Origin of the sequence: Silvimonas soli (assembly GCF_030035605.1) — a bacterium.
Lineage (GTDB): Bacteria > Pseudomonadota > Gammaproteobacteria > Burkholderiales > Chitinibacteraceae > Silvimonas > Silvimonas soli.
In genome coordinates, this window is the sequence record NZ_CP106736.1 from 4,434,569 (window position 1) to 4,492,239 (window position 57,671).

At 56.0% G+C, this 57,671-nt stretch carries 52 protein-coding genes and 1 tRNA gene (2 of these 53 running past the window's edge); 25 read left to right on the forward strand and 28 right to left on the reverse strand.

All coding sequences use genetic code 11. The features are described from left to right. From cysS to N7220_RS20350, 3 genes are all read left to right on the forward strand, one after another. A protein-coding gene (gene cysS, locus N7220_RS20340; protein WP_283149362.1) for a cysteine--tRNA ligase crosses the window boundary here: on the forward strand, positions 1–1,146 show its 3' portion. It extends 225 nt beyond the left edge of the window; 1,146 of the gene's 1,371 nt are visible here — the last part of the coding sequence; its start codon lies off the left edge, out of view; its stop codon occupies positions 1,144–1,146. Positions 1,147–1,274: 128 nt separating this feature from the next. Beyond that, positions 1,275–2,021 carry an enoyl-CoA hydratase/isomerase family protein gene (locus tag N7220_RS20345; RefSeq protein WP_283149363.1) on the forward strand — a complete coding sequence of 249 codons (747 nt, stop codon included), beginning with the start codon at positions 1,275–1,277 and terminating at the stop codon, positions 2,019–2,021. A 130-nt stretch (positions 2,022–2,151) separates the two neighbouring features. Further along, a complete protein-coding gene (locus N7220_RS20350; protein ID WP_283149364.1) occupies positions 2,152–4,260 on the forward strand; it encodes an HDOD domain-containing protein in 2,109 nt (702 codons plus the stop codon). Between the two features lie 69 nt (positions 4,261–4,329). Here the strand turns inward: N7220_RS20350 and oppF are convergent, their stop codons facing one another. The 9 genes from oppF to N7220_RS20395 form a co-directional block, all read right to left on the reverse strand. Next, on the reverse strand, positions 4,330–5,319 hold the full coding sequence (gene oppF / locus N7220_RS20355) for a murein tripeptide/oligopeptide ABC transporter ATP binding protein OppF (RefSeq protein ID WP_283149365.1): 990 nt from the start codon (positions 5,317–5,319) through the stop codon (positions 4,330–4,332). Next, positions 5,312–6,316 (reverse strand): oligopeptide/dipeptide ABC transporter ATP-binding protein, encoded by a 1,005-nt coding sequence (locus tag N7220_RS20360; RefSeq protein WP_283149366.1) that lies wholly within the window; start codon positions 6,314–6,316, stop codon positions 5,312–5,314. Before N7220_RS20360 ends, oppF begins: the two co-directional genes overlap by 8 nt. 8 nt (positions 6,317–6,324) lie before the next feature. Continuing rightward, positions 6,325–7,239: an ABC transporter permease subunit gene (locus N7220_RS20365; protein ID WP_283149367.1), complete on the reverse strand. Its 915-nt coding sequence runs from the start codon at positions 7,237–7,239 to the stop codon at positions 6,325–6,327. A 7-nt stretch (positions 7,240–7,246) separates the two neighbouring features. Then, on the reverse strand, positions 7,247–8,182 hold the full coding sequence (gene oppB / locus N7220_RS20370; protein ID WP_283149368.1) for an oligopeptide ABC transporter permease OppB: 936 nt from the start codon (positions 8,180–8,182) through the stop codon (positions 7,247–7,249). Between the two features lie 147 nt (positions 8,183–8,329). Continuing rightward, complete coding sequence (locus tag N7220_RS20375; protein ID WP_283149369.1) at positions 8,330–9,946, reverse strand: peptide ABC transporter substrate-binding protein; 1,617 nt, start codon at positions 9,944–9,946, stop codon at positions 8,330–8,332. Positions 9,947–10,086: 140 nt separating this feature from the next. Next, complete coding sequence (locus N7220_RS20380; RefSeq protein ID WP_283149370.1) at positions 10,087–11,160, reverse strand: porin; 1,074 nt, start codon at positions 11,158–11,160, stop codon at positions 10,087–10,089. Between the two features lie 585 nt (positions 11,161–11,745). Further along, on the reverse strand, positions 11,746–13,155 hold the full coding sequence (gene gndA, locus N7220_RS20385; RefSeq protein ID WP_283149371.1) for an NADP-dependent phosphogluconate dehydrogenase: 1,410 nt from the start codon (positions 13,153–13,155) through the stop codon (positions 11,746–11,748). A 686-nt stretch (positions 13,156–13,841) separates the two neighbouring features. Then, the gene (locus N7220_RS20390; protein ID WP_283149372.1) at positions 13,842–14,135 is read right to left on the reverse strand and encodes a hypothetical protein; all 294 of its coding nucleotides are present in this window, start codon (positions 14,133–14,135) and stop codon (positions 13,842–13,844) included. 419 nt (positions 14,136–14,554) lie between these two features. After that, positions 14,555–14,628, reverse strand: a tRNA-Gly gene (locus N7220_RS20395). A gap of 287 nt (positions 14,629–14,915) precedes the next feature. Between N7220_RS20395 and N7220_RS20400 the strand changes: the two genes are divergently transcribed. Then, on the forward strand, positions 14,916–15,215 hold the full coding sequence (locus N7220_RS20400; protein WP_283149373.1) for a hypothetical protein: 300 nt from the start codon (positions 14,916–14,918) through the stop codon (positions 15,213–15,215). Positions 15,216–15,305: 90 nt separating this feature from the next. Here N7220_RS20400 and hutH read toward each other — a convergent pair whose 3' ends face one another. Continuing rightward, complete coding sequence (gene hutH, locus N7220_RS20405; protein WP_283149374.1) at positions 15,306–16,856, reverse strand: histidine ammonia-lyase; 1,551 nt, start codon at positions 16,854–16,856, stop codon at positions 15,306–15,308. A 490-nt stretch (positions 16,857–17,346) separates the two neighbouring features. On the opposite strand from hutH, the gene fusA reads away from it, so the two are divergent. The 5 genes from fusA to N7220_RS20430 all read left to right on the forward strand — a co-directional run bounded on the left by fusA (position 17,347) and on the right by N7220_RS20430 (position 22,042). Beyond that, positions 17,347–19,452, forward strand: coding sequence for an elongation factor G (fusA, locus tag N7220_RS20410; protein WP_283149375.1), 2,106 nt, complete (start codon positions 17,347–17,349; stop codon positions 19,450–19,452). A 166-nt stretch (positions 19,453–19,618) separates the two neighbouring features. Next, complete coding sequence (locus N7220_RS20415) at positions 19,619–20,461, forward strand: spermine/spermidine synthase domain-containing protein (protein WP_283149376.1); 843 nt, start codon at positions 19,619–19,621, stop codon at positions 20,459–20,461. Between the two features lie 21 nt (positions 20,462–20,482). After that, on the forward strand, positions 20,483–20,836 hold the full coding sequence (locus tag N7220_RS20420) for a YkgJ family cysteine cluster protein (protein ID WP_283149377.1): 354 nt from the start codon (positions 20,483–20,485) through the stop codon (positions 20,834–20,836). A gap of 240 nt (positions 20,837–21,076) precedes the next feature. Beyond that, complete coding sequence (locus N7220_RS20425) at positions 21,077–21,520, forward strand: hypothetical protein (RefSeq protein ID WP_283149378.1); 444 nt, start codon at positions 21,077–21,079, stop codon at positions 21,518–21,520. A 129-nt stretch (positions 21,521–21,649) separates the two neighbouring features. Further along, entirely contained in the window at positions 21,650–22,042 is a 393-nt protein-coding gene (locus N7220_RS20430; protein ID WP_283149379.1) for a DUF423 domain-containing protein, read from the forward strand. Positions 22,043–22,111: 69 nt separating this feature from the next. On the opposite strand, the gene folE is transcribed toward N7220_RS20430, so the two are convergent. From folE to N7220_RS20460, 6 genes are all read right to left on the reverse strand, one after another. After that, entirely contained in the window at positions 22,112–22,825 is a 714-nt protein-coding gene (folE, locus tag N7220_RS20435; protein ID WP_283149380.1) for a GTP cyclohydrolase I, read from the reverse strand. 399 nt (positions 22,826–23,224) lie between these two features. Continuing rightward, complete coding sequence (locus N7220_RS20440) at positions 23,225–24,208, reverse strand: LacI family DNA-binding transcriptional regulator (RefSeq protein WP_283149381.1); 984 nt, start codon at positions 24,206–24,208, stop codon at positions 23,225–23,227. Positions 24,209–24,313: 105 nt separating this feature from the next. Further along, entirely contained in the window at positions 24,314–25,678 is a 1,365-nt protein-coding gene (locus tag N7220_RS20445) for a glycoside hydrolase family 125 protein (RefSeq protein WP_283149382.1), read from the reverse strand. Beyond that, entirely contained in the window at positions 25,675–28,743 is a 3,069-nt protein-coding gene (locus tag N7220_RS20450; RefSeq protein ID WP_283149383.1) for a glycoside hydrolase 5 family protein, read from the reverse strand. The genes N7220_RS20445 and N7220_RS20450 overlap by 4 nt, the downstream gene beginning before the upstream one ends. A 135-nt stretch (positions 28,744–28,878) precedes the next feature. After that, on the reverse strand, positions 28,879–30,102 hold the full coding sequence (locus N7220_RS20455; RefSeq protein ID WP_283149384.1) for an ABC transporter substrate-binding protein: 1,224 nt from the start codon (positions 30,100–30,102) through the stop codon (positions 28,879–28,881). A 479-nt stretch (positions 30,103–30,581) separates the two neighbouring features. Beyond that, complete coding sequence (locus N7220_RS20460) at positions 30,582–31,685, reverse strand: calcium:cation antiporter (protein WP_283149385.1); 1,104 nt, start codon at positions 31,683–31,685, stop codon at positions 30,582–30,584. A gap of 683 nt (positions 31,686–32,368) precedes the next feature. On the opposite strand from N7220_RS20460, the gene N7220_RS20465 reads away from it, so the two are divergent. Together N7220_RS20465 and N7220_RS20470 are read left to right on the forward strand one after the other, a co-directional pair. Then, positions 32,369–35,011, forward strand: coding sequence for a sensor domain-containing protein (locus N7220_RS20465; RefSeq protein ID WP_283149386.1), 2,643 nt, complete (start codon positions 32,369–32,371; stop codon positions 35,009–35,011). A gap of 165 nt (positions 35,012–35,176) precedes the next feature. Next, positions 35,177–35,404 (forward strand): hypothetical protein, encoded by a 228-nt coding sequence (locus tag N7220_RS20470; RefSeq protein ID WP_283149387.1) that lies wholly within the window; start codon positions 35,177–35,179, stop codon positions 35,402–35,404. A 1-nt stretch (position 35,405) separates the two neighbouring features. Here N7220_RS20470 and N7220_RS20475 read toward each other — a convergent pair whose 3' ends face one another. Further along, positions 35,406–36,383, reverse strand: coding sequence for a LysR family transcriptional regulator (locus tag N7220_RS20475; RefSeq protein ID WP_283149388.1), 978 nt, complete (start codon positions 36,381–36,383; stop codon positions 35,406–35,408). Between the two features lie 306 nt (positions 36,384–36,689). On the opposite strand from N7220_RS20475, the gene N7220_RS20480 reads away from it, so the two are divergent. The 9 genes from N7220_RS20480 (at position 36,690) to N7220_RS20520 (ending at position 47,361) form a co-directional block, all read left to right on the forward strand. Continuing rightward, the gene (locus N7220_RS20480; protein WP_283149389.1) at positions 36,690–37,703 is read left to right on the forward strand and encodes a zinc-dependent alcohol dehydrogenase family protein; all 1,014 of its coding nucleotides are present in this window, start codon (positions 36,690–36,692) and stop codon (positions 37,701–37,703) included. Between the two features lie 252 nt (positions 37,704–37,955). Further along, positions 37,956–39,161, forward strand: coding sequence for an efflux RND transporter periplasmic adaptor subunit (locus N7220_RS20485; protein WP_283149390.1), 1,206 nt, complete (start codon positions 37,956–37,958; stop codon positions 39,159–39,161). Between the two features lie 121 nt (positions 39,162–39,282). After that, positions 39,283–42,477, forward strand: coding sequence for an efflux RND transporter permease subunit (locus tag N7220_RS20490; RefSeq protein WP_283149391.1), 3,195 nt, complete (start codon positions 39,283–39,285; stop codon positions 42,475–42,477). Position 42,478: 1 nt separating this feature from the next. After that, positions 42,479–43,909 (forward strand): efflux transporter outer membrane subunit, encoded by a 1,431-nt coding sequence (locus N7220_RS20495; protein WP_283149392.1) that lies wholly within the window; start codon positions 42,479–42,481, stop codon positions 43,907–43,909. Between the two features lie 183 nt (positions 43,910–44,092). Next, positions 44,093–44,524 carry an EamA family transporter gene (locus N7220_RS20500; protein WP_283149393.1) on the forward strand — a complete coding sequence of 144 codons (432 nt, stop codon included), beginning with the start codon at positions 44,093–44,095 and terminating at the stop codon, positions 44,522–44,524. Between the two features lie 525 nt (positions 44,525–45,049). Next, entirely contained in the window at positions 45,050–45,838 is a 789-nt protein-coding gene (locus tag N7220_RS20505) for a COG4705 family protein (RefSeq protein WP_283149394.1), read from the forward strand. 107 nt (positions 45,839–45,945) lie between these two features. Next, the gene (locus N7220_RS20510; protein WP_283149395.1) at positions 45,946–46,356 is read left to right on the forward strand and encodes a hypothetical protein; all 411 of its coding nucleotides are present in this window, start codon (positions 45,946–45,948) and stop codon (positions 46,354–46,356) included. A gap of 143 nt (positions 46,357–46,499) precedes the next feature. Next, on the forward strand, positions 46,500–47,000 hold the full coding sequence (locus tag N7220_RS20515) for a DUF2726 domain-containing protein (RefSeq protein WP_283149396.1): 501 nt from the start codon (positions 46,500–46,502) through the stop codon (positions 46,998–47,000). A gap of 127 nt (positions 47,001–47,127) precedes the next feature. After that, entirely contained in the window at positions 47,128–47,361 is a 234-nt protein-coding gene (locus tag N7220_RS20520) for a hypothetical protein (protein WP_283149397.1), read from the forward strand. A 123-nt stretch (positions 47,362–47,484) separates the two neighbouring features. Here the strand turns inward: N7220_RS20520 and N7220_RS20525 are convergent, their stop codons facing one another. Together N7220_RS20525 and N7220_RS20530 are read right to left on the reverse strand one after the other, a co-directional pair. Then, positions 47,485–47,670 (reverse strand): hypothetical protein, encoded by a 186-nt coding sequence (locus N7220_RS20525; protein ID WP_283149398.1) that lies wholly within the window; start codon positions 47,668–47,670, stop codon positions 47,485–47,487. A 432-nt stretch (positions 47,671–48,102) separates the two neighbouring features. Then, the gene (locus tag N7220_RS20530) at positions 48,103–48,498 is read right to left on the reverse strand and encodes a hypothetical protein (protein ID WP_283149399.1); all 396 of its coding nucleotides are present in this window, start codon (positions 48,496–48,498) and stop codon (positions 48,103–48,105) included. A gap of 380 nt (positions 48,499–48,878) precedes the next feature. On the opposite strand from N7220_RS20530, the gene N7220_RS20535 reads away from it, so the two are divergent. Then, positions 48,879–49,448 carry a P-loop NTPase family protein gene (locus N7220_RS20535; RefSeq protein ID WP_283149400.1) on the forward strand — a complete coding sequence of 190 codons (570 nt, stop codon included), beginning with the start codon at positions 48,879–48,881 and terminating at the stop codon, positions 49,446–49,448. Between the two features lie 102 nt (positions 49,449–49,550). Here N7220_RS20535 and N7220_RS20540 read toward each other — a convergent pair whose 3' ends face one another. Next, the gene (locus tag N7220_RS20540; RefSeq protein ID WP_283149401.1) at positions 49,551–50,186 is read right to left on the reverse strand and encodes a DUF6680 family protein; all 636 of its coding nucleotides are present in this window, start codon (positions 50,184–50,186) and stop codon (positions 49,551–49,553) included. Between the two features lie 338 nt (positions 50,187–50,524). Here N7220_RS20540 and N7220_RS20545 point away from each other — a divergent pair, with 338 nt between their 5' ends. Together N7220_RS20545 and N7220_RS20550 are read left to right on the forward strand one after the other, a co-directional pair. Beyond that, the gene (locus N7220_RS20545) at positions 50,525–51,058 is read left to right on the forward strand and encodes a major capsid protein P2 (RefSeq protein ID WP_283149402.1); all 534 of its coding nucleotides are present in this window, start codon (positions 50,525–50,527) and stop codon (positions 51,056–51,058) included. A gap of 399 nt (positions 51,059–51,457) precedes the next feature. Next, complete coding sequence (locus N7220_RS20550; RefSeq protein ID WP_283149403.1) at positions 51,458–51,736, forward strand: hypothetical protein; 279 nt, start codon at positions 51,458–51,460, stop codon at positions 51,734–51,736. On the opposite strand, the gene N7220_RS20555 is transcribed toward N7220_RS20550, so the two are convergent. The 8 genes from N7220_RS20555 to N7220_RS20590 form a co-directional block, all read right to left on the reverse strand. Next, positions 51,733–52,023, reverse strand: coding sequence for a hypothetical protein (locus N7220_RS20555; protein ID WP_283149404.1), 291 nt, complete (start codon positions 52,021–52,023; stop codon positions 51,733–51,735). The two genes, N7220_RS20550 and N7220_RS20555, sit on opposite strands and share 4 nt — an antisense overlap. 177 nt (positions 52,024–52,200) lie before the next feature. Further along, positions 52,201–53,040, reverse strand: coding sequence for a zonular occludens toxin domain-containing protein (locus N7220_RS20560; RefSeq protein ID WP_283149405.1), 840 nt, complete (start codon positions 53,038–53,040; stop codon positions 52,201–52,203). Further along, positions 53,037–53,363 (reverse strand): DUF5455 family protein, encoded by a 327-nt coding sequence (locus N7220_RS20565; protein ID WP_283149406.1) that lies wholly within the window; start codon positions 53,361–53,363, stop codon positions 53,037–53,039. The genes N7220_RS20560 and N7220_RS20565 overlap by 4 nt, the downstream gene beginning before the upstream one ends. A gap of 3 nt (positions 53,364–53,366) precedes the next feature. Further along, positions 53,367–54,719, reverse strand: coding sequence for a hypothetical protein (locus N7220_RS20570; RefSeq protein WP_283149407.1), 1,353 nt, complete (start codon positions 54,717–54,719; stop codon positions 53,367–53,369). Between the two features lie 208 nt (positions 54,720–54,927). Continuing rightward, entirely contained in the window at positions 54,928–55,173 is a 246-nt protein-coding gene (locus N7220_RS20575) for a hypothetical protein (protein WP_283149408.1), read from the reverse strand. A 251-nt stretch (positions 55,174–55,424) separates the two neighbouring features. Next, positions 55,425–55,616: a hypothetical protein gene (locus N7220_RS20580; protein ID WP_283149409.1), complete on the reverse strand. Its 192-nt coding sequence runs from the start codon at positions 55,614–55,616 to the stop codon at positions 55,425–55,427. Then, complete coding sequence (locus N7220_RS20585) at positions 55,613–56,656, reverse strand: phage/plasmid replication protein, II/X family (RefSeq protein WP_283149410.1); 1,044 nt, start codon at positions 56,654–56,656, stop codon at positions 55,613–55,615. Before N7220_RS20585 ends, N7220_RS20580 begins: the two co-directional genes overlap by 4 nt. Before the next feature lie 2 nt (positions 56,657–56,658). Continuing rightward, a complete protein-coding gene (locus N7220_RS20590; protein ID WP_283149411.1) occupies positions 56,659–57,012 on the reverse strand; it encodes a hypothetical protein in 354 nt (117 codons plus the stop codon). A gap of 113 nt (positions 57,013–57,125) precedes the next feature. On the opposite strand from N7220_RS20590, the gene N7220_RS20595 reads away from it, so the two are divergent. Both N7220_RS20595 and N7220_RS20600 read left to right on the forward strand, forming a co-directional pair. Continuing rightward, a complete protein-coding gene (locus tag N7220_RS20595; RefSeq protein ID WP_283149412.1) occupies positions 57,126–57,437 on the forward strand; it encodes a hypothetical protein in 312 nt (103 codons plus the stop codon). 22 nt (positions 57,438–57,459) lie between these two features. Further along, positions 57,460–57,671: the beginning of a hypothetical protein gene (locus tag N7220_RS20600; protein ID WP_283149413.1), read on the forward strand. 244 nt of this gene lie beyond the right edge of the window; 212 of the gene's 456 nt are visible here — the first part of the coding sequence; its start codon is at positions 57,460–57,462; the stop codon falls past the right edge of the window.

Consider the following 57,671-nt stretch of genomic DNA (forward strand, 5'->3'; position numbering starts at 1 on the left):
AAACGTGCCGCCGAAAACGGCGAAACAATTGGTGAACTGACCACGCGTTTTATCGACGCCATGAACGAAGACGCCGACGCCCTTGGCGTACAGCGGCCCAACCATGCGCCCAAGGCCACCGAGCATATCGATGGCATGCTGGCGTTGATCGGCCAGTTGGTCGCCAAGGGCTTGGCGTATCCCGCACCCAATGGCGACGTGTACTACGCCGTGGGCAAGTTTGAGGGTTACGGCAAGTTGTCCGGCAAGTCGCTGGACGACTTGCGCGCGGGCGAGCGGGTAGAAGTCGACCACAACAAACAGCATCCAATGGATTTCGTACTATGGAAAGCCGCCAAACCAGGCGAGCCAGCATGGGAATCGCCATGGGGTTCTGGTCGTCCTGGCTGGCATATTGAATGCTCGGCAATGAGTTGCTTCCATTTGGGTGAGCATTTCGATATTCACGGCGGTGGCGAGGATTTGCAGTTCCCGCACCACGAGAACGAGATTGCTCAATCTGAAGGCGCGCACGATCACAAGTACGTGAACTACTGGCTGCACAACGGGTTTATCCGGGTGGATGACGAGAAGATGTCCAAGTCTTTGGGCAACTTCTTCACCATCCGCGACATCCTCACCAAGTACGATGCCGAAGTGGTGCGCTTCTTTATTCTGCGCGCGCATTATCGTTCGCCGCTCAACTACAGCGACGCGCATCTGGATGATGCCAAGAACTCACTGACTCGTCTTTACACCGCGCTCAAGAACACGGCAGCGACCGACGTTGCCATCGACTGGACCACGCCTCACGCAGCGCGTTTCAAAGCGGCAATGGATGATGATTTCGGCACCACCGAAGCCGTCGCCGTGCTGTTTGAACTGGCGCATGAAGCCAACAAACAACAATCGGCTGCGCTTGCTGGCGAACTGAAAGTGCTGGCTGGTGTGCTGGGTCTATTGCAACGCGATCCGCAGCAATTTTTGCAAAGCGCCGCTGGTGAAGGTGAACTGAGCGCTGAAGCGATTGATGATCTGATCGCCCAGCGTAAAGCTGCCCGTGCTGCCAAAAACTTTGCCGAGTCCGACCGTATTCGCGATGCGCTGACGGCCGCAGGCGTTGTGCTGGAGGATGGCGCGCAAGGCACTACCTGGCGCCGCGCCTGACCGGCCACGTCTGGCCAGTTGTTGAGCGTTGTATTTGTGCGCATTAAACGCCGGTATCAGGGAAAGCCTGATGCCGGCGTTTTTCATGGGGCCGTGATAATGGCGCATCACGCAATCAAGAGGCTTTTATGTTGCAACTGATCGATCACCCCAACGGCATCCGTGAACTGAATCTGGCCCACGCGCCGGTGAACGCATTGGGGCCGGAGTTGCTGCGTGCATTGCGTGAGCAAATTGCCCTTGCCATCAGCGATGGCATCCAGGGATTGGTCTTGTCCGGCCGCCCCGGTTTGTTCACTGCCGGGCTGGATGTGCCCGCCTTGTTGCCACTACAGCGCCCGGCATTGCGCCAGGCTATGGATGACTTCTTTGGCATCTTTGCTGCGTTGGCGGTCAGTCCGATTCCCGTCGTGGCTGCAATTACCGGGCATAGTCCTGCCGGCGGTGCAGTGATTTCGATTTTCTGCGATTACCGCATCATGGCCACGGGTGATTACCGGATCGGCTTGAACGAGGTCCAAGTCGGGCTGGTTGCACCGGAATGCGTACAAAACGCTTTGCGACGGTTGGTGGGGCCTTACCGCGCCGAACGCTTGTTGGTCGCCGGTAGCATGATTACCGGCGCAGAAGCACATGCATGCGGCATGGTTGACGAACTGCGCCCGGTTGAAGGCGTGGTGCCAGCGGCAGTCGAGTGGCTGCAACAACTGGCTCGGCTGCCACGCCACGCCGTGCTCGCTACCCGTCGTATCGCACGTGCCGAACTGGTGGCTCCGTTTACCGCCGGATTTGATCTGGATGCGTTCCTGGACGAATGGTTTAACCCGGACACCCAAACGGCGCTGCATGCGCTGGTCGCCAGACTCAAAAAATAATCCGGCAGCGCGACAGCCATATGCTTTGGTGCGCCGTCCGTAAGCTTTTCACTTTCAAAGTGTTGTTTAGGTGATTCCACCACTGTCTGGCTTATGCTGACTCGCTATGATGATTGCATGGGGAGGGCGCATGCCAACATCGCTGCAAAACAGGTTTCAATTACTGCGGGAACTGGGGACGGGTTCTCAGGGCAAGGTATGGCTGGCCCACGACAGCAAGACTCAGCGTGAGGTGGTGCTGCGTGTCGGGGCGGTGGGTGATATCGCCGCAGTGGGCCTGAAGCATGCCGGTCTGGTGCCCTTGCTGGAGTGCACGCGCTTCGACGAACAGAGCGCGCTGGTTTACAAATACGAACAGGGTTCGCGTTTGAGCGAACAGCATTTCAGCATCGCACTGGCGGTGGATCTGGTTATTGATCTGCTGGATGCCCTGGCAGTCCTGCATGAGGCAGGGCTCACGCATGGTCACGTCACTGCACATAACATTCTGCTGGATACCCAACAAAAGCCGCGGCTGCTGGACATCGGGACAGGGCGAGGGCTCGCCGCAGATGACGTACATGCGGTAGGCGCTTTGTTTTACATGATTCTGACCGGGCAGACTGCTGCACCAGGCGCAAACCAGCCCAGACCGGAACTTGATGCGGCGCTTGATCAATTGTTGATGAGCGCCCTGCAACCCAGGCCGCCCGCCGCCGCTGCCCTGCGCGATGCCTTGCGCAACTGGCGTGGCGACTCAACGCCCATGGCCGAAGGCGCGCCCGGAACGCTGGAATTTCTGCTGCGCCGTATGCGCCATACCAGCGATTTCCCCGCGCTATCTCAAGCCATCGGCGCAATTAACAAAATTAACGAAGGCGATGCCGAGCGCTTGCAAGTGCTTTCTGGCGTTATCCTCAATGATTTTTCGCTGGTCAACAAATTGCTGCGGCTGGTTAACTCTGCCAGCTATGGCCAGTTTGGCGGCACTATCAGCACCATTTCACGCGCCATCGTCATTCTGGGTTTTGATGCGATCCGCAATCTGGCCATCACGCTCTTGCTGTTTGAGCACATGCATAACAAGGCGCATGCCGCCCAATTGCGTGACGCGGTGTTGCAGGCGTTTTTTGGTGGCTTGCTGGCACGGCAAATTGCGCTGGAATGCGGTGCGCGCGACGCTGAAGAATCACTGATTTGCGGCATGTTTCACCATCTCGGGCGCTTGCTGACGGTGTATTACTTTCCGGAAGAACAGCGCGAAATCACCCGACGCATACAGTCCGGCATGTCGGAGGAGTCTGCGGCCATCGCCGTGCTGGGGATGTCGTGGGATGAGCTGGGTATTGGTGTGGCGCGGCATTGGCTGTTCCCTGAACGCATCGTCAATGCCATGCGCCCACTGCCTGACGGCATGATGCGCGAACCGGCCAGCACGCTGGAACGTTTACGGGTTTACGCCAATCTCAGTGCCCGTCTGGTGCCGCTGGTGGGTGCTGCCCCGGTCAAGCTGAACGAGCCGGTGCGTTTGTTCGGCACCGCTACCGGGCTGGATTTTCGGGGCATGCAACAAGTCATGAAGGCAGCTGGCGCCGCGCTGATGGAGCAACTGGGTGCCATTGGGGTCGATGCGCATCACAGCGTGTTTTTGCAGACGCTGCTGCGTGGCGAGGGTGCCGAACAATCGGCCGATGTTATGGACGACCTTGTGCTGACTAGCGCCACCCAGACGGCGGGTGACGCGGCGGCGGTGCTGTCTGCGGGGGTTCAGGATATTACGCAGGCCTTGGTCAGTAATTTTGCGTTGAATGATGTGCTGCGCATGATTCTGGAAACCATGTATCGCGGAATAGGCTTCGAGCGGGTACTGCTGTGCACGCGCGACGCCAAAAAGCCAATGATTCTGGCGCGATTTGGTTTTGGCAACGATGTAAACAATGTGATTCCGCGGTTCCAGATGGATACCACGCAAAAAGGGGACGTGTTTCAGGTGACGCTTGAGCGTAATCTGGATGTCTTGATCGACGACATTGACGCGCCCAGTATCGCCGCGCGCGTACCTCAGTGGTATCGCCAGCAAGTGGCGGCGGCGACCTTTATGCTGTTTCCGATCAAGGTGGGTGATCGTGTACTGGGGTTTTTCTACGGTGATAAAACAGTGCCGGGCTCGATTACGGTGGGCAGCAACGAACTTAATTTGTTGAAGACCTTGCGCAATCAGGCGGTTTTGGCCATTCGCACCAAACAATCGGGCAGTTAGTCCGGCCTTGTGCGCAAATAAAAACGCCGTCAAAAGACGGCGTTTTTTTGATAGTACTGACAATCACACTCAAGCCAGCACGCAAGCAGCCTCGGTACCTTCACTCATTTGACGCAGCGGTGGCAGCGTCTCGGCGCAGATTGCTTGCGCCTTGGGGCAGCGCGTGCGGAACACGCAACCGGTCGGTGGGTTGATCGGCGAGGGCAGGTCACCATTCAAAATCTGGATTACCTTGGCTTGTTCCAGCTTGGGGTCCGGAATAGGAATGGCCGACAGCAACGCCTGCGTGTACGGATGAGTTGGTTGGGCGTACAGCGCTTGCTTGGTCGCCAACTCCATGACATGCCCGAGATACATCACCAGCACGCGATCACTGATGTGTTTCACCACGGCCAGATCATGCGCGATGAAAATTAGTGCCAGACCCATTTCCCGCTGCAACTCTTTGAGCAGGTTGATAATCTGCGCCTGAATCGAAACGTCTAGTGCCGAAACCGGTTCATCACAAATTACCAGCTTGGGCTCCAGAATCAGCGCGCGGGCAATGCCGATGCGCTGTGCCTGACCGCCCGAGAACTCATGCGGATAACGGTTGATCTGCTGCTCGCGCAAACCCACGCGCACCATGATCTTGCGGACACGCGCCATCACTTCGTCATTGGACAATTCCGGACGATGCGTACGCAGCGGTTCACCGATAATCTGCGCCACGGTCATGCGCGGGTTCAGTGATGCCAGCGGATCCTGAAAGATCATCTGGATATCTTTGCGTGCGGCTTGCCAGTCGCCGTGACTGGCACCTTTCATTTCTTTGCCCATCCACACGATGCTGCCATCGGTAGCCGGGATCAGATTAAGCATGGCGCGAGACAAAGTGGATTTGCCGCAGCCGGATTCGCCCACCACACCCAGTGTTTCGCCCGCATACAAATCGAACGAAACACCATCGACAGCCTTGAGCGTGCGTGGCGCTTGCCATGGCCACTTGTTGCCTTGGCGTACCTTGAAATGCACTTTCAGATCACGCACGGACAAAATGAGTTGTTTTTGCTCAGCCATGGACCAGCTCCTTGTGCTTGAGTGCAAACACTTCGGCACCAGCTTTGTGGCAGGCACGCAAAACTTGCGGATTCTCTGGAGTAGCCATCAGCGGCGGCATATCGGTATGGCAGCGCTGATCGGCCAGCGAACAACGCTCACTGAACGGACAGCCCGGTGGCATATGCGCCATATTCGGCGGATTGCCCGGAATCGAGATCAACTCGGCGCCGTCGTGATCCAGTCGTGGCAAGGCGTTCAACAAGCCAATGGTGTACGGATGCGAAGGGCGATAGAAGATGTCGTCAGCCGTGCCGTATTCCATGGTGCGACCGCCGTACATCACCATGACTTTGTCACAGCTGCCAGCCACGACGCCCAGATCATGGGTAATCATGATGACGGCGGTGCCAAAGTCGCGTTGCAGCTCTTTCAGCAAGGTGATGATCTGCGCTTGTACCGTCACGTCCAGCGCGGTGGTCGGTTCATCAGCCACCAGGATTTCGGGCTCGCACAACAACGCCATCGCGATCATGACGCGTTGTCGCATACCGCCCGAAAACTCATGCGGATACATGGTAACGCGGCGGGCGGCTTCGGGAATCTTGACCGCTTCCAGCAGCTCGATGGCCCGTTTTTTGGCGGCCTTGCGACCCATTCCCTTGTGCAGCTCCAGGACCTCAGTCATCTGCCGCTCAACCGTCAGGTACGGGTTAAGCGAAGTCATCGGGTCCTGGAAGATCATGGAAATGCGATCGCCGCGAACCTTGTTCAGGTCTTTGGCCGGCATGGTGAGCAGGTTTTTGCCTTCAAACAGCGCTTCACCCGTGGCCTGGCCGTTGTTGGCCAGCAATCCCATCAGCGCCAGCACGGTCTGGCTTTTGCCGGAGCCGGATTCGCCGACGATGCCGATGGTCTTGCCGCGTTCCAGTTCAAAGTTGACGCCGTTGACCGCACTGATCACGCCGTCGGGCGTGGTGAACTGCACGCCCAGATTCTTTACTTGCAACAAACTCATGGCGGGCCTCAACGATCTTTCGGGTCGAATGCATCACGCAAGCCGTCGCCAATGTAATTGACGCAGCTCAGGGTGAGACACAGGAACAGGGACGGGAACAGCAGCATCCATGGCGTGGCATCCATCTTGCCAACAGAATCGCCAATCAATGCGCCCCAGCTGGTCATAGGCTCTTGCACGCCCAGACCCAGGAAAGACAGCACGGATTCGGTGAGAATCACGCCTGGCACGGTTACCGTGGTGTAGATCGCCACAATGCCCAGCAGGTTGGGCACGATGTGGTTGAAGATGATGCGATGCGTTGGCACGCCAATGGCGTGGGCCGCTTCGACAAACTCACGCGATTTGAGTGTGAGCGTCTGGCCACGTACCACCCGGGCGGTATCCAGCCACGAGAACACGGCGATGGTGATGATTACCAGATAGAACTCACGCCCGAACAACGTCATCATCAAAATGGCGATCAGCAGATACGGGACGGCGTACATCATGTCCACGATCCGCATCATGACCGAGTCGGTCTTGCCGCCGAGGAAACCGGCGACAGCACCCCAGGCAATGCCGATTGCCACGCTGGCCAATGTACCCAGCAGGCCGACCAGCAACGAGATGCGTCCACCAATCAAGGTGCGAACCAGAATGTCGCGGCCCAGTTCGTCAGTACCAAACCAGTGAGTGCCCGCCCAAGTAGGTGCCATGCTGATGGCGCCCCAGTCGGTGTCGTCAAAAGCGTGCGGCAGCAGCGACGGTCCGATTAAACAGGCGAGGGTGATCAGCACCAACAAAACGGTGCTGACTACGGCGGCTTTGTTTTTGGAAAAACGACGGCGCGCATCGGCCCAGGGACTGCGGCCTTTGATGCTGGCGAGCGGCAAATCGGTTACCGCGCCGGCCAGAGCGAGTTTTTTACGTGTGAATAACATGGCCACCTCAGTAACGGATACGCGGATCGAGCAGTGCGTACACCAGATCGACCAGTAAATTGAACAGCACGGCGATCAGGGTGATCAGCACCACCAGTCCCAGCACCAGTGTGTAATCGCGGTTGGACGCGCCATTCACGATCAGCTTGCCTAAGCCCGGCAGCGCAAACACGGTTTCGGTGACAACGGCGGCAGTAATTGAACTGATTGCCAGCGGGCCAAGTACGGAGGCAACTGGAATCAATGCTGGCTTGAGCGCGTGGCGCAAGACGATCGTGCGCAGCGGCAGGCCTTTGGCGCGAGCGGTGCGGATAAAGTTGCTTGTCATCGTTTCGACAAGTCCGGCGCGCATAATGCGGCCAATCGTCGCTACGTTGATGATGCTCAACAAGGCAATCGGCAGCACCATATAGCGTATGCCGCCATCCCAGCCGCCGGCAGGCAACCAGCCGTCACCATCCGGGTGTTTGAGCCAGATAGCGAAGATCAGGATCAAAACCGGTCCGAGCACAAACGAAGGTACGGTGTTGCCAATGTTGCCTAAAAACATCACCACGTAATCAATGGCGCTGTTTTGGCGCAGCGCGGCGGCAATGCCAAGTATGACCCCGACGACCAGGGCGATGAGCATCGAAATGCCACCGATGGTCAGTGATACGGGCAAAGCCTGGGCAACCAGCGAGTTCACGCTCCAGTCCGCGTAGCGGAAAGACGCACCCAGATCGCCATGGGCAAGGTCGTTGAGGTAGTACAGGTACTGCTTCCACATCGGCTGGTCGAGGTGGTATTTCGCCTGCAGATTGGCCAGCACTGCTGGTGAAATCTGGCGTTCGCTATCGAATGGTCCACCTGGGGTTAGGTGCAGCATTACATAGCAAATGGTAATGACGGCCAGCGCGGTGGGGATCGCCCACAGCACCCGGCGCAAGATGTAAGACCACATTTGATTTTCTTCCCGACTGGAACAACAAAAAGGCGCGCCCACGCAGGGCCGCGCCATTATTCCAGAATTCTGGAACGGCTGCGCAAAGGTGCGACTGACGGAAATACCGTATTGTCACAACACTTTGCGCGCTCTCGGTGCTTCTACTTAGTGCTTGATGATGTAGAAATCCTGCGTGAGGTAGTCATCCAGGAAGTTGGTGTTGGTGTAACCACCCACGTACGACTTCACCAGACGTGCCTTGGCGTATTGGAACATCGGGATGACTGCGTAGTCTTCCATTGCGAGTTCCATGGCCTTGGAGAACGCCGCAGTGCGCTTGCCGGCGTCGGTTTGCTGGTTACCGTCAGCAATCAGACCATCCACTGTCTTGCTGCAGTAGAAGGTATCGTTCTGCGCGCTGCCGCAACGGACCAGGTCGAGGAACGACGTTGCGTCGTTGTAATCGGCAATCCAGGCATTGCGAGCCAGTTGATACGCACCGTCATGACGCGTCTTGACGAACACCTTGAACTCCTGGTTTTCCATGCTGGTTTGCAGGCCCAGCTTGTTTTTCCATTCAGAGGCCAGGAAGAGGGCGATCTTCTTGTGCATTTCGTTGGTGTTGTAGGTGATCTTCAGCGTCAGCGGCTTCTTGCCCGGACCATAACCTGCGTCAGACAGCAGCTTTTTGGCTTCGGTTACGCGTTGGGCCATCGGCTCTTTGGTCCAGCTGTAGGTGGTCGGCGTGCCAGCACTGGTGCCTTTCACAAACAAGCTATAAGCCGGAGTCTCGCCATTGCCGGTAACGCGCTGGGTGAGGATGTCGCGGTCAACCACCATCGACAATGCCTGGCGCACGCGCTTGTCTTTGAACTCTGGCAGGTTGTTGTTCATGTTGAAGTAGTAGACGCCCAGCCATGGGGTGTTACGCAGTTCGCCACCAAACTGCTGCTTGAGCGAAGCGTAGATGCCTGTCGGGATTTCGTCGGTCCAGTCCATTTCGCCGGACTTGTACATCTTCAGTGCAGTATCGTCGCTCTCAACCGGGTTGTAGGTCACTTTGGTGATCACAACGGTTTTGGCGTTCCAGTAGTTCGGGTTCTTGACCAGAACTACACGGTTATTTGGTACCCATTCAGCCAGCATGTATGCGCCGTTGGACACCATCTTGCCAGGCTTGACCCAGTCTTTGCCGTTTTTATCCAGCGCTTCTTTTTTCAGCGGGGCCATATTGCCCATCGCCACCAAACCTGGGAAGAACGGCACCACGTCGGTAGTTTTAACTTCAAGCGTGTATTTGTCGGTCGCTTTTACGCCCAGTTCTTTGGGCGCTTTTTTGCCAGCAACGATGTCTTTGGCGTTGGCAATGAATTCATGCAGGATGGTGTATTTGGAACCGGTTTTCGGGTCCACGGTACGCTGCCAGGAGTAAACAAAATCATCGGCGGTCACGGTGCTGCCGTCAGAGAACTTCGCGTCTTTACGCAGCTTGAATACCCAGGTATGCGGGTCGGTCTGCTTCCAGCTTTCGGCTACGCCAGGCAGGATGCTGCCATCGGCGCCGTTGCGAGTCAGACCTTCAAACAGATCGCTGGCGATGTAGTTGGCCGGTTTGGTTTCATACAGGCTTGGATCAAGCGAATCCGGCTCAGTGCCGTTGTGGCGCACCAGTTCTTGTTTGTCTGCCAGTTTGACGCCAGCTGGCACGTTCGCGGCCAGTGCGGTCAGGCTGCAGAGCCCGAGTGACGCGGCAAGCGCCGCTGCAATGATTTTGCGGTTCATGAAGTGCAACTCCTGGCCAATCGTGTTGGCATTTTGATTTGATGTGCCGCCAGCACGCGGGTGGTGCGCTGACAGTCGCCGGGTATAAACAAAACCGCTGCCAAGACTGTAAAGCACGCCCTGACAGCGGATCTTTGTCCTTAGAACAATGCAATCAGACCTACGCTGAGCACCTTGCTGTCGCCAGCACTGGATGCAGTCCAGCCCATGTCTGCGGCAGAGCTCTGAAATCCGTTCTGCCCGCGATTTTTAATGTAACTCGCCTCGGTGTAAAGCAGGGAATGCTTAGAGAGGTTGTAATCTGTGCCAATTTCAAATTGATCGGCGGTCCTCAAGCTCGGGCCGTTATCAAATTTCCCTGCAAACTGATGAACATAGCCAACGCGGGGAGTCCACTTGCCGATGCTGTCTTGCGCCATCAGCAGCACGCTATCGCGTTTCATTTGTGTTGCGGTTGGCGCACTGGCTGGCGCACCGGCCAAGTCCTGTTGCGCATGTTGGTACAGGGCACCAAAGATCATGCCTGGCACAGGGTAGATCTGTGCGCCCAACAAATAGGACTGCATGGATTTACCTTCGGCGCCGGTCGGGTTGTACCAGGCGCCTGCATTCGTGACATCAGACAGGTCGCGGCCGGAGTTGCCGAACTTCTGATAGGCACCATACAAAGCAAACTTTTCCTGAGCGTATTTGGCGGATACGGTGTATCCGTAGGCATTGTCGTTGCTGCCATCCCTGAGTTGATATTCACCCTTGAGTACCAGCCCCTCCCATTTGGGTGAGGTATAAAACAATGTGCTATTCGGGAAGGAGCGATACGTGCCGTCTTTAAATGTGCTCACCAGGGTTGTATTCGATTCAAACAAGTCGAAATCATCCATGACTTGCGAATAGGTGGACTTGGATTTACCCGAGCGAAACGAACCCCAATCTTTGTCGGAAATACCAATCCAGGCTTCGCGACTACCCCACGTGTAACCGCCGGTGTATTGATACAGATTCCATTCCAGCGTGCTGCCATTATCCAGTTTGTCTGAGCCTTTGAAGCCAAGGCGGGCGCCAATATCCTGGTAATACAGGCGATTGCCGCTATTGTTGCCGCTGGTGCCGTAGTCGATAGATGCTTGAGCAATACCGTAAATGGTAACGTCCGCGAGGCTAGTGCCTGCTGCGCAGGTCAAAGCAATGGTCATGGCCAGTTTGGAGAGTCTCATCCCGTCTTTTCCCGTGAATTTTTAGATTTTCGGATCCCGACACTGGTGAAGCGCGTCGGGACGTATTGATCATTTCACGGTCGACGGAAAATTTAAGCCGGTAAAAAGACGAATGGAAAATTGCAGGAAAATAATGTTAGCCGCAACCCATTTTGAAATTGAATGATTAAAAAATTTGAGAAAAATTAAAATAACTATTTCTAATAAATGGTGGATTTGATTTTTGTCAAATTGATGGGAATTTTTCTTACAATGGACATGCTTTTGATCGTGCACTTTACGGCGATTGCGCTGAAATAATAAAGTGCATTGGCATGATTTATTTGCCGGATGGCAGGTTAAATTTATTTGATGCACATTTAATGTGGTGTTCGGGCGACAGGTTTGGGGTTTGTTAAATATTTTTGACCGGAAAATGTACCAGTGGGGTCGAGACATTTCTGAATTTACGGCGTGAATCGGACGAGCAGGCATCGAGGCGTGCTATGGCTACCGCCAAATAAAAATCCGGCCACCTGCAAGGGGGTGGCCGGATTGATGTGTTGCTACTTGCGCTCCCGGAAAACCAACCGGGAACCCACAAGCTTAGAACCATTCAGCGTGGAAGATGCCTGGCTTGTCGGTGCGCTCGAAAGTGTGCGCGCCGAAGTAGTCACGTTGTGCCTGGATCAGGTTGGCTGGCAGGCGGGCAGCGCGGTAGCTGTCGAAGTAGGAGATTGCGGAACCGAAGGTCGGCACTGCAACACCAGCTTGAACGGCAGCAGCAACCACATCACGCAGTGCAGCCTGGTATTCGTTGGCAACGCCAGCGAAGTACGGGTCCAGCAACAGGTTGGTCAGTTGCGGGTTGTTGCGGTATGCATCGGTGATGTTTTGCAGGAAGCCCGAACGGATAATGCAACCAGCGCGGAAGATCTTGGCGATTTCGCCGTATTGCAGATCCCACTTGCTTTCGTCGGACTGGGCGCGCATTTGGGCGAAGCCTTGAGCGTACGAAGCGATCTTGGACAGATACAGTGCACGGCGAACCGACTCAACGAATGCTTTCTTGTCAGCAATGACAGGCTTGTTGGCCGGGCCATTCAGCAGCTTGCTGGCTTGAACGCGTTCGTCTTTCAGTGCGGAGATGAAACGCGCGAACACGGATTCAGTGATCAGTGGCAGTGGTACGCCCAGATCGAGCGCGGACTTGCTGGTCCACTTGCCGGTGCCTTTTTGGCCGGCCTTGTCCAGAATCACATCAACCAGTTCGCCCCCGGTATCAGCATCTTTTTTCTTGAAGATGTTGGCGGTGATTTCGATCAGGAAGCTGTCCAGTTCGCCCTTGTTCCAGTCAGCGAACACGTCGGCCAGTTCGGCGTTCGACAGGCCAACCACATCCTTCAGGATGGCGTAGGCTTCAGCGATCAGCTGCATGTCGCCGTATTCGATGCCGTTGTGAACCATCTTCACGTAATGGCCAGCGCCATCCGGGCCGATGTAAGTCACGCAAGGTTCGCCATCCGGAGCCTTCGCAGCAATTTGCGTCAGGATCGGAGCGACCAATGCATAGGCTTCTTTCTGGCCGCCTGGCATGATCGACGGACCTTTCAGTGCGCCTTCTTCACCGCCGGATACACCGGTGCCGATGAAGTTGAAGCCCAGGTCAGACAATTCTTTGTTACGACGGATGGTGTCGGTGTACAGCGTGTTGCCACCGTCGATAATGATGTCGCCCTTGTCCAGCAGGGGCTTCAGTTGGTCGATGGTGGCGTCGGTAGCGGTACCGGCCTTCACCATCAGCAAAATGCGACGTGGGGTTTCGAGCGAAGCAACGAAATCTTCCAGCGTGTGGTGCGGAACCAGCTTCTTGCCTGGGTTTTCCGCGATAACTTCGTCGGTCTTTTCTGCCGAGCGGTTGTAGATCGAAACCGTGTGGCCACGGCTTTCAATGTTCAACGCCAGGTTACGGCCCATAACGGCCATGCCGATGACGCCGATTTGTTGCTTGGACATTTCTTCTGCTCCTGTCGATGCGCGTATTCGTAGAGCCGCGCCTGTTCTCACGATGGAATCAGCCTCTTGGGCTGAACTTGCCAATGCAAGCCGCCGCAGTGATTTTCGGCTGCATTTGATATGGGGTTTCTTTTCGCCTGATAAAGACGGTCTACTGCAAAGTTGGCACTTGCAGCAGTTGAAACCTCTATTTTCTGCCTGTGGGGTAAACCGCGCTTTCCAGACAAATAACAGTCCAGAGTGTTCCGATGATTCCGGGAGAAGCTGCGTACTTCAACAGTCCTGGACAAGGAAAAGCGGGCCATACATCCGGCACGGGTGCCAGAAAAACCTTCGCATCTTACACCCCTGTGGCTGAAGCTTCTACGCCGTTTCGACGAAACAGTGTTTCCAGTGAGGAAACAAAGCGTTGCTTGTCGGTGGCAAGTTTTGGTGCGGGAAGTAAGACCATTTTGGACTGATTTATTAAATTACTTGAACTGTGACGGCTTATATATTGATTTTATTTGATAAAACCAAAATTCAATATCGCAGGCTCTCGTGGGGCGATAACTGTGGCTGACGGACAAGGTCATGGTTTGTCTGCATCTTCAGTGCCTCCAGTTATTCGAACCAGAATGGGGCGCAACATAAGCGCAGGCCAAGAAAAAGCCCGCATCTGCGGGCCGCTCGAAACGGGGAAGGGCTTAGAGGTGGAATAGATGCTTGGCCTGGATTTTGCGGCTTTGCTCACCGATCTGGTATTCAATGTGATGGAACGAAAGGCGGCGCATTACTGCTTCAATCGTTTCTTTCTGTGCCGTTTCTCCAAGTGGAAAATCCACGATACGGCGCAGGGCCATGTTCTCTGGAAATTCGTGCTGGATTACAGCTTCAAGCACCAGCGAGTCCACCTGTGACGGGGCGAGTGCTTCGCCGAAGTCATAGGTAAATGTCTTCTCGTTTTCGTGCGTTCTGTAGGTGATGCGGATCGGTTTCATGGTGTCACAAGCCTCCTTTTACCTGAGTTGCACTAGGGTTGGGTGAGTGTTATTTCACTGAATATGAATTGTGAACGTGAAACTCAAGCACGAACCAGACCAGTTGCCGATTAGCGGCAAAGAGGGCGTGATAGCTGGCAATGGCTAGCGCATTTGCGGCCAAGAAACTTGAGCCACTACAAGGGGGCTTTCGTGCGTTGAATGGCTGGACGGGAGGGGAGGTGGTCAAGTTCAGGCCGCGCGCGCTCAATCAACACGCCCGGGCCGCTACCAACAGTCCATAGATCTGGATATTGGTCGCAAAATGAAAAAAGCCGCATTGAGCGGCTTTTTCTTGTTCAGTTTTGGCTTGGTCTTTCGTGGCATTGGACCATCTCTGCGCCAAAAACATTCCAAGTCATTGATTTTGCTGGGGATTGTGGAGCGGGCGATGGGAATCGAACCCACGGCTCTAGCTTGGGAAGCTAGGGTATTACCATTATACGACGCCCGCAACGAAGCCCGGATACTACCCGAACGGCTTCGCAGGGGCAAGCTGGCGTAGGCGTGCCAGCCAAGGTGAAGCCTTGTGGCAAGTCACGAAAATAGCATGTTTGACGCAGTCATTTCCGGGGCGCAGATAAACGTGACTAGCCGCATAAAGCGCTGGCGCAGATTGGGCGGCTAGTCACAAAAATATCTGTTTATTGCGGCCGCTCTTTTGCATCAAATACTTGCATAATTTTGTGACTTGTCACATAATTAATCCATATTCAATGCAAGTCACAAAAGGACGCGATCATGAAGCAAGCAGCCGACACCCTGACCGCCGAATTGCCCGGTCTTTCTGTGGTATTGAAACGCGGTCGGCCTTGTGTCGGGGCTCGCCCCATGACGGCGGCGGAACGTAAACGCCGCAGTCGGCATCAGCGCATGCAGTCGGCGCTGACATCGCTGGATGTCACCAGCGTGCAAATTCCGGTGCAGTTGAATGCAGTGGTTGATGAGCGCACGCGGCGGTTGCTGCGCCAGCGGGCCGCAGAGCGAGGCGTGACGATAGGTGTGTTGATCGATGAAATGATGGCGCGCCTGATGAATTAACACTCAAGGGCGCATGTCAGAAGATCGCAACAAAAAAAGCCAGACCGGGTTGAGTGGTCTGGCTTTTTTTGTTTTCAGCGCTGGTCTGGTTTATTCGAACAGACTGTCAAGCAGGTCTTCGTTATTGGCGCCGAGGTTTCCCGCCAGCACCAGCGTGGTTGCATTTTCGATGTCTGGCGAGAACCAGCGATCTTTGTCATAGAACGGCACCTTGGCGCGCAAGTGGCCACGAACTTGAGCCAGGCGCGGCGAGGTGACCAGCGGCGCATGAAAATCCACGCCCTGCGCTGCGGCCAGCAATTCAATGCCAACCACCGTGGCGGTGTTGCGCGCGATATCGTCCAGGCGGCGGCCAGCGAAGGTCGCCATGCTGACGTGATCCTCCTGGTTGGCGGAGGTAGGCAGGCTATCAATACTGGCCGGGTGCGCCAGAGTTTTGTTTTCAGACGCCAACGCCGCAGCTGTTACATGCGCAATCATGAAGCCGGAGTTCAGCCCCGGTGCGTTGACCAGAAACGGCGGCAGGCCAGACAGCGAGGCGTCGATCAGCAGGGCAATACGGCGTTCAGATAATGCGCCAATTTCCGAGATGGCCAAGGCCAGCGTATCTGCCGCAAACGCGACGGGCTCGGCGTGGAAGTTGCCGCCAGACAGTACAGCGTCGTCAGCGCCATTTTCACCGGCAAACACCAGCGGATTATCAGTAACCGCGTTGGCTTCAATCAGCAAAGTGCGGGCGGCTTGAGTGATCAGATCATGACAAGCACCCATTACCTGAGGCTGGCAGCGCAGACTGTACGGGTCTTGGACACGCTCGTCGTTTTCCAGATGGGATTTACGGATTTCGCTGCCCACCAACAACTCACGATAAATGCGCGCAAGACGAATCTGGCCGGCCTGCCCACGCACTTCGTGAATGCGCGCATCAAATGGGGCGTCACTGCCGCGTGCGGCGTCAATTGCCAGCGCGCCGGATAATGTCGCCGCAGCGAACACCCGTTCCGCCATAAACAAACCATGCAAAGTCAGCGCCGTTGAAACCTGCGTGCCATTGATCAGCGCCAGCCCTTCTTTGGCGGCCAGTCGCAATGGCGTGATGCCGGTCTTGGCGAGTACTTCGCGAGCGGGCAAACGCCGGCCATCGAGCCAGGCATCGCCTTCACCCATCAGCGCCAGCGTCATATGAGACAACGGTGCCAGATCGCCCGAAGCGCCCACCGAACCCTTGGCCGGAATATGCGGGATCACCCCAGCGTTGAGTGCCGCCAACAGTGTTTCCACAATCACCGGGCGAACGCCGGAGAATCCGCGTGCCAGACTGCCAATCTTCAGCGCCATCACCAGCCGGGTTACAGCCGGGCTCAATGCTTCACCCACGCCGACGGAGTGCGACAGGATCAGATTGCGTTGCAGTTCTTCCAGTTGTTCATCCGGAATGCGGGTGTGCGCCAGCTTGCCAAAACCGGTATTGATGCCATACGCGGCATGACCCTTGCCGAAAATGCGCGCTACCACATCGGCGGAGGCTTGCACTGCAGGCCACGCTTCTGGATCAAGCACCAGCTGGTGCGGTGCTTGCCACAGATTGCGCAGGTCGTTCAGGGAAAACTGGCCGGGTTTCAGTTGAATGCGTGGGCTCATGCTGCAGGTCCGTTTGATATCTGGTGGATGCTTGCTCGCTGGCAATGGGTGCCAAAGCGTGCGCTTGATTTATGCCGGTTCGCCCTGACTCTGTTGATGTGCCAGGGGCGAATAATTGCCGGTCAGGTTCAATGGATGATGGGCATTCTACGTGTTTTGTTGGTTGTATATACAATTAGCACAAACCCGCATGAACGCACGATTATTTATCGATTCTGATGCCCGCTGCAGCAACACGCAGTCGTTTGGAAGTGGCGCTGACAAGGGCTGCAGATATGACGGTTGCGTGGCGGCGGGTTCAGCAATTTTCGCGCTTGCACACTATGGTGAAAGGGGCTCAATGCACGTAATTGCGTGTTGTTGAGCCTGCCGGTGCTGCTGCCTGTGTGCGCAGTACTGGTCTGTTCGTTACCCCTTGGTGGGTGCCCCCACAAGGCAGGTAAACACCCCGACTGCAAGTTGCAGCGGGGTATAAACGAGAGAGGTTCCCGTGTCCCGCAAAACGCCTATCGAGCGCTACCGCAATATCGGTATCAGCGCGCATATCGACGCCGGTAAAACGACCACCACCGAGCGCATCCTGTTCTACACCGGCGTCAATCACAAAATTGGCGAAGTCCATGACGGCGCGGCCACCATGGACTGGATGGAACAAGAACAAGAACGCGGGATCACGATTACCTCGGCGGCGACCACGGCATTCTGGAAGGGCATGGCCGGCAATTATCCAGAACACCGCATCAACATTATCGATACCCCCGGTCACGTCGACTTCACCATTGAGGTGGAGCGTTCCATGCGCGTGCTTGATGGCGCCTGCATGGTGTACGACTCGGTCGGTGGCGTGCAGCCGCAATCCGAAACCGTCTGGCGCCAGGCCAACAAATACAAAGTGCCGCGCATTGCCTTTGTGAACAAGATGGATCGGGTTGGCGCGGACTTTTTCCGCGTCCAGAAGCAGATTGCCGAGCGCCTGAAGGGCGTGGCGGTGCCGATCCAGATTCCGGTCGGCGCTGAAGACCATTTTCACGGCGTGATCGACCTGGTCAAGATGAAGGCGATCATCTGGGATGACGTCAGTCAGGGCGTGCATTTTGAATATGCCGATATCCCGGCTGATTTGCTCGATAGCGCCAACGAGTGGCACGAGAAAATGGTCGAAGCCGCCGCAGAAGGTGATGAAGACCTGCTGCAGAAATATCTGGGTGGCGAAACGCTGACCGAAGACGAGATCAAGCGCGGCCTGCGTAAACGGACTATCGCCAATGAAATCGTGCCGATGTTGTGCGGCAGTGCGTTCAAGAACAAAGGTGTGCAGGCGATGCTGGATGCCGTCATCGACTACATGCCGTCGCCCATCGATGTGCCCGCAATTTTGGGGCACAGCGAAGACGACAAAGAGATTGAGCGTCATCCGAGCGATGAAGAGCCGTTCTCCGCGCTCGCCTTCAAGATCATGACCGACCCGTTTGTGGGGCAACTGACGTTCTTCCGGGTGTATTCCGGCGTGGTGCATTCCGGTGACGCACTCTACAACCCGACCAAGCAGAAGAAAGAACGGCTAGGGCGGATTTTGCAGATGCATGCCAACAACCGGGCCGAGATCAAGGACGTGTATGCGGGTGATATCGCCGCAGCAGTAGGGCTGAAAGATGCCACCACCGGCGACACGCTGTGCGATCCGGACAAGATCATCATTCTGGAACGGATGATTTTCCCGGAGCCGGTGATTTCGCAGGCGGTCGAGCCAAAAACCAAGGCCGATCAGGAAAAAATGGGCATTGCGCTCAATCGACTGGCGCAAGAAGATCCGTCCTTCCGGGTGCATACGGATGAAGAGTCGGGCCAGACCATTATTGAAGGCATGGGTGAGTTGCACCTGGAAATCCTGGTTGACCGGATGCGGCGCGAGTTTCACGTTGAGGCGACCGTGGGTAAGCCGCAGGTGGCCTATCGCGAAACCATCCGCACTGCGGTGGAGGATGTTGAAGGCAAGTTCGTCAAGCAATCGGGCGGGCGCGGACAGTATGGTCACGCGGTGATCAAGCTGGAGCCGCAACCGCAAGGCAAGGGCTACGAGTTTGTCGATGCCATCAAGGGTGGGGTGATTCCGCGTGAGTTCATTCCAGCGGTGGATAAAGGCATTCGCGAAACGCTGACCGCTGGCGTGCTTGCGGGTTATCCAGTGGTGGACGTGAAAGTGACGCTGACTTTTGGCTCATACCACGACGTGGATTCCAACGAAAACGCCTTCCGCATGGCGGGGTCGATGGCGTTCAAGGACGGCATGCGGCGTGCCAAGCCAGTGTTGCTGGAACCGTCCATGGCGATTGAAGTGGAAACGCCAGAGGAATTCATGGGGAATGTGATGGGCGACTTGTCGTCCCGGCGTGGCATGGTGCAGGGCATGGAAGACATTGCAGGCGGGGGCGGCAAACTGATCCGCGCTGAGGTGCCGTTGGCAGAAATGTTTGGTTATTCCACCACCTTGCGCTCGCTGACCCAAGGGCGTGCCACGTACACCATGGAGTTCAAGCATTACTCCGAGGCGCCGCCACCCGTGACGGCGGCAATTGTCAGTACCCGCCAACGCTGACAACTGCTGGCCAATCACGAAAAACGGGAATCCGCTGAAATGGATTCCCGTTTCTTTGTGATTCGTGCGCCAATATGGCGATGGTGTTTTATGCAATTGTCTCGCCGTTCTGTTCATGACGACGTGATAATGAAGCCTTCTCGACAGGGCGTAACTGCAAGATCCAATGCCAGATACATTCATCCCCGGCTCAGCTAGCCAGTCCGCGATCGCTACGACCGCCGATCAGCCACAACCCTTTGTGCGCGAAGATAACGGCACGGTCTCGCTGCATTTTGATCTGAGCGCCACCCAAAGCAGCATGCGCCTGGTGGCGCCGGACCATCTGGATCTGGGCTACACCCGGACCATGATGGGTTGTCTGCTGTTCAACGAGCAACCGCGCCAGGTGGTGTTGATTGGACTGGGTGGTGGTTCGCTCGCCAAATATTGTTATCGCCACTGGCCGCAAGCACACATCACCGTGCTGGAAATAAACCCCCAAGTCATTGCTTTGCGCGATGCCTTTGCCGTGCCGCCCGATGACGAGCGCTTCCGTATTGTGTGTGGTGATGGCGCGCAGTTGATTCGGGAATTATCTGAGCCGGCAGACTGGCTAATGGTCGACGGTTTTGATGCCGATGGACAAGCGCCCAGCCTGTGTACGCAGCGCTTTTACGATGATTGCCAGGCTGCGCTGGCCGAATCTGGCGTGCTGGTGGTGAACTTTTGGGGTAACGATCCGCATGTCGGCGCTTATTTGAGTCGCTTGCAGCGCAGTTTTGCTGATGACGTAGTGCTGATTCGTTCGGAAGATGCGGCTAATCAGGTGGCATTCGCCGGTAACGACCAGGTGACGCGACGTGCGGACGCACAATTGTTTGCAGCGGCCACTAGACTGGAACAGGGCCCGGCTCTGGGTTTGCGCAACACAGCCCAGCTGTTGACTGTTAGTCGGCGGCAATTGCAAATGGAGGGGGCAGAGGCTGCCGCAACTGATCTGGCGAAAGGCCCTTTGGCACATGAGTGAACGCGTACTGGAGCACCATCAGTGACCGCAGTTGGCCAGAAAATCCGTTTTTACCGGACGCGCATCCCCTCATTTGAGTGCGTACCGGGTTGTCACGATTGCTGCGGGCCAGTACTGGCGACGAGCGAAGAAATGTCGCGCTTGCCGCGCAAAAGTCGAGAGCAACAAGATGCCGCACTGGCCGAACTGAATTGTGTGCATCTGGGCGATCAGGGCTGCCAGGTTTATAGCGAACGGCCATTGGTTTGCCGCTTGTTTGGCACCACACCGCGCCTGGCTTGTCCGCATGGCAAGCGTCCGGAGGTGATGATCGACGAAGAGATCGAACAGCAAATTTACCGATTCTTTGAAACCAATCGGCAAGTGCTGATCTGATCGCGGGCATGAAGTTCAATGAGGCGACCCTTGCGTGAAAGCTTCAGCGGGCTTAAGTCTGGTTGGCGGCCCGGATCAACGGGCCAGAACAGGGGACGAGTGCGCGTTTTGAATATGCGTTTTCGCTTATATTTGAGATCGAGCGACGCTTGCTGCCGCCAAAAGCCTGAAATGTGTGGCTGATGGCGGTTTTAGGTGCGCTTGGCATGCTGGATAACTCAAATAAAAACAGGAATTTTCATGCGTCATCTGGCTTTTGTTGCCTTGCTACTGGTGGTGGTTATTGCTGGCTGCGCCGTTCCGGCCAACGATGCGGGCAATGCCAGCAAAATTGCTTCTGCACCTACGCCCACGCCAACACCAGTCGTGACCCCAACGCCCACCCCGACGCCAGTGCCCGCCAAGCCGGTAAAACGCAAACCCGCCAAAAATGCCAGTGCCGCCAGCCAGATTACTGGCAAGCCTGCCGCTGGCAGCAAATTTTCCATGCTGCGCATTGGCATGACCCGGCATCAGGTCGAAGCGTTGATCGGCTTGCCCGGTGACGTCAAAACCACGCAACTGAAGAATGGTGGCACCAGGGATGAAACCTTCTATCAGCATGAAGGCGTTCTGTCGTTCAGCAAAAATGGCACCGTGCTGGCCCATATCTCGGTGGATACTGCCGCCAATGGTTATCAATAGCCGAACGGTAAGCCACGCTCAAAGCTCCGCCCGGCTGGCCTGCGCGCGGCATCCTCAAAGAGGATCAGCGATTTCTTTCCCGCCGGGTTATGGCTTAAGCTGCTTTATTTTCGCGCGGGGGAACGCCGTTTGAATGATCGTCAATTGCTGGTGGCCGGTGCGGCCAATATGTTTATTGCCGTTGCTGCAGGGGCATTTGGTGCGCATGGACTGAAGAACATGCTGAGCCCGGAAATGCTGGCGATCTGGCAAACAGGTGTGACTTACCAAGCCAGTCACGGTTTGGGTTTGTTGCTGCTCGCTGTGCTGTGGGATCGCTTTGGCCGCAGGCAATTGTCATGGGCTGGCGCTTTAATGTTGTTGGGGATTGTCTTGTTTAGCGGCAGCTTGTATCTGCTGGCGTTGACCGGCGTGCGGATGCTGGGCGCAGTTACGCCATTCGGTGGTGTGGCATTTCTGGCCGCGTGGGCACTGGTGATGTGGGCAGGTGTGCGTTCGCGCCACGATAGCGGTGCTGCATAAAACGCATAAGTAGAACAAGCTAGCGGGTAAGGCGAGGGCGGGTTTACGCCCTCGCGCCAAGTAACGGGCTTAGCCGCGCTTGGTCATTAGCGACAGAAACTCGCTACGCAATACCGGATCGCGCAGGAACGAGCCGCGCATCACGCTGTTGGTCATCTTGGCTTCGGTGTCTTTCACACCGCGCCAATGCATGCAGAAGTGATCGGCTTCCATCACAATCGCCAACCCATCCGGCTGCAAACGCTCCTGCAGCAGATCGGCCACTTGTGACACAGCTTCTTCCTGGATTTGCGGACGATTCATAATCCATTCAATCAGTCGCACGTACTTGGATAAGCCAATCAAATTGGAGTGCTCATTCGGCATCACGCCCACCCAGACCCGGCCCAGAATCGGGCACAGGTGATGTGAGCATGCGCTGCGCACGGTGATTGGCCCGACGATCATCAGCTCGTTCAGGCGTTCAATATTGGGGAACTCGGTCACCGCTGGCATCGGGTGATAACGCCCGTGAAACACCTCGCGGATAAACATCTTGGCCACACGCTTGGCCGTGTCTTGGGTGTTGTGGTCGCTCGCGGTATCAATCACCAGGCTTTCCAGTACGCCACGCAGTTTTTCCTGGACTTCGAGCTGCAAGGCGTCCAGTTCACCTTCTTCGATGAATGCGGAGATGTTGTCGTTGGCGTGAAAGCGGGCCTTGGCGTTGACGATGCGGGCGCGGATCCGCTGAGACACGGCATCAGGTGCCGCCAGTGTGTACTCCGATTCTTGTTTGGGCATGATGCGTACCTTTGAACTGTTTATTTTTCTAGCAAAATTGACGAAAAGTTTAACCGGTTTCATCTGTCAGGTAAAAACAGTTCCCCGCTTTACAGCGCATCCGGGCGGGCGGCGGGCAGGTGAATCCGGGGTCGGGCAACGGGCCAATGTGTCCGCGAGTATTTGCGATATTCAATAAAATCAGGGGATTGCAGATATTCACAAAGCATATTGCTTCGCGATGTAGCCATTTTTTGGCATAATTGACTGGTCTAATTGTTAGCACGCTTAGACATTTTCTGGAGATTCTCCTGCCCCGCCGCAAGCGGGGTTTTTTTATGGCTGCGCGAAATGGTGAGGAAAAACGCTTTCGGGAGTGAGTGAGTCACCGCTTTGAGGGCTGGCCGCGCCGGGATGGACTCAGGCTTTGGCGGCGCTGCTTTCGCGTACGATTAATTGCACCGGTTGCAACGCATTGCACTCTTTATTGGGCCCGCTAAGCAACAAGGAGATGCCTTCTCGGCCCAAGGCTATCTTGTCGACGGCCAGGGTGGTCAAGCCAGGTTGCGCGGTGGCGGCGACACCCAAATCGTCGAAGCCGACAAAAGCGATATCCTGCGGCACGCGCAGCCCCGCTTCCTGGCAGACCCGCATGGCGGCCAGCGCCGTGGCATCGTTATAGGCAAAAATGGCATCTGGCCGTTCAGGCAGCGCCAGCAACTCGCGCATCGCGTAGGGCGCGCCGGTGGCGATATCCATGCCGGGCGGAATGAGCGTTTCCAGCGCTGGATCAGCAAGTCGTCCCGCATCAAACAGCGCCTGGCGATAGCCGCGTTCGCGCAAGCGGATCGAATAATGCGCCAGCGATCCTGACAAAAAAGCAATGCGTTGACGCCCGCCCGCGATCAGATGCTGTGTGGCCAACCACGCGCCTTGCTGGTTGTCGGTGTTGACGGCAGGCCAACCCGGGGAGTTCATGTCCGACAGCACCACTGGTTTGCCCAGCGAGCGAATGATTTCCAGCGTTTCCGGTTCGAAGAAGCCGATACACAATAGTGCGTCAGGCTCTTGGCGCAATATTTGCCGCCGCGCCGGTTTGGCCGGGCTCAGCGACAATACGTCACAGCTAATGCCGCGCTCCTGGCACGCTGCCGCCGCGCCCTTGAGCACTTCAGAATAGAACGGGTTTTCCTGCGGGACTTCATGCTGACTATGCAAGATGCACAGCACACGCCGAATAGGATCGGGGCGTAGCCGGGTCTTGTCGTAACCCAGTTCCTGAGCCAATTGCAAAATGCGTTCACGCGTGGCGTTAGACAGGCCTTGTTGGTGTTTCAACGCACGTGAAACGGTTCCCACAGACACGCCGGCGGCGCGGGCGAGATCGCGAATGCTGACCGGCAAGGGGTGTTCCTTTTTTTATTTATTGTTTAAAGCTTCAGGCCCGAATGACCCGGCAAAGTCGGATGTTGTTGCCAGTGCGTCTTGCGCTGGCTGCTCTGCCGCGCATTATGCAGCAGGCATAGTCAGATGTGCTGAATGCTCGCTTGCAAGTGTGGTAATCAGCTCACCAAATAAGGTGTTTGCCCAGGAAAACCAGCTGCGGGTGAAGTCTGTCGGGTCGTCCGGCATGAATGATTCATGCATCAGACCGCTGCCACCGTCGCTGGCCAACAACATACGCAGACAAGTGCTGATTTCCACCTGATCCGAACTGGTCAGCGCCCGCATGATGATCGACATCGGCCAGATGCGCGGCATGAGCGTGTGCGGGCTACCGATGCCTTCCAGTTGCTCGTCGCCGCTACGGAAAAACCACGGGTTGTCGGTAGAAAGCGCAAACGCCCGAGTGTTGCGGTAAATCTCGTCGTTAACGTCTACGGCGCCCAGGTAGGGCAAGGCCAGCAGGCTTGGAACATTGGCGTCGTCCATTATCAGCGCATTGCCGAATCCGTCCACTTCATATGCCCAGATGCGCCCGTGAACCGGGTGGATAACGATGGCATTCCGCTGCAGCGCGGCGTGCACCTCATCCGCCAGCGTGCGGCAGGTTTCGATAAGTGGATCATCGGGGTAAAGCGTATCGAGCATTGCGGCCAACTGGCGCAGGCTCACTACGGCAAAGTGGTTTGACGGCACCAGAAACGGGTAGATGCAGGCATCGTCCGAAGGGCGGAACATTGATGCGATCAAGCCGACGGGCCGCAGCGGATTGCCAATGCCATTGCATGGCAACGTATCCGATTGCCACGCCGTCTTGCGAGTAAAGCGATAGGGCCCCGCATCTGTTTTGCGTTGCTGTTGTTGTAGCGTGGCGACCAGCAAACGCATGGTTTGCAGCCAGAACGCGTTGTACGGGCGACGATCTTGCGTAATCTGCCAGTAGCCGTGCGCCAGGCGAATGGCGTAACACAGCGAATCCAGCTCCCATTTGCGCTCATGCAGTTCGGGCTTCATCTCGGTGTTATCGAGTTGCCATTCGCTGTGACCCGGGCCGTCGTTAAACGCATTGGCATACGGATCGAGCGCGATGCACGCGGTTTGACGACGCACCAGCCCGGCAATCATTCGCGCCAGTTGCGCGTCTTGCGGGATTAGTCGCATATACGGCCAAACCTGCGCCGTGCTGTCGCGCAACCACATGGCGTGAATGTCGCCGGTAATCACAAAGGTGTCCGGCTCGTCGTCGTCATCCTGAAAAAACACCGTGGTATCAAGTGTGTTGGGATAACAACGGATAAACATTGCGCGCAGATTCGGGTCGGTGATGTCTACGGCAATCCGGGCAATTTCAGCTTCGACTGCGGCACTGATAAAGCGGGGCGATTGCGGTCGACCATGCGTACCAGGGCCGGTTGGAAGAGGGCTTGTCATTGCACATCTACCGGGTGATCACGCAGCGTATGCATAACGTTGCCGGAATGATCAGTCAGCAACAGCAAGGCGCGACCCGCCGCCAATGTGGTTTGATAGCTGCGAGAAGTGGTCTGGTCTTGCCAGGCCAGCTGGCTGTCGCGGCTGGATTCGCTTACAGCGATCCACAAATTGCAATCGGCAAAGCTTTGCTTTTGCAAGAACACGCCTGGTTGCGCCTCGCCGATCCACTGCCACGGCGCGCTCACTTTGGCTGTTTGCACGGCTTTGCGATAAATCGCTTCGAGTGTGTCGCTGCGCTGGTTGAGTTCAAGTGGTAACGGGCACCACAGAATGCGGCCACGACCAATCTCGATCTGGGTCAGGCTGGTTGCACTGCCATCCAGATGAGCGCCCGTGCTGAGTCGGCCAATTGCCTCGCCGCCAAAGCTGGCGCGCAGCATTGTGTCATCCAGTTGCAGAATTTCTTCGCGGCTTAGATTGCGTACGGCGGCCTCTTTCATGGCAAAACGCTGCGTAGCGGGGCGCCAGTATTCGTCCAGTGTGGCCGGGCCGGTGAGCAGTACCGTGACATCGTGCTGCAACAACAGGTTTTCCAGCGCAATCCACGTTTGTTGTGCCAGATTTTGCGGGCAGGGTAGCAAGACCAGTTTTGGTACGTCCACCAACAAGCTGTCCAGATCAAAGTCGCTGACTGCGCGCAACGGCAGACCCAGCTCAAAGAAGCAGCTGCGCACCAATTGTTGTGTGGCTTCAAGGGCTGAGCGCCGGTTGCTGTAATCGTTGGCAAATGGATAGATCACCGCCGTTTCCGGCAACTGTCGCGCAGCCAGTTTGACTTGCGGGTTGCCAAAAAACGCGCCGAAAGAGCCGGTAATTTCGGCCTCCGGTTTCATCGAGCCATCCGCTCGGCAAGCGCCGATATGTGACTCGTTGATGTTGTCCATGTGGTAGTTGATGTTCCAGATCCACTGCACCGCTCCGGCATTGCCACATGCAAAAGCGTAGGCATATTTGCGCTCCAGCAAGGCTTGCAGTTCGGCTTCGCTGCGGCGCGAACGGCCATCTGGGCGCTCTACGTGCATGATCCCGGTTTCCTGGATCACGTTGGGCTTGCCCGGGGTTTTGCTGAACAGACTGTCCCAGGCCAGTGCATCATTGAGCCACCAGCTATGCACCGTGGTGTAATCGACTGCCTCGGCATAAAAGAACGGTTGCGGGCGTTGCTGGCCCAAGGCTTCATCCTGCCCGACACAAACCATTACGCCGGGTGCGATGGCGCGGATGGTTCGGGCCAGATCGCCCGCCCATTCGGCATGCATGGCTTGGGTAAACAAGCTGTAGTCGAGCCAGATGCCGTGTTGTTTGGGGAGGATTTCGGTGTTGTTAAAGCCCACTTCTTCCGGTTGCGGCGGTAATACGGCAAACCAATCCGGTAGTTGCGCCGGGCTGGCGTCCCAGCGAGCCTGCCAGACGCCGATGTCTGGCTCACGCTGCTGCAGCCAGCTTCTGAAAGCGGCAATTTCATGGGGATCGCGCAAAGTGCGTGGGCCAATGAAGATGCGCGCCGGGTCAAACAACGATGGCTCGTTGATCAGGTCCCAGTGCACTCGTTTGGTCTGTGCGTGGCGCCCGACAATGGCGCGGATAAAACGTTTTTGCGCTGCACGGGAGCGCGGGTCCAGATAAGGGTTGCTGCCTTCCCATGCTTCTGGCGTGAAGGCAAAAAAGGTAAAACACGCTTCCAGATCGTGTGCGGCGGCGGTGAGAATAAACGCATCAATGGCGCGCAGAATGGCTTCGTTGGCATGGCCATCGACAAACATGGCGTGGCGCCAGGCGCTCCAGATACCGGTACGCAAATAATTGACGCCCATGCCGGCCAGCGTTGCCATATCGGTATTCCACACGGCGACGTTAGGTAGCTGCAGAAATTTGCGGTGAACGTCACTGGCCATATAGGTCATGCCAACCACGGGTTGTGGTTGGCCATCGCGTTCAAAATAATCGCGCCCGGCGCGCAAGCGGGTTCCACGTTCCAGCAAAGCTTGATCCCGGCCCCAGAAGCCTTGTTGCAGACGGATGGTTTCATTGCTGTCGCTGGTGAGCGTGACATCAACCTGATACTGGCCAGCTTGTACCGCAAACGGCAAAACGAGCCGAATACTCACGGTTCCATCCGCATCCATCACCAAACTTTGCGTCAGTTCAGACAGTGTTTCATGGCCCTTGCCGACTTTGATTGTGGCTTGCCAGTTTTGCGGCTGCGCGTGGCCAAGTGCTTCACCTTGCAGCGTTAGCGTGGCGACCTCGCCGGGCTCGTAGCAAGCGAAGTCCGGCTTGATCCACCATTCGGTCACGCCATTGGCCGCGTGTTCGGCCAGGGTGATCAAGGCTTTGGTGCCGCCGCTGCGCCAGAAAGCAGCGTCGACATCCAGATTGGTAAAAATCTGCCGGGAACCAGCGGCTACTCCGCGCAGGCGTTCAATCAACACCACCGGGCTGGCAATGGCATGGCCTGCCGCATTGCTAGCGATCAGCAATGGATGAATGCGCGCATCCATCGGGCCAGCCGAACCGGAATCCTGTGGCTGGTCTTTGTGTTTGGTCGGCATCAGCACAAAGCCGTCTGTGGGCGTACTGGCGGCAAACAAATCACAAAACTCGGTCAGCCACGGATAAGTGGTGCCCGGTTTGAGTTCGATGGCCGAGCCGCTGTCTACGGCCATGATCTCGTGGATATCCAGATCACGGAATAGCGCCGCTTGCTCGCGGCTGCCACCATCTTCATCGACCGGTTGCGAGAATGCCTGCCGCCCCAGACTCACCAGCGCGCCGCCGCGCAGGATAAACGCCAGCACGGCCGCCCACGCTGTCCGCGGAACATAACGTCCATGCAAATGAATCAGCACATCGCCCTTGCCCTTGGCCGCGTTCAGCGCGGCGCTGAGTTTTTCGGCGGTATGAAATCCAATGCCCTGTGCCTTCAATTGCGCCAGTGCACTGGCGTCCGGGCGTGTGCCGTTAAACGGGAAGTTGGCGTCGTAAAAGGCAATCAAAGGCATGGTGGGTCCTGGTAGGCAATGGCCACCCGGCGCAAACCGGCTAGCTGAGTATTCAGATTAAGCGAAAAACGGGGAGGGATGCGCCGCATGGATGAGTGCTACCCATGCGGCGCATCCTGGAAACGAGCGGGCGATTTATTTTTTACCCAACTGCGCATTCCAGTAGGCGACGGCTTGATCCAGCGCCGCTTTGGCCGGCTGGCGGCCGCTGACTGCAGCTTCCAGTGCGGTGCTCAACGCCTTCATCATGCCCGCCTCATCTGGCAAGCCAGAGACATTCAAAGTACGTGCGGCACCACCAGTCGTGGCTGCGACCGCACCGCCTGCAGTGGCCGCATCTTTGCTGTTTTGTCCGGCCATAAAGTACGGATCCGCCAATGCGACTTTGGTTGAAGGCATGGTGGTTTCGGTTGCTTTGGAGAACGCCAGTTGCGCCTTGTCGCTGGTCAGAAATTGCCCCAATTTGATTGCCGCTTCTTTATGGGCGTAGCCCTGTGGGACCGACCACATAAACAGATTGCCCGGCAGGATTTTATTGGGATACGGCGCTACCGCGGCGTTGGCGTAGACCTTGGGCGCATCGTTTTTGATGCGGATCAGCGCGGATGGTGCAGTGGCGATCATGGCGTAGCGGCCACTACCAAAGCCGGCGATTTCTGCTTCAAACGTATCTTTGAACAAATCCGGCGGAATCACGCCTTCCTTGACGGCCTTGGCGTATTTCTCCAGCAAGGCTACGTGTTGCGGGCCGTTGAATACGGCTTTGCCGTTTTGCAGAATCGGCAGTCCTTCCATCATGAAGATGCCGGTTACGCCTTCGTCGTTCATTTTGGGAACAAAACCGACCACGCCCGTTTTCTGCTTGATCAAGCGGGCAGCGGCGAGCATCTCATCGGTATTGCGCGGCAGTGTGGTTACGCCCGCTTTATCCAGAATGGCCTTGTTATAAATCAGCACCGGCACCTGGTTGTACCAAGGCATGCCGTAGGTCTTGCCTTCGTAACTGACGTCTTTCAGCGCGCCTTCGGTGTAGACCGACTGAAACGTGCTGATATCAATCGGCTGGATGATTTTTTTCTGCGCAAACTGCGCCATCCACGGCACGGTAATGTTGATCAGGCCTGGCTGACGGCCTGCAGCAACGGCGGCAATGACGCGGGTTTGATAGGTATCCCAAGTGACATCGACCCATTTGGCCTGAATGTCTTTCTGGCTGGCGTTGAACTCTTTGGTGAGTTGCGTCATGACACCATCAAACTTGGGCGACAAGCTGTTGGACCAGAACTCCACCTCAACCGCGGCCTGTGCGGCGGAGGCAAACGTCAGGCCGATAACTGCAGTGAGCAATGTCTTCTTCATGCTGTACGACTCCTGTTGATTTCAATGGCAGCCGGGCGATCGGCCGCACTGAAGTGCTGTGTTTATTTAATTATTTAATTTTTACTAAACAACAAAAGCCATTCTGTTCCTGGCCTGCGTTTTAGGCAAGACGGTCCGCTTGCCTCAGTCTGGTCAGGGCAAGTGAAGCTAAATTTGCGGTTAAAGCGAGAAGGGTGGGAAGGGGTCAGAAAGAAAATGCGGGGGAGCGGATGCAACAAAAACAGCCGACGTGCTACATCGGCTGTTTGGTGAGTGGGCGAATGCCTGAGGAAGTTACGTAGTTACAACGACAGGAGCGCTGCGCAGGGCTGGTGGCGGGGTAATGTCTATCGCACATGAATGCCGGTGAGCTTGCCCACGCCAATATTGGCTGGCCGCACTCAGCCAACTGGCACGTAAAGCAAGCCGCCGCCAAAGAAGCGCCACACCCGGCTCGTGGCGCCGATCTCGGCCTTCAATTACGGCACGATATTCAAAAACAGAAATGCTGCAAACAACACCAGATGGACCACGCCCTGGAGAACGGTCGTGCGGCCAGTGCTCAGGGTAACGGTGCTGACAATCAAGGTGAGCACCAGCATGACCGATTCTTTGGCATCCAGACCCAGTAATAACGGTTTGCCCGTGACAATGAAAATGGCGGCAACAGTGGGAATGGTCAAACCGATACTGGCCAATGCGGAACCCAGCGCCAGATTCAGGCTCTTCTGCAGTTGATTGGCCCGCGCAGCTTTGGCCGCCGCAATGCCTTCAGGCAACAGAACCAGGCCCGCAATAATGATGCCGACCACAACGGCCGGTGCGCCAGCTTGCGCTACGGCGGCTTCGACTGTGGGTGATAGCAACTTGGCTAGTCCAACCACGCAGACCAGACTGACCAGCAGCAAACCGCTACTGAGCGCCGTTTGCTGGTTGCTCGGCGGTGGCGCATGTAATTCGTTGGCATCTATGACCGATTGTTCTGGCGACGGCACGGCAAGAAAATAGTCGCGATGGCGGACGGTTTGAACAAAAACAAAAGTGCCATACAAGACCAGCGAAGCCACGCCGGAAAAGGCCAGTTGAGAAGGCGACCAGACTGGTCCAACGACGGTAGTGGCGTAATTGGGCAATACCAGCGCCAGCACCGACAAGGCCGCCAGCACTGCCAGTGCAGCACTAGCACCTTGCTGCTGGAAAGTTTGCACCCGGTGTTCTATCGCGCCTAACAGCAGACACAAGCCGACGATTCCGTTGCACACAATCATGACTGCCGCAAACACGGTGTCACGCGCTAGCGCAGCTTTGGCTTCGCCGCCGGTCAACATCACCGACACAATCAGTGCCACCTCGATCACAGTTACCGCAACCGCCAGCACTAACGTGCCAAAGGGCTCGCCCACTTTGTGAGCGACCACTTCCGCATGGTGGACCGCCGCGAATACCGTACCAGCCAGGCAAACTGTGGCAAAGATCAGCAATGCGGCGTTGTTGCCCATGGCCAATGCGGCAATCAATGCACAGACCGACAGCATCGGAAAAATCCATGTCCAGCGCGGATTGATATTAGAAGGGTCGGACACAGCGGCTCCTTGGCTGGATGAGGTCATTTATCACAATGTCATACGTTTTATATGAGCCCGCACAATCTGGCAAACCTGCGCCGCGTGGCCGATGCTCGAATGGAGAGCGACGTTCTGCCTGATTTCGCAATCGGTCATCGTAGTTCAGTCCAGGTTTTTAAGAATAGGTAGTAGATACTTACTCTGTGCGTATAGTGTTTTTATCTAATTGATTGATCAGCGCAACGCAGAATGCCCCTTCCGACGCAACAGATTGCGGGATTGCCTGGTTGGTTGATATTGAGTCTTCAGTTGGCCCTGAAAAAATAGCCGTCAATTTTTTATATGGCTAAATTAATGGATAAATATCACTAATTTACATCGACTTATGTCGTGTTTATGAGTTGCTGCATGAAGGTGTTTTCTGCCGCTGAACTTATGGGTTTTGACGGACGGGCGAGTTTTCGGTGTTGGCGAAAAGTGCCGATTTCGCGGAAAGAGACGGACGGCGATTTGATGCTTGCATCAGAATTTTCTAATGCAATATTATGCAAGTGAGGTGACCTGACAGGTTTCGTACTATATTCACGTCAATGCGAAACTTACAGTCTGTCGCCGGAGTCATGCCAAGCCCTTAGTGCCAGGCAAAACCGGATCCGCAACCTGGTTTGCAACCCGCAAGACCCATTACTGGAAGCCAATCCGTGACTGAACCTGTGTCATCAGATATTCGCAACCGGCCATTGGTAACACAGCGACATGCCAGTGGCTCGGCAGAAGCGCTGGCGGAAATCCGCGACCATCTGGATGCAATTGATCGCAGCATGATGGTGGCCCGCTTTTCGCCAGATGGCGTATTTCTGGGTGCGAACACGCTGTTCCTGAATTCGTTTGGTTATGCCATAGAAGAGATTGCCGGCGCGCCGCATGAACTGGTTTGCCCGGTTAAACATCACTCTGGCTTGAGCGCGCATCAGGATTTGTGGCGGGTTTTGCGCAGCGGCCGGCCTTACTCGGGGCTGGTAGAGCGGGTGGCACGTGACGGGCGCGCCGTATGGCTGGAAGTCACCTATGCGCCGACTTTCGACCAGACCGGACAGTTGTTGTCTATTTTGTCGATTTCTTCAGATGTGTCGCTGAGGGTCGAGCGAGAACGCAGCGAATCCAAGCGCTTGTGGCAATCGCTGGTGGTCGACGAAACCGACAGTGCCGTGATCGTCACCGACGGTCAGTGGCGCATCGTGTACGTGAACGCGGGTTTCACGCGCATGTTTGGTTATCACCTGGACGAGATTCACGGTCGTCGCCCGATTGCCTTGCTGGTGCCACACGTTAAACCCGCTGTTATCGAAGAAGCCATCAGTTCGGCCAACGCTGGCAGGCCATTCCGGCTGGAGGAGCTTACCTTCGCCAAAGACGGCCAGCGCTTCTGGAACAAAATGATCATCAACCCGGTGCGCGACACGCACGGTTTGCTGGTCAATACGGTGAGCGTGGTTACCGACATCACCGAAGCCAAGATGCACGAGGTTATCCACCATAAAGGCCTGGATGCGCTGGCGCGCGAAACGCCGGTGGTGCAGATCATGGACATGATTTGCCAGGAAGTGGAGCGCATATCGCCTGAAGTGGTGTCGTCCATTTTATCTGTCGATGAAAACGGACGCATGCACGCACTGGCCGCGCCGAGCCTGCCCGAGAAGTTCTCCCGCGCGCTGGATGGGTTGGTGATGGGTCCGGCAAGTGGATCCTGTGGCACGTCCGCGTTTCGCGGCGCAGAAGTGGTAGTCACCGACATCGAGACCGATCCGCTGTGGGTCGATTTTGCCCAGATCGCATTGCCGTTGGGGCTGAAAGCTTGCTGGTCCACCCCGATTATTTCCAGCAAAGGCCATGTGGTCGGCACATTTGCCTTCTACTACCGCGAAAAACGCGAGCCAGACGTGTTCCATCGACGCTTGGTAGATGTGTGCGTCAACCTGTGCGCGCTGGCCCTCGAACGCGAAGCGGCGCGTGCTGAAATCCAGAAGCTGGCGTTTTACGATGCCCTGACCGAACTGCCCAATCGCAGCTTGTTGCTGGCCAAAGCCGAACAGGCAATCGCCGGCGCCGCACGTGACAGCACGCCGTTGGCGGTCTTGTTTGTGGATCTGGATCGCTTCAAGCAAATCAACGATACGCTGGGCCATACCGTGGGTGACGATGTGTTGCGGCTGGCGGCGCAAAGCCTGGCTCAAGGGCGGCGTAGCTCAGACATCATCGGGCGGCTGGCTGGTGACGAGTTCGTGCTGGTATTGCCGCAATGCGACGGTAATCACGCGGCCGATATTGCCGAGCAAATCCAGATCAATCTGTCGCGCCCGCAACGGGTCGGCGATGTGACGCACGTTCTTTCGGCCAGCATTGGCATCAGTTTGTTTCCGGAAAACGGCGAAGATATCGAAACCCTGCTGCGCCGCGCCGACATCGCCATGTATGAAGCCAAGGCCTCGCAGCGTGGTGGTTTCAGCTTTTTCAGTAATGAGATGAATCTGCGGGCACAAGAGCGCCTGGCGCTGGAAGCGGCGCTACGGCAGGCCATTCGAGAAAAACAATTGCGCTTGTTTTACCAGCCGCAAATCAGGCTGGCCGATGGTGCCATCTACGGCGTTGAAGCACTGGCACGCTGGCATCACCCGGTATTGGGCGAAATCTCGCCGGTGCGGTTTATTCCGCTGGCCGAGGACTGTGGCTTGATCGGTGAGTTGGGCTTATGGGTGCTGGAAGAAGCTTGCCGGCAGATGGCGGCCTGGCGCAGTCGCGGTATAGATGTCCCCGTGGTGGCAGTGAACTTGTCGCCCACCAATTTCCATAACGTGGATTTGCCGGACATCATCGCCGACCTGCTGCAGCGTTTTGCTCTTAGCCCGCAGCAACTGACGCTGGAGATTACTGAAAACGTTTTGCTGGACGGCAACGTCGGGACATTGGCCAGTATTGACGACATCCGGGATCTTGGCGTGCGGCTATCCATGGATGACTTCGGCACCGGTTATTCCAGCTTGAGCTATCTACGGCGCTTGCCGGTGAGCGAGCTAAAGCTGGACAAGAGCTTTGTACGCGACCTGCAGCATGACCAGACGGCCCGTGCACTCAGTGAAGCAGTGATACGCATCGGCGAAAGCCTGCAACTGGTTGTGGTGGCGGAAGGGGTGGAAGACCAGGCGCAGCTGAACCTGCTCAAACAGCAAGGCTTTCATGTGATTCAGGGCTTTTTGCTGTCGCGCCCGCTGGCTGCACCCGCGCTGGAAGCATGGCTGGCTAAACGTCAGCCATTGCTGGAAGCGATGAGCGTAGGTTCGTTTTAGGTGTCGCTTGTGACCGTTTGCAGTCTGGGGCAAAGCAACAGGCCGGGCTCAGCCGCCATGGCTTAACGCAGGATAGGAATTTTCTCAGGAAAAATAAGGCATATCCGATATCCAGGGGGTGGTCGAACTCTCAAAATTCTCTCTTCCAATTTGAGAGTTCTGACCATGTCTGATGATTGCTTTGAGTGCCTGGCATTAGGCTTGGCCAGCAAGCCACGCTGTAGTGCCGTAGTGAATGTAGTTGCTGATGAAAAAGCGCCAGGCGTCTGGATGATTTCACAGGGCTGCCTGAAGGGCGGGGTCTATGCCTCGCAGGAAGTCGTCGGCTCGCAGAAGCTGGCACTCGAATATGCCGCGCAGTTGTCTGACAAAAAGCCACACCTTGTTCCGTAGTTCACACCACTGATTGTTCCGCCGGCTCGGTTGCAGGCCATTGCTCCGGCAACATCAATGAGCATTGCCCGGACTGCGCACCGCAAAGTTGCGTGCCAATTGTCATGACGGTCTCGCGCAGCCATTGATGCCCCGGATCACGGTCATGACGCACATGCCACACCAGATGAGCCCGGCTCACCGGCATGTCAAATGGCACCGGGGTCGCATGGATTTCCGCACGGCGCGGATGCGTGCGAATCACGCTCTCCGGCACCACGCTGATCAAGTTGGACGCCGCCAGCAAATCCACCACGCCGTAAAACGTATTCACCGTCATTGCCACGCGACGGCGTTGCCCACGCTGCAGCAGCAGTTCATCTACCACGCCGACCGGATCACCCGATAGCGATACCAGCAGGTGATCCGCGCTCAGAAAGCGGTCCAGCGTCAGCGGACGTGCGGCCAGCGGGTGGTTGCGGCGCATGGCGCACACAAATCCCACATCAAACATCCACTGTTGCTTCAGTTCGTCGGCTTGCGGCGCTTTGACGCCCACCGCAAGGTCGATTTCATTCTCGTTCAACTGTTCACGTGTGCCATTTACCCGCACCGGTACCGCCAGAATGTCGATGCCGGGGGCGCGCGCTTCGAGCAGGTTGCGCAGCGGCGGCCACATCGGATTGGTGATGAAGTCCGTGGCAGCCAGACGAAAGCGGCGAGCGGTTGTTGCCGGGTCAAATGGCGCCGGGTTGATGCTCTGGCGGATGGTGGCCAGTGGCAAGCCAATATCTCGCCAGATGGCAGACGCCTTGGAAGTAGGGCGAATGCCGCGACCCACCTTGATAAACAGCGGGTCTTTCCAGACTACCCGCATACGCGCCACCGCATTACTCACTGCAGATTGGGTCATCGCGAGCCGCTGCGCCGCTTTGGTGATGGAGCCTTCGGTCATGATGCTGTCAAAAATCGCCAAGAGATTCAGATCTACGTCACGCATGAGCGGGCCTCGGCAGAAATGGGGTGAAATCGAGGTAAAACAAACCAATCACTAAAGATGATGGTTCGTTTCCACAATATCAAGATATTGGGCCAGGTCTTTTATTTCGGGCTTTGGCAGCACTTCCTGATTTGCAAATTTTCTTCAATTCCCCCTGGCGGCGTTAACCTGGCTAGCCCCGCATCGGCGCTCGGTTTGGCCATGCATTCATCATTTTTCATGATGAGATATTTATCAAATATCAATTAGACGATCGGTCTAGTTCGTTCATATATTTGCCGCAATCAACCGTTTTATGGAGCGGCCATGCGCGCTTTCGTACTCGATCCCTTGCTCAGTGGCAGTGCCGCATTACGGCTGCAACCCAGTCGGCCCACGCCCGCTTTGGGTCCGCACGACGTGCTGGTGCGCATTCGTGCCGCTTCGCTTAATCATCGTGATCTGCATATTGCGGACCGCAGTCGCGAATATCCGGGGCGTCATGCCATCGTGCCGTTGTCGGATGCAGCTGGCGAAGTGGTTGAAACCGGCCGGGAAGTGCGCAGCATTCGTCTGGGTCAACGCGTGGTGAATACGTTTTATCCGGACTGGACCGGGCAGCAAGCCACTCGCGAAAACACTCGCCGCACGTTTGGTGAGGATAGCGACGGCGTGTTGAGTGAGTTTGTCGTTTTCAACGAGACCGGGGTGCTGGTGTTGCCGGAGGGGCTAACTTTTGAAGAGGCGGCCACGCTGCCTTGTGCCGGTGTTACGGCCTGGCACGCCTTGATGGAAAACGCACCGCTGCGTCCGGGCGATTACGTGGCAGTGCTCGGCACCGGTGGGGTGGCGTCAATTGCGTTGCAACTGGCCAAAGCAGCAGGCGCGCGGGTGGCCGTTGTGTCCGGCTGTGACGACAAACTGTGCCGCGCCATGCATATGGGGGCAGACCACGGCCTCAATCACCAACGAGTACCTGACTGGGATAAAGCCCTGCTCGACTGGACCAGTGGGCGCGGAGTGGATCAGGTGGTCGATGTCGCCGGGAACGAGCTGGATCGCTCAATCAATGCCACTCGAGTGGGTGGCCAAGTCAGCCTGGTGGGTGATTTGGGCGGCACCAGTACAGCATTGAACGCCGGAGCATTGCTGGCCCGGCAAATCCAGTTGCGTGGGGTCAGCGTGGGCAGCCGGGCGATGTTTCAGTCGTTACTGCAAGCGCTCAGTGCCAACCGGATTCGGCCGGTCATTCAACGGGTGTTTGGCTTTGATGAAACGCCGGATGCCTACAACGCGCTGCGGCGCGGCAATCACGTCGGCAAGTTGGTGGTCGCCTTTTAATCAGCAGGCCGATCGCCTTAATGCCAAGTGCATAAAAATTTCGGGGCTGCTGACAAAACGTTGTCAGTAGCACCTGGTTACCGTGCGGGTTGTCCGGGTGGTGGTTTGGTCGTGCACGTGTCGACCCCTTGCCCCTCTGCGGAGTAGCAGATCGCGGACTCCCATCTTGCTTTACCCAAGTTCATGCGCCAGCGCGCTTGTTGATACCAATAAGAAACAATGATTTATCAGCCATTTATCTGGAGAAACATCATGCAAAGCAAAACCAAAATGCGCATCCGGTCTGCCGCCACGTTATTGATTCTGGCGCCACTGGCCGCTGCGGTGCTATCCGCCTGCCAGGATAGTCGCGCCAACGAACAAAGCGCCGCACCGCCGCCGCCCGTGGTGAGCGTGGCGTCAGTCATTCACAAGTCGCTGAACGATTTTGACGAGTTCACTGGTCGCCTCGAAGCCCCACAAACCGTGGAAATCCGCCCGCGAGTCAGTGGTTATGTGCAATCGGTTAACTTCCACGAAGGTGCCGTGGTCAAGAAGGGTGATTTGCTGTTCCAGATTGATCCACGTCCGTTTCAGGCCGAAGTGGATCGCCTGAACGCCGAGTATCAGTCGGCCAAGGCGCATCAGGCACAGGCGCGCAGCGATGCCGAACGGGCGCAGCGTTTGAAGTCGCAAGACGCCATCAGTACCGAAGACTTTGATGCCCGCAATACCGCTTTGCTGGCCGCTCAAGCTCAGGTCGATGCCACTGCTGCCGCACTGACCGCCGCCAAACTCAATCTGGATTACACCCATATCACCGCGCCGATTAATGGCCGCGTGAGCAATGCGCTGATTACCTCGGGCAACCTGGTGAGCAGCAGCAGCGCGGGCGCCAGTTTGCTGACGACGGTGGTGTCGACCGACAAGGTCTACGCCTACTTTGACGCCGACGAGCAGACCTTTCTGAAGTATCAGCAACTGGCTCGCAGTCACAAGGTGGATGCCGCCGACGCCAAATACCCGATCTTCCTGGGGCTGGCTGACGAAACCGGTTATCCGCATCAAGGCGCGGTGGATTTTCTGGATAACCAGGTGAATCCGCGCACCGGCACCATCCGCGCTCGCGCCGTGTTTGACAACAAAAACGGTGAGTTCACACCGGGACTGTTTGTGCGGCTGAAGGTGATAGGCGAAGGGCAGCGCGATGGCTTGCTGATCAACGACCGCGCGGTTGGCTCGGATCTGGGCAAGAAGTTTGTGCTGGTGCTGGGCAAGGACAACAAGCTTGAGTACCGCAATGTCGAGCTGGGTAGCGACGTGGAAGACCTGCGACTGGTGCGCAGCGGCCTCAAGGCGGGCGATGTGATTGTGGTCAACGGCTTGCAGAAAGTGCGCCCGGGCATGGCCGTATCGCCGACCAAAGTGCCGATGACGGAGCCTTCCACGCTGGATAAACAGTTCCCCGCTAAAGGCTAACCGCACTGCGTTGCCGGGCAAGCGCAGTGGCAAATACCACTGGCTACGCCCCAGCTTTGCCTGATGAATTTGGCGGATGGGCCACGCCCGTCCCAAGAATGACCGTTCCCAAGGAACAACCATGAAATTCTCTCAATACTTCATCCAGCGGCCCATCTTTGCGGCGGTGCTGTCGATGATCATCTTTATTGGCGGTTTGCTCGCCCTGAAGGTGTTGCCGATCAGCGAATACCCGGAAGTCGTGCCGCCCACCGTGGTGGTGCATGCCAGTTATCCTGGCGCCAATCCGCAAACTATCGCAGAAACCGTCGCGTCACCGCTGGAGCAGCGCATTAACGGCGTCGAGGGGATGTTGTATCAATCCTCACAAGCCACCTCCGATGGCGCGATGACGCTGACGGTGACTTTTGCGCTGGGCACCGATGCCGACAAAGCCCAGGTGCAAGTGCAAAACCGTGTGGCCCAAGCATTGCCGCAATTGCCTGCGGACGTGCAGCGCCTTGGTGTCACCACAGAGAAAAGCTCGCCCGATCTAACCATGGTGGTGCACCTGACATCACCGAGCAATCGCTACGACATGCTCTACCTGAGCAACTACGCCAATCTGCAGGTCAAAGACGCTTTGGCGCGGATTGATGGCGTGGGGGATGTCAAACTGTTTGGCGCGGGCGACTACTCCATGCGCCTGTGGCTGGACCCGGAAAAAATCGCCAGCCGTAACCTCACCGCGTCGGACGTAGTAAAAGCCGTGCGCGAGCAAAACATCCAGGTAGCCTCCGGTTCGCTCGGCACTTCGCCGACCTCATCCACTGCGGATTACCAGCTCAATATCAACACGCAAGGCCGGCTGGTGACTGAGGAAGAATTCGGCAACATCATCATCCGTAGTGGTGCCGATGGCGAAATCGTGCGGCTGCGCGATATTGCCCGCGTTGAACTGGGCTCCAACAGTTACGCCTTGCGCTCGTTGCTGGATAACAAACCCGCCGTGGCGATTCCGATCTTTGCCCGGCCCGGTTCCAACGCGCTGGAAATCTCCAAAAATGTGCGCGCCACCATGGCGACGCTGAAAAAGGATTTCCCGCAGGGCATCGATTACTCGATCGTCTATGACCCGACCGTGTTCGTGAAAAGCTCGATCGAAGCCGTTGCACATACCTTGTTCGAGGCGATTCTGCTGGTCGTGCTGGTGGTGATCCTGTTCCTGCAAACCTGGCGGGCGTCGATCATTCCGCTGGTGGCAGTGCCAGTATCGCTGGTGGGCACCTTTGCGCTAATGCATCTGTTTGGTTTCTCGCTCAACGCACTGTCGCTGTTCGGCCTGGTGCTGGCCATCGGTATTGTGGTGGACGATGCCATCGTGGTGGTGGAGAACGTTGAACGCAATATCGAGCTGGGTTTAAGCCCGATTGATGCAACGCGCCGCGCCATGAGCGAAGTGACTGGCCCGATTGTCGCGACGGCGCTGGTGCTGTGCGCGGTGTTTATCCCGACTGCGTTTATCTCCGGCCTGACTGGCCAGTTCTATCGTCAGTTTGCGTTGACCATTGCCATCAGCACGGTGATCTCGGCATTCAATTCGCTGACCTTGTCGCCCGCGCTGGCCGCGGTGTTGCTGCGTGGTCACGATGCACCGAAAGATCGCCTCACACGCTGGATGGATGCCACTTTCGGCTGGTTCTTCCGTCCGTTTAATCGTTTCTTCCATCGTTCGTCTGCAGGCTACGTGAGCGGGGTGCAGGGCATTTTGCGGCGCTCGGCGATTGCCATGTTTGTCTACGTTGGTTTGCTGGGTCTGACCGTGCTCGGCTTCAACAGCGTGCCGGGCGGGTTTGTGCCGCAGCAAGACAAGCAATACCTGGTGTCGTTTGCGCAGTTGCCTGGCGCCGCCACGCTGGATCGCACCGAAAGCGTCATCCGCGCCATGAGTGCGATTGCGCTGAAAGAACCAGGCGTACAAAGCGCTGTGGCTTTTCCGGGGTTGTCTATCAACGGCTTCACCAACAGTCCTTCAGCCGGGATCTTGTTTGTTACGCTCAAGCCATTTGAGGAACGCAAGACGGCTGATCTGTCGGCGGGGGCCATCGCCGGCAAACTCAACGCCAAATACGCTGGCTTGCAAGACGCCTTTGTCGCCATCTTTCCGCCACCGCCAGTACAAGGGCTGGGCACGATTGGTGGCTTCAGAATGCAGATCGAAGACCGTAGTGGCCTCGGCTTTAACGAGATGTACACGCAGGTGCAAAACCTGATCGCCAAAGGCCGCAAAACGCCGGAGCTGGCCGGTTTGTTTAGTGGTTATGAAGTGAACGTGCCCCAAATCGACGCGCACATCGACCGCGACAAGGCCAAAACCCATGGCGTGGCGCTGACCGATGCTTTCGACACCATGCAAATCTATCTGGGTTCGCTGTATGTGAACGACTTCAACCGCTTTGGCCGCACCTACCAGGTAAACGCCCAGGCCGACCAATCGTTCCGGCTGCACCCAGACGACATCGCCCGCCTGAAAACCCGCAATGCCGATGGCGACATGGTGCCGCTGGGCGCATTCATGACCGTGAAGGAAACCAGCGGCCCGGATCGCGTACAGCATTACAACGGCTATGTGACGGCTGAAATCAACGGTGGCGCGGCACCCGGCTTTAGTTCCGGCCAGGCGCAAGCAGCAATGGAAAAACTCGCCAAAGAAGAACTGCCCAATGGCATGACTTTTGAATGGACCGAGCTGACTTACCAGCAAATCCTCGCCGGTAACACCGCTATCCTGATCTTCCCGTTGTGCGTGTTGTTGGTGTTCCTGGTGCTGGCGGCGCTGTATGAAAGCTGGACCATGCCGTTGGCAGTCATCCTGATTGTGCCAATGGGTCTGTTGAGTGCCATTACCGGGCTCTGGCTCACCCATGGCGACAACAACGTGTTTACGCAAATCGGCTTGATTGTGTTGGTGGGGCTGGCGTGCAAGAACGCGATTCTGATCGTCGAATTTGCCCGCGAGAAAGAAGAACTGGAAGGCATGGATCCGATCCACGCCGTGCTGGAAGCCTGCCGCTTGCGTCTGCGCCCGATTTTGATGACCTCGATGGCTTTCATTATGGGTGTCGTTCCGCTGGTGACCTCAACCGGTGCTGGTTCTGAAATGCGCCGTGCCATGGGTACCGCCGTGTTCTCCGGCATGCTGGGTGTGACTTTCTTTGGCCTGCTGCTGACGCCGGTGTTCTATGTACTGCTGCGCAAACTGGTGCACGCCGACCGCAAAACCAGACCCGTCGACACACCCTTGTTGCCGCCGCAAGCCCAACTGGAGGGTCAATAACATGACCAACAAGATCAATATTGTTAAGCATTTCACGCTGCCCACGCTCAAGCTGGTTAGCGCGCTGATGTTCAGTGGCGGTCTGGCCGCCTGCGCGGTCGGGCCGGAATACCATGCGCCGGTACCCGCTGAAATTCACTTGGCCAACACCGCCACGGCGGATTTCAACACCAGCAGCATTGAACGCAACTGGTGGGCGCAACTGGATGACCCAGAACTCAACAGCCTGATCGACCAGGGCTTGAACGCCAATCACGATCTGCGCATTGCTTTGGCACGGGTAAATGCGGCGCGCGCCCAGTTTGATATCAGCGAGATCAATCGCTGGCCGGTGGTGACGGCCAATGGGCAAGTCACACGGCAAATGGCGCAGCAACCCGGTTTTACCACCAACCGGGTGCTGACCAATGACTGGCAAGTCGGCTTTGATGCGGGCTGGGAGCTTGATATCTGGGGGCGCTTGTCCAGCCTGGAAACCGCTGCGCGGTCTCGTGCCGAAGCGGCGGCTTTCGGGCTCGACCAGGTGCGTGTGAGCGTCGTGGCCGAAATCGGCCGCAACTATTACTTGATGCGCGGCGCGCAGCAGCGTTACGCAGTCGCTCAGCGCAACCTGAAAAACCTGCAATCCACGCTGGATATCACCCAGGCCCGCGTGACTAACGGCCAAGGCACGGAACTGGATGTAGCCCGCGCCCGCGCCAATCTGGCCAATGTGCAAGCCACGCTGCCGCCGCTGGAAACGGTCGTCAAACTCACGCAATACCGGCTCGCCGTGCTGGTGGGTGTCATGCCTGGTACGCTGGATGCACAATTGGCACCCGCCGTGCTGCCACCGATCTCCAAGCCATTGCCCATTGGTGATGCGGCCGAGTTAATTCGCCGTCGCCCGGATATTGCCGTGGCCGAGCGTGAACTTGCCGCGGCCAATGCCGATGTCGGTGCCGCCATGGCAGAGCGGTTTCCGCGTATCAGTCTGGGTGGGTTCCTTGGCTTTATCGCCAGCCGTGGTGGCGATCTGGGGCAGGCCAGCTCCAAAGCCTGGAGCATCACGCCGAGCATAGATTGGCCTGCATTCCGTCTCGGCGCGGTAAATGCCCAGGTCCGCAGCAACAAAGCCGTGGTCGATGCCGATGTGGCGCGATACGAGCAAACCGTGCTGCAAGCCGTGGAAGAAACTGAGGGCGCATTGCTGACCTATAACCGCACGCAACAACGCTTGTCACGGCTGGTTGAATCGGCCCAGCAAAGCAAACGCGCCGCCGATATCGCTCGCGTGCGTTACAAAGAAGGCGCAGCAGATTTTCTGACGCTACTGGACGCCGAGCGCACGCAACTCAGCGCTGAAGACGCCATGGCTCAGGCGGAATCGGACTCGTATATTGAATTGGTGGCAGTTTACAAAGCGCTTGGAGGAGGGTGGGCGCCAGTCTGATTAAAGTAGCGAATCCAGCGTGTAAATCCGTCAGCATTTGAGGTACAGCGGCCAGGTTCAATCGCAATGATTGACCTGGCCGCTGTGTTTTCTGCCACCGCGCATTCTGCTCGTCGCGAAGTGACATTCCTGTTGGCTATTGCTACCGTAATGGCTGTCTGAAACTTGCCATCAGGATTTATCGTGAAATTATTCCCCGGTTGGGTCTTGTTTGCCTTTGGCTCCGCTTTCTTTGCCGCGTTAACGGCCATTTTCGGCAAGCTGGGTGTTACTGGCGTCAATTCCAACTTCGCCACGTTTATCCGGACGATTGTGATTCTGTTTGTGACGGCGGGAATTCTATCTCTGCGGGCAGAATGGCAAAAACCCGGGACGATTTCGCCTTATAGCTGGCTGTTTCTGGTGCTGTCCGGCATTGCTACCGGATTATCCTGGCTCTGCTATTACCGCGCGCTGCAAATTGGGCCGATTACCAAAGTGGCGCCGATAGACAAATTGAGCGTGGCTTTTGCCATCATCCTTGGCGTGCTGTTTATTGGCGAAAAGCTGACCTGGCCAGTGGCGATTGGCGGATCGCTGATTGTGGCTGGCTCGATTGTGATTATTGCTTTCTAAGGCGCGCGAATCAGGCGGTTCTGGAAAGCGCCACGATTGCCGCGATTAACACCACCATCAAACAAGCTAAAAAAGCGTCCGTTTTGACAGCCCGTGCGAGCTTCGTATAACTGCGCTGTAAAACAGGTTGTGATTGCTGTTTCATGCCGCACCTGAAGATTGTTTGACCAATGTGCATGTCCCAACGCCCGATTCACTCTGTGGTCGGGCGTTGTCATGTTTGCGCAGTATGGTCCGGGCAGCTTAGGGCTGGCTTAGTGTCCGAATCGCATGTTTTCAATGCTGGGTTTTCGCGTTTGGTCATTGAAATGCCGAGCCCGTATAAATAGCCGCAAGTCCGCGTGAAGGACGCTGCGGAACTTCAACCAGCACAGTCGTAGGGGTCTTATAAGTTTGAGATAAGTGAGTCGAGATAACCTGGGAAGCAATCGGCAGCATGAATAGGACGCTATTCAGTTGCAATGCACACGGATTGCTGAGATCAGGCCGCGTTTGAGTCTGGTCCGTTCAACAGGAGAAAACGTTTTGACTACATCCCCCAACCGGCATGCCCTAACCATGCTGAACAAAGTGCCAGAAGTAACGCTCATCTTCTGGATTATCAAGATCATGTCGACCACGGTGGGTGAAACCGGGGCCGATTATCTGGCTGTTCACGTCGGGCTTGGCACGGCCACTACCGGCGGCATCATGCTGGCTTTTTTGGTGGCGGCGTTGTTTCTGCAATTGCGCGCCAGCAAATATATTCCCTGGAAATACTGGCTCACCGTGGTACTGGTCAGTGTGGTCGGAACCCAGATCACCGATGCGCTCACCGACGGCCTGGGTGTGAGTCTTTACGCCAGTACCAGCGTATTTGCCATTGCTTTGGCCGCGATATTTGCTTTCTGGTATCGCATTGAGGGCACGTTATCCATCCACACCATTGTGACCCGGCGCCGCGAACTGTTTTACTGGGCCGCCATTTTGTTCACCTTTGCGCTGGGCACCGCAGCGGGCGATCTGGCGACCGAGGCATTGGGACTGGGCTTTCGCGTTGGGGTTATTGCGTTCGGCGCGCTGATTGCCGTGATTGGCGTCGCCTGCTATCTGGGTGCCAACGCTATGCTCAGCTTCTGGCTGGCCTACATTCTGACTCGCCCGCTGGGTGCCTCGCTGGGTGACTTGCTCTCTCAAGCCAAAACCTATGGCGGCGTGGGCTTGGGCACTGTGCAGACCAGTATTGTTTTCCTGTCGGTCATTGTGGTTCTGGTTGGTCTGGTCAGCATTCAGCAATCCCGCGCCACCCGCAAGGCCATTGCAGTTAACGAGTAGCCCGTTAGCGGTCCGATTTTCTGACTTTATCCATTTAAAAAATCAACGCGTCATTGAATTAACCCACTTGCTTTGCCCGTGGCAGAGCAAATCATCTGGAGTAAAACATGCTGAAAAATAATCTTTCGAAACGTCTGCTGGCTATCTCTTTCGCGCTATTGGCTTTGGGTTTGTTCGATGTCTTTCCTGGCGTATCGATCATCTCGTCCGCCTATGCCGCTGAACCCGCCAAACTGGGCGACCTGGCATCTTTTCGCACCATTGTGGTCGATACCCTGAATCTGGTGCAAAAGGGCGATCTGGCGGGCGGAAAAACCCGTATCAAAGACCTGGAAACCTCTTGGGATGACGCCGAGCCTTCGCTAAAACCGCGTGCAGCCACCGACTGGCACGCCGTAGATAAGGCTATCGACAACGCGCTTTCTGAGCTGCGCTCGAACCATCCAGATCAGGCTAGCTGCAAGAAATCGCTGACCGATTTGCTGGCGATTATGGATAAGGTTGGCGGCAAGCACTAATGGCATATCGCGGCGGCATCCCAAGTCAGAATTAAACGGCATGTGACGCCGGCTCGCCACGGTACCAAGCCCACATTGGCGATGACCAAGCTGAAAAACCACAGACCTGTGCTACGGTTTAATCCCCAAAAAAGGAGAAAGCCATGAAGGGTTTGTTTTTTCTGCTGGTCATCGTGGGTGTCCTGCTCTACCTGGTCAAAAAGCAAGCCCGGAAAACGGCTGGCTCGACCACGACAGATGAACCATATCCGTATAAATCGCGTGGGCGTCTGTGCACTGAGGCAGAGGCGGCGTTCTTTGAAAAGCTGCGACAAGCCCTGCCGGAACACCACATCTTTGCCCAAGTGCAGATGCTGAGGATCATGGAGGTGAGGGCGGTAGAAAATGCCAAGTCATGGCAAAACAAAATCGACCGCAAGAGCCTCGATTTTGTAATCTGCGACGCCAACCATGCAATTGTGGCCGGCATTGAACTGGACGACTCAACGCATAGCCAGAAAAAACGTCAAGATCGTGACGTGTTTGTCGAGCGCGCAATGCGCGACGCAGGTATCAAGTTGGCCAGATTCCACGCACGTGAAGTCATCACAGCCGACGGTATTCGAGAACGGATACTGGGCGCTGCGCCTTCGGTTCAAGGATGATGGCGTCGGCCCAGGCGTAAAAATTTTCCGCCTGACGTTACCGGGTTGATCGTATCAATGGATAATGTTGCACAAGAAATTATCTTGCCAGTAACGCAAGAGCATCCAACATTGTCCGGAGATATAAATGACGTACTTGCAGGCTCTGGAAGCCGCCATTGCTGATGTCGAATCAGCTGATTTGCTGACGGCCAGAGACAAGGCGGTAGTAGCCCTGCGTGCCATGGTTGCGCTGGCTAGCGAACTGGTTGCAGATGCCGAAATGGCACGCTTGGCCGCCGAACACGAGCGCGAACTGCTTGTCAGACGCGTTGAAGTGCTTGAACGGCGCGCGCAAATTGAGGCCCATTCGCCAAATTGAAGAGGGCGGTTGCGAGCGGCCTGAATGATCGTATTCTGGTCGCTCGACTCTTCCGGGCTGACTCAGTCAGCGTTGTGGGTGCCAAGGATTTATATCAGCCGGATGTACTTGTCCCGGCGTGACTCACTTCTTCGGTTCAGGCTCAGGCTTCTGATCTTGGGGTTGAGAAGCGGTCATTTTCTGGCTGGCCGGTATGCTGGCTTTATGATGCTTGGTGCTGTGGGCCTTGGGCGCAGAAGCATCTGCGGCAAAACCGCTGCCGGAGAACGCGATTGCAGCGACTGCCAAAATTGCGGTTACGAGTTTCATGATCTTTTCTCCTGGTTAAGCAAGATGGATCGCCTTTCGTACAACTGGAGTGTTTATCTTCAGGCGATTGGCAATTCCCGCACACGAGCGGCGGCGCAGGATATGAGGCTATTCTGCGCGTCCGCGGCAAATCCCCCTGTCGGCGCCTTGCATTAATTGATGTAGGCAATTCGGCAAATCTTCGACAGTAAATAAGGGATTTAATAGGAGATTTAATCGGGCAATTGATTGACTACCAAACAGCTGATGGAGAAAGCATGTCGCCGGGAGGCGGGCGCCCATTGAGGGTCAAGCGTATTGCAGCGGCACTGTGGCGTAACACCATCGAGTCATTGCCCCGATACACCCATCGTTAGCCCCAATATATTGGCGCTTCTCAGTGAGGCCGAAACAAGCCAGTTCAGCGTTGGCCAGTCCCGGTTGAACGAGATGTCAGGCTCTTTGTGGTAGTTCAGCGCTGAACTTGAATACCAGATAAATCATGAGTAATGCGCTAACTAGAACGCCAACCGACGCAATGCCAAGAATTGGCCCAAGAACGGCTTCCGGAAGCACACCACCATAAAGCAGCAGAAGGCCTGTGAACATCGAAATTGCAGCAATCTGGTGCAATACAAATTGCGCCTGGGAAATACGCCGATCAGGTTGATGCAACCAAAGCTTGTGGATAATCCCATAAATAAAAGACAGAACGAAACCGACCAAAAGAATATGAGCATGGGCGACAAACTGGGAATGGTTCTGCGACGCACCCATGTAAATCCCAATGCACATGCCAAACGCTACATACGCCAACGAACAGATTAGATATTTCTTATCAAAATTCATGGTATCTCCAGCTACTTAAAGAACAAGGTCGGGTGTAATTCCGGAGTATTAACGTGGCGGTAAAGCCATCTGTAAAGCTAAGCATTTCGTCTGGGGAAAACAACTTTTCAATTCAGTGAGGGTTCAGTTTCGGACAAGTGGATGGTGACCGGGCCAGTAACGTGGTCTGCGGCGTGACAAGCCGCTAAACCGGCGAGGGCAGTAGGGCGCATGTTTGCTGCTGTTAACGGCATGCACTGGTGTTCCTGTTGCTGTGGAGCGGGTGATTAGTCCGGACAACGACTCAATGAGGCATATAGCTCATTGGTATGGAGTCGATTTCGCGTCGCATGAGGGCTATCAATAATTGCTTTGATCTGTCTTTGCGAGGGGATCGCTTCATGCTCTTTGTCGCATCTAGACACCGTGAGAATACACCCGTAGCCAAGGGGTCGGCAGCGCCTCAAGTCGGCAGCGCCAACAAGGCCGATATTCGCGCCATATTGGGCGCGTCTGGCTCGGGCAAAACCACCTACGTGATGCAGCAACTACGCCAGGACAAACCCGACCGGCTGCTGATTTGGGATACAAAAGGGGAGTTCAGTCAGGAGGGCTACGCCACGGCGGTGCGGTCGATTTCCGAACTGGTCGCCGCCGTGCGCAAATCCGAAAAGTGGAAACTGGCGCTAATCCCCTACGGCACGCCAGCGGAGCGGCGCAAGCTGTTCGACATGTTCGCCGCACTGGCGTTTGCGGCAGGGCGTTGTACGGTGGTGGCGGAAGTAATTTCAGGCGTAGCGGTGGGCGGAAAAATCAACGCCCCCGGTTGGCAGGGGGGGGCGCACGTTTGGCCTGACTGTCTACGCCTTGTCGCAACGGCCCGCACTCATGGACAAGGAAACATTGGGCAATGCGTCCGTCATCCGCTGCGGGCGGCTGGCATGGAAGGCCGATGCCAAAATCATGGCTGATTGCCTCTTTGTCGATCAAACCGCTCTATTGTTGCTTGCTGATATGGAATACCTTCAGCGCGAGCGCGGAGAAACTTCACGGGGAAAGCTACATTTCTAGTTTTATTCAGCCGGGTCAAGTGGCTGCGCAGGCTGCGGTGCTGGCTCGATTTGAGTCCCGGGGGGCAATCCGGCTAATGCCGCAATATTGACATTTAAGACAGCATTGCCTGCAAGAAGATCACGAAGCGCCTTGCGGACATTGTTGTTGTCTGCGCTTTCCTCGTCATGCGCCCTTGGGTAGTACGCTCCCTTTTTTAGTAAGGCACGGTCAAAATCGTAACCGACATCGATAGCCATTTTGTGCAGCATATTAATGAATAGCTCTCCACCTTCCGAGGTCCATGCGGTGCCAACGGCATCAGATGGATTCGGCCCAAGGTCTTTACCCAGATGCTCAAGATATTCGTGCCATGTATTTAATACATCTTGCTCAGTCTTGCTTCTGCGTAGCGAATTAAAGCGAATGGGGCCATGAAACACAATGTCGATAAGATTGAGTGCGCGTACGTGCTCGGCAGTGACACGCGCTGGAATCGGTCTGGTCGCCATTAACCGGGTAAAAAGCTCTACCTTCAAATCTCTGGCTTTGCGCAATCCTTCAACCAGCTTCTGCGCCTGAACGGCTAAAATCGGCCCGAGGCAAGTGGAAATCACCACTGCCCAATCTTTTACTTCTACCCCTAAAAATGTACCCATTGCCACCCCACCTTATTTCGGATTTGATTTTCCACGCCCAATGACGCATTCCGATGGGCGGCATGGGGCATATTAGACGGGTTAATGGTGCCCCACCAATACCTATATGACGCCCCTTTGCGGGGCGTTTTATTTTGGCCGATTCTCCGGGCTTGCAAGTTGTGTTTACACATCAACCAAGCCCCAAGGAGGGGTCAAACATGAATTCCTATCTTAAAACCGCACTGGTCGCGATTGTTGCCATTGCCGTTGTTGTCCGCGTTGAACCGCTGAAAAAGATTGTTATCGGCTCCTGAGCCGGTTTCGCCTTTTCTGCCAACAACAAAGGATAAACAACAATGGGCATGCTCAAGAAACAACTGAGCTTTATGAACGTGGCAGCAGGGGTAACGGCGACCGTTAACCTGCCACTCGGGCCGACCTACGAACGCTGGGTATTCCAGTTGGGTGGCACCACGTTTACCAAGGCGCACATGACAGACATCCGCTTGCGGGTGAATGGTCGTGTGATTCACCAGTGTTCGGCGGTTGACCTGGATGCCATGAACGCATTTACGGGCATGGTGACAGACCTGAATTTGCTGACGCTGGACCTGACCGAAATCTTTGCACGTGATGCAACCGGCCAGAAAATCGGCGCGCTTTCCACTGCTACGGGGATGTCCGCTGTCGTGCTGGAAATCGATATCGCCGGCGGTTCCATGCCGAAATGCCTCTGGATCAAGCCGGCCCACATGACGGCGCTGAAATTGAAGTTTTGTTTCATGAACAAAACCGGGGAAGAGAATACTTACCTTACAATGCGGTGGTATTTCACTTTACATAAATGTATTTATATAAAACTCGGGAAGAGATGTGCGGTTGATTGCTAAAAACCAATTCAAAAACCGGAATTGGAATTGGGGCGGTTTATGGGGGTTTACTTCACCCATGAAGTAAAGTGCGGGTGTTACTAATAACCCGCACATGAGGCCGGGGCGCATGCGCGCCACCGGCAGGGCGAAGTCAAAAACCACCCCTCCGGCGGGGGACCACAGGTCCCCCTCACTCGCTTCACTCGTCCGGATCGCCCCCTTGGGGAGGATGAAACTCTCCCCCGGCAAAGCCGGTTCCCCCTCTGTATTCGGCTTGCAGTAAAGAACCGAAGCTTTCCCCGTGTTGTAAGCGTCGCTGAAAGTTTATGCCGATATGATAGACGGCCTATTTATCGTCACAATGACGTTAATTGTTTTGTTATAATAACGTCACTGTTACGTTAATTGGTAATCGCCATGGCCAAGCAAACTGAAGACACGAAAACTCTTGAATTGATCGAGACGCCAAAACGGCGTGGTCGGCCCGTGACGGGCAAGGCCAAAAGCAGTGCAGAACGCATGCAGCTATTGAGGTACAGGCAGAAAAGAGATGGGGTAAAAACGCTGAATTTTTCAACAAGAGAATTGGCTTTAATATCTGAATCTCTACAGCACTTACATTCAGGAATTGATTGCGTGGAAAGCTGGAAACCGGAGCTGGTGGGATTAATTGAAAAGCTGAAGGCGGCGAATTAGACCTTGCCAAGGTCGGCCAATAGTGCCATGACGCTGAAAATGGATTCATAAGGGAGGCCACGACTGTAAAGAGCGTGGCCTTCTTTTTTCGCCCTGGCGACCTTGTAGCGGACGTAGAAGTTTTTCACGTAGTCAGCGCGCAGGGAAAAGCGGACGTGTGGCCCGATGTTCGCAATGATCAGGAGCCACAGATCCACTTCATCATCAGACACGGCGCACACCTCTTCCGGGGTCACGCCATGCATCCAGTCAGCAAAAGGGCGGTGCAGGTACTTCGAGACTTGCATGAACGCTACGCACACTCCAGAAGATCATGGGTGTACGTGCAATTGAACCAGTCCACGTAGGCAGAGTGCCGCGCCAGACCGTCGTAGTGCGTTGTTGTGGCGCACCCACCAAGGCAGCACAACAACGCCACAGCGGCGAAGCGGAAAAGAGTAGAGAAGCCGATCATGACTTTCATCTCACACCCCGGCCCGGTGGGGCCGGGGTGTGCTCTTCCAGTCACGACTGGCGAAGTCGTAGGAGTAACCGGATACGGCGCAGAAGGCCTTGATGTACAGCCATAGCGGAAAGCGCCACAACATCGACAGCGGCGACAGGCGCGGAGGCAGATAGCGTCCGTGGGTGTGCCAGGGCGAAAGCAGCGTATGCGCACCGTGCGGATAATCGGGGTCGAAAATCTGTTTGGTGTCGTAGGCCTTGTAGAGTGAGCCGCCAGAACAAAACCAGCGATCAACCGAGACCGGGCGTGCCGATCTGCCCATGGTCACACGTGCCGTGTGAACTTTGGGCAGAGGTAGAAAACGCTTGCCGGTGATCATGCGATACAGCGGCGAGACGAAGGGCACCGACACCTTGTCCAGGCGAAAGCATTCGGCGTGGAACTCGCAGAGCGCTTCGCGAATCTGGTTATCCAGCATGCCGACGTGTTGCACGAGGAAAAATACGTCCCAGCCCTTTTTACGGGCATGCACGAACCAGCGGATCAATTCCTTGCGACCGGGATCATTGAAGCTGCGGGCGTTCATCCAGACGGCCAGCTCGTCGAGAATGAGCGCGCCGTTCTTGCTCTCGTCATAGCTGGTGTTGCCGTTGCCGATCACATCGAGATCAGCGGCCGTTGGCAGGTCAGGAACACGGCTGTAAGTGGCCTTGCTGCGTTTGTTGCCGGTCAGATGGCACAGGTCGATATCGAAGTTGCCAGCGATACGGCGGCCCTCTCTGGCGTACTCAGCGAGCTGCTTGACGGTCATGAGTGACTTGCCGGAGCCCAGCGTGCCTGTGACGACATAAATGCTCATGTGATGTTCTCCCAAGTGAAGCGGGCCCACTGGATGACCTTGAGGCCAGCCCAGACAGAGGCATAAGCGGTAAGGCAGGCGGGCAGGTTGTCGGTAAAAATCATGTACGCGAAGCCTTGCCACATGACGCCCGGCCAAGCCATGGACAGGCCATTGAGGGCGGCAGTGCACACAGCGTAAAACGTGCCCATAGCAGCAACGGCCAGAGAGATCACCAGTGCGGCACGGGCAAGCTTGTGAGTGAAGAAGGTGAACAGCCAGGCTACGAAACCACTGAAAAACGTGCCCAGAAAGCCCATCACCACCGTCATGATTGCGCCCATGGCTTACTCCTCAGTCTTGGCCGAAGCCGTGTTGATGTTGAAGCCCCGGCCAAGCAGATAAATCCCAATTGCCGTAGCCACGTTCCAGAACCAGAAGAAAAACACGCGAATTTTGTCGATCCACTGGCAAAGCGGAATTGATACGTTTTTATCAAGAATTGGCACCGTCGGATCGGTGCAAACAAAGGAAAACGACGTAAACGGGCTCCAGGACAGAAAGGATGTCTGCGCAGCAGGTGTGCCGTCCGGGACAGGTGTTGGCGACGGCACTGGTGGAAACTGTGTAGCTGCAGGAAGCGTGACCGGATCAGGTGTCGAGGTAGGGGTTGGGTCAGGGGCCGGTTTTGCATCAGCCGTGGTAGTCGAGCTGGTGGTCGTGCCAGTAACCGAATTGTTGGTATTGGTAATGTTGGTGGTGGTCGAATTAACATTGGTCGACGTGTTATTAACCGTTGACCCGGATGGGCTAGCAGTGGTTGTCGTTGAGCTAGTCGTGGTGCTGGTTGTCGTACTGCCGTCAGGGTTGGACGTCGTGGTAGAGGATGTCTGCTGAGGTGTACTGGTTTGAGTTGGTGTATTTACCGTAACGACCTGAGGTCGACTTGATTGAGCAACATTCGTATCGGGCGAGGCGGCGGACGCATCATTGAACGCCTTGCTCCAAGTGGGGACCGTTTGATCAGCATTCAAAGACTGATTTAGTGCATTCTGAAAATCGGATGTTTGTGCGGGTGCATATCCCGGATTGACCACGGTACACATTGGCCATCCACCAGTAAGACCATTCGGGGTTGAGCCTGCAGGGCAAACCGTTTTAGATGATGAGCCCTGCCTATTGCCTGTGCCACCCTGGCCACTGGCATCACGATAAGAAACGAAAATGGCAACGGCCTGATATGAATATGTGCAATTACCAGGCGTGTAAACATAGCCATCGTTTGCACTATTAAGCACCGCAGCAACAGCGCCTGCAGCACTAGCACAGTCAGTGTAAGAACTACCTTGCGTGACCGAATAAGAAGCTGGAACCAAAGATGAGCCCTGCATCTCCCATGCTTGTGCATCGGCCATCCATTTCATGCCCTGATTGATCAACGCTTGCGTAACAAATTGCGAAACAATGCCACCAACAATGCCGGCCGGAGTAATGCGACCACTTTTTGCAGCACTGGCAAGTGAGGCGGCAATTTCAGCGCCCGTGATACCTGTCTCAAGTGTCGCGTCAATAACAGCACCATTTGGCCAAGTTGCTGCTTGCTCTTCCGCCATCATCAGCGACGTACCAGCCGATGTAGGTGCAACACGCGACGGCGTTGTTTCGCTGCCCAGCACCTTATAGGTGGTGGACGGATTCATGCTGTAGTTGTATCCGCCAGTGGTACGTGTGACGTTTGTATGTGGCGGGTTTTTGATCAGCGAACCGGCAAACGAAAACGAGCAAGCAAACACCACGAAACAAGCAAATAAAGCGGGCGCAATCCTACACATTATCTTTTTCCGTCACTGTCACGATAAATGAAAAGGGGGCCGAGGCCCCCACAGCGCAACCGGCGTGGGGCCGGTCTTAGATGCTGCCGATCAGCTTCTTGCCCCACTTCCAGATCGCCATGGCACCGAGCGCCCCAATTGCGACCGGAACGACGGCGGATAGCATGGCAATGGCACCAGTGGCCACGTTGGTCATGCCGGTGGTAACGGCAGCAGTGATTGCCGTGTAATCGGTACCATCAGCGAATGCAGCCGGAGCGATAGCGCCAGCAGCAACAGCACCGAGGGCCAGAACGTAGGAAAGGTTTTTCTTGGTCAACATGCTCAAATCTCCTAAAGAATAAAAAACAGACGACGAACGTACTGCGCGAAAAAGCCCAGGGTGAAACCAGTGGCCCAAACCCCAAGCAACCAACCGACCAACATTGCCGAACTCATGTCAGGCATAACGTTGGCCCGATACAAAACCGATGGCGAAAAGCAGAACCATGACGGCGTAAAACGTGCCCATCTGCCAGCTATCACCACTAGCAGGGGCCGAGGCGACGGCGGAGGCGACGGTAGAGGCGTCCATCACTCAGCCCTTGCGGGACTTGTTCCAAAGGAAGGCGAGGACTGCAACGAGTCCAACAACGAAATAGCCGATGCTGTGAGCGGTAAACATTTCTGGTTTCCTTGCAAGAAAAAGAGAACAAACAGTGAAGGCAGGGCGCAAAGCACACCAAAGCCCAGCGCAAAACAAACCACGAAAAGCCAGTCGTTCATGCTGCTCTCCGGATGTCTTCCCAGCCGTAAACAGGTGCGCCCAGCTCAATGGTGCGGCGGCGAAACGGCACGATGTTCTGCTCGTTAAAGTCGGCGTAGGTCATGCCTGCCTCAAACATGACCTTGCGATGGCGTGACCATGTCGGGCTGCTCATGGTGTCCTCGACCTCACGCAGGCCCATGGCCTTGATCTGGCACCACGTCCGGTATGCGGCCATGCCGACGCCTTCGGTGTAGCCAACGCGCTTGGCGGCTTCGATAAAATTCGTGCGCAAATCATCCATTTCAGTGATCTCCACCTTGCCGACGAAATGCGCGAAGTAGTCCTGGTGCATTTTCTGAAAGTCGTCAGCGGTCATTTCGTACCAGGCTTTCGGTGAGCGTTCTCGCCACCATTGGTGCCCGATTTTCAGTTCCAGACGCAAAATGCGGTTGGCCAGCTCCATTTGTTCCGGGGTGGCTTCTGCTTGAAATTTCTTTACCTGATAGGCCAGATGCGGGCCTTTGGCGTAGGCCTTGCCGGAGAGCAGGGCGGAGCCGTGGTTGAAGTACTGCGTTTCTGCCGTGTTGCGGACCTTGTAGCGGCCACCTTCGGCTTTACCGAGGTACAGCAACGCCTGTTTCACTTCGGGCAGGCTGTCGAGGTCGTAATTGGCCGTGATGTCTGCGCGGGTACAGTTCCAAAGCTCAATGCCGGGCCGGAAAAGGTACGAGCCATCCAGCGGGAGAATGCATTCGAGATGTTTCGACGCGAAGCGGATCATGTCGGCTGCACACTCACGGATATCGAACTTGCCGAAGACGTTATTGCCGTTCACGACGCGAGCCGGAGAGCCGGACAGCGTGAGAAAATGCGGTGTGGGGTCTACAACGAGTTGATGCGAGTCCGAACGGATTGATTCGCGGCCAACCTTTTGCCAGCGAAGCTCACCATCCGGACTGATGCAAATAACGCGATCATTCAGATTGGCGGCGCGGTCATAAACGGCTTGCGGGACGTGTTCCCGGGGCAGCTTGAGCGTGAGCCAGTCAATCAGCATGATCAGGCGACTTTTTTCAGTTCGCCGGTGTTAACGTCCAGCGCTGTTGCGCGTTGGACGGGTGTAAAGCCCTGAATGACGGTTTTCATTTTCCCGAACTCGATAATCTGCGTAACCTGCAAATCAACGTGAATCGGACCGCGTGAGAAGTCGAGGTTGTAGGACTTGGCCAGGGCAACAAGGCCCTGAACTCCGTCCAGCTCGTTGCACTCAAAGCCAACACCGGAGATGTCCATGGTCTGGCTGGATTTTTCGACAACAGGGGTGAGGGCAAGGACTTGGGTCATGTCGTAGGCTTTGCCGGACGCTTTGGCTACGCCTTTGCGATTGACGACGCCACAAAGTAGGACTCGCATGGTTTGCTCGCTGTGTGAATAAGTCCAAATTTAGACTTGGTGCGATGGTAGGTTCAATTTTGGACCTACGTCAATAACCAGAAAGCAAAAACAACACGTGGAGTTTGTTGAAGATGAACGAACCAATGAACACGGTGTTTGTGCCGGTGGGAATGATCATGGTTGCTGCAAAGCTGGCATGGGACTGGTACAAGCGAAAACGAACCCAACGCGAATACAGCGAGTTCACAGCAAAACGCCCGACGGGAAGGCAATCAGCAAAGCAAATGGGCGGGGATCAATTTGGCCGTTTGGTCACCAGTTGCTTTGGCGACAAGGGAAAGGCCGAAAGACTGATTGCATATGAGATGAACAAGGGCGCAAAGAATCGTGATGCAGCCATAGCGGCGGCAATGGACCGATTGAGTCGAGATCGAGCGCGGTAACCGGCAAGCAAAGGAGAAAACAATGAAGACGATCAACGAAGTCCTTGATGAGGCCAAAAAGGCACGCGGACTCGATACCGACTACAAACTGGCAAAGACACTCTCCGTAACGCCAAACTATGTGGTTGGGTTCCGGGACAAGACACGGGCCATCGATAACCTGACTGCATGCAGGCTGGCCGACATCATCGGGTGTGATCCGATGCAGGTAATCGCCATTGTGGAGCTGGACCG

Coding starts and splice junctions, on each gene's coding strand:
- N7220_RS20345 (WP_283149363.1), top strand. CDS start 1,275: ATGTTGCAACTGATCGATCACCCCAACGGCATCCGTGAACTGAATCTG.
- N7220_RS20350 (WP_283149364.1), top strand. CDS start 2,152: ATGCCAACATCGCTGCAAAACAGGTTTCAATTACTGCGGGAACTGGGG.
- oppF (WP_283149365.1), bottom strand. CDS start 5,319: ATGGCTGAGCAAAAACAACTCATTTTGTCCGTGCGTGATCTGAAAGTG.
- N7220_RS20360 (WP_283149366.1), bottom strand. CDS start 6,316: ATGAGTTTGTTGCAAGTAAAGAATCTGGGCGTGCAGTTCACCACGCCC.
- N7220_RS20365 (WP_283149367.1), bottom strand. CDS start 7,239: ATGTTATTCACACGTAAAAAACTCGCTCTGGCCGGCGCGGTAACCGAT.
- oppB (WP_283149368.1), bottom strand. CDS start 8,182: ATGTGGTCTTACATCTTGCGCCGGGTGCTGTGGGCGATCCCCACCGCG.
- N7220_RS20375 (WP_283149369.1), bottom strand. CDS start 9,946: ATGAACCGCAAAATCATTGCAGCGGCGCTTGCCGCGTCACTCGGGCTC.
- N7220_RS20380 (WP_283149370.1), bottom strand. CDS start 11,160: ATGAGACTCTCCAAACTGGCCATGACCATTGCTTTGACCTGCGCAGCA.
- gndA (WP_283149371.1), bottom strand. CDS start 13,155: ATGTCCAAGCAACAAATCGGCGTCATCGGCATGGCCGTTATGGGCCGT.
- N7220_RS20390 (WP_283149372.1), bottom strand. CDS start 14,135: ATGAAACCGATCCGCATCACCTACAGAACGCACGAAAACGAGAAGACA.
- N7220_RS20400 (WP_283149373.1), top strand. CDS start 14,916: ATGAAGCAAGCAGCCGACACCCTGACCGCCGAATTGCCCGGTCTTTCT.
- hutH (WP_283149374.1), bottom strand. CDS start 16,856: ATGAGCCCACGCATTCAACTGAAACCCGGCCAGTTTTCCCTGAACGAC.
- N7220_RS20415 (WP_283149376.1), top strand. CDS start 19,619: ATGCCAGATACATTCATCCCCGGCTCAGCTAGCCAGTCCGCGATCGCT.
- N7220_RS20425 (WP_283149378.1), top strand. CDS start 21,077: ATGCGTCATCTGGCTTTTGTTGCCTTGCTACTGGTGGTGGTTATTGCT.
- folE (WP_283149380.1), bottom strand. CDS start 22,825: ATGCCCAAACAAGAATCGGAGTACACACTGGCGGCACCTGATGCCGTG.
- N7220_RS20445 (WP_283149382.1), bottom strand. CDS start 25,678: ATGACAAGCCCTCTTCCAACCGGCCCTGGTACGCATGGTCGACCGCAA.
- N7220_RS20450 (WP_283149383.1), bottom strand. CDS start 28,743: ATGCCTTTGATTGCCTTTTACGACGCCAACTTCCCGTTTAACGGCACA.
- N7220_RS20455 (WP_283149384.1), bottom strand. CDS start 30,102: ATGAAGAAGACATTGCTCACTGCAGTTATCGGCCTGACGTTTGCCTCC.
- N7220_RS20470 (WP_283149387.1), top strand. CDS start 35,177: ATGTCTGATGATTGCTTTGAGTGCCTGGCATTAGGCTTGGCCAGCAAG.
- N7220_RS20475 (WP_283149388.1), bottom strand. CDS start 36,383: ATGCGTGACGTAGATCTGAATCTCTTGGCGATTTTTGACAGCATCATG.
- N7220_RS20480 (WP_283149389.1), top strand. CDS start 36,690: ATGCGCGCTTTCGTACTCGATCCCTTGCTCAGTGGCAGTGCCGCATTA.
- N7220_RS20485 (WP_283149390.1), top strand. CDS start 37,956: ATGCAAAGCAAAACCAAAATGCGCATCCGGTCTGCCGCCACGTTATTG.
- N7220_RS20490 (WP_283149391.1), top strand. CDS start 39,283: ATGAAATTCTCTCAATACTTCATCCAGCGGCCCATCTTTGCGGCGGTG.
- N7220_RS20495 (WP_283149392.1), top strand. CDS start 42,479: ATGACCAACAAGATCAATATTGTTAAGCATTTCACGCTGCCCACGCTC.
- N7220_RS20510 (WP_283149395.1), top strand. CDS start 45,946: ATGCTGAAAAATAATCTTTCGAAACGTCTGCTGGCTATCTCTTTCGCG.
- N7220_RS20515 (WP_283149396.1), top strand. CDS start 46,500: ATGAAGGGTTTGTTTTTTCTGCTGGTCATCGTGGGTGTCCTGCTCTAC.
- N7220_RS20520 (WP_283149397.1), top strand. CDS start 47,128: ATGACGTACTTGCAGGCTCTGGAAGCCGCCATTGCTGATGTCGAATCA.
- N7220_RS20525 (WP_283149398.1), bottom strand. CDS start 47,670: ATGAAACTCGTAACCGCAATTTTGGCAGTCGCTGCAATCGCGTTCTCC.
- N7220_RS20530 (WP_283149399.1), bottom strand. CDS start 48,498: ATGAATTTTGATAAGAAATATCTAATCTGTTCGTTGGCGTATGTAGCG.
- N7220_RS20535 (WP_283149400.1), top strand. CDS start 48,879: ATGCTCTTTGTCGCATCTAGACACCGTGAGAATACACCCGTAGCCAAG.
- N7220_RS20540 (WP_283149401.1), bottom strand. CDS start 50,186: ATGGGTACATTTTTAGGGGTAGAAGTAAAAGATTGGGCAGTGGTGATT.
- N7220_RS20545 (WP_283149402.1), top strand. CDS start 50,525: ATGGGCATGCTCAAGAAACAACTGAGCTTTATGAACGTGGCAGCAGGG.
- N7220_RS20550 (WP_283149403.1), top strand. CDS start 51,458: ATGGCCAAGCAAACTGAAGACACGAAAACTCTTGAATTGATCGAGACG.
- N7220_RS20555 (WP_283149404.1), bottom strand. CDS start 52,023: ATGCAAGTCTCGAAGTACCTGCACCGCCCTTTTGCTGACTGGATGCAT.
- N7220_RS20560 (WP_283149405.1), bottom strand. CDS start 53,040: ATGAGCATTTATGTCGTCACAGGCACGCTGGGCTCCGGCAAGTCACTC.
- N7220_RS20565 (WP_283149406.1), bottom strand. CDS start 53,363: ATGGGCGCAATCATGACGGTGGTGATGGGCTTTCTGGGCACGTTTTTC.
- N7220_RS20570 (WP_283149407.1), bottom strand. CDS start 54,719: ATGAATCCGTCCACCACCTATAAGGTGCTGGGCAGCGAAACAACGCCG.
- N7220_RS20575 (WP_283149408.1), bottom strand. CDS start 55,173: ATGTTGACCAAGAAAAACCTTTCCTACGTTCTGGCCCTCGGTGCTGTT.
- N7220_RS20580 (WP_283149409.1), bottom strand. CDS start 55,616: ATGAACGACTGGCTTTTCGTGGTTTGTTTTGCGCTGGGCTTTGGTGTG.
- N7220_RS20585 (WP_283149410.1), bottom strand. CDS start 56,656: ATGCTGATTGACTGGCTCACGCTCAAGCTGCCCCGGGAACACGTCCCG.
- N7220_RS20590 (WP_283149411.1), bottom strand. CDS start 57,012: ATGCGAGTCCTACTTTGTGGCGTCGTCAATCGCAAAGGCGTAGCCAAA.
- N7220_RS20595 (WP_283149412.1), top strand. CDS start 57,126: ATGAACGAACCAATGAACACGGTGTTTGTGCCGGTGGGAATGATCATG.